This is a genomic window from uncultured Actinomyces sp., assembly GCA_900541895.1.
Lineage (GTDB): Bacteria > Actinomycetota > Actinomycetes > Actinomycetales > Actinomycetaceae > Pauljensenia.
Genome location: UWSI01000006.1, coordinates 1 through 57,671, shown reverse-complemented (window position 1 = coordinate 57,671; position 57,671 = coordinate 1). Strand labels below are relative to the sequence as shown.

Here is a 57,671-nt window from a genome sequence, read left to right as displayed (position 1 = left end):
AGGTGAGCAACAGGTGGGAAGAAATCTCACCTACTCCGCTGCCGCTCTCTTGCGCAGTCCCGCGTAGAATCGTCGAGCTCAAGCGCGAACGAACCAGCGCTTCCACTGTTGATGCAGAAGGTAGTTGAGCGTGAACTAACCCCTGAGCAGAACTCATACCCGCGCGCATCCCCCAGTGCTGTCCTCCGGGATATTCTTCCTGCTCGGCATTCGTCACAACCTGAGCCACAAGCGGACGATCGGCATGAACACGCAGGGTATAGCGTTCATCGGTGATTCCGTTGAGCGGAACATCAACGACCGTTCCTGCGCTCACATCCAGTTCTCCGCCCGGCACATTAAAGGTGCCAGCGTCACTGGTGTAACTCAAAGCAACGTGAGTATCGGCCTCGTCATCTGTTCCCAACGGAGGAACAAGAAGACGGAGGCTACTGGTGCCCTGCTTTGAAAGTCCAAGGAAAAGCTGGTCTTCCCTTGGCTTTGTTCCACTCACACTTGTCACGCCCTTAGGAACTTCCCCCTGCATTGCAGAGCTTTGTACCCACGTTGCCACTCCTTGACCATCGGCGTGGACATGTATGGCCAGAGCGCTCTCTTCTGGGAAGACTCCCCCTGCCAGGACAGATTGAGTCGAACGGGCCGGAATCGTCATTTGGTGCGGTTTGGCATCAATAGGCCCGTTTGCTCCGTATCCCTCAAGGGTCACCACAGAGGGCGAGGAATTGGGATTTGCAAAGGTCAGCACCAAGTCTTCGCCACTGGTACTTGATCCCAGAACACTCCACTGATCATTCGACGGCAATTGGCATGACGTCATACTTAGACCGCGAAGCTCTCCCCCACCTTGGCCCATCACTCCAAGAGTTGTGGGAAGGGTGTGCGCAGAGGTATTCGCACGAAGAATTGTCCATTCTCCACTTGTCTCACGGTCCCCAGCAGAATTCCAGACTGAAGCCGTAGATCCACCTCCATCAAGGTGAAATGGGTCAACAATCCCTGCCGGACAGGCATAGTTAAGGGTTTCTGGACGCGCGTGGACAACCTGGGGCGCAGGAAGTGAGGGTTCAGGAAGGACTCTGTCTATTCCCCACGAAGCGGCACCGAGGAGTAGTAGCGAGGCGGGGATGGCGCCAATAGTGAGCATGCGTTTTCTATTCACCATCGTCGACAACGTCCTTCCGCCCTCGAAGAAGCCCACAAAGCATCACCGCGGCAGCAAGTGCGCACGCAGCTTTCCACGCCAGAACCCAGTTCGAGCGGAAGTTCAGCACGAGCTCACCTTCGGATGGAATCGAAAATGCCGTTCCCCACTGATTCGTTGCTTCAGCTTTCTCCAGCCGCTGCCCATTGAGAGTTGCAACCCAATGCGAGTTCTCTCGTTCAGCAAGGCGAAGAACCCCCGGGCCCGACACGTGTGCCCGTGCACCGACAACACCGCTTGCGAGCTCTTCACACTGGGAATCGGCCGATACTGAAGCAAGACAGAGGCGCGCAGGCTTTCGCCCATCTGGGCGCACTCTCCATGCGCTCCCGGCCTCGGTTTCACCGATCTTCTCGATACCGGGAGCACGGTCCAGTGTTTGCGTAATAGAAGACGCTGCGGGCCCCTGGGAGTGCACAATGATCGTATCTACAGCGTGAAGCGCTAAACGCTGGGAGGCAGAATCATCAGGGAACGATACCAAGGTCGCGATTGTCTCTCCCAATTCGCTCCGCGCGGGGTCGCTGGTGTTGTTCATCCTGTCATGGAGAGCCACCCACGAGGCCACGCTGGAATGTTCACTCCATTGCGGGCCTGCGCCGCGCCAGATTCTCGCATCGAGGTCGCCATCGGCACCGACATTGAGCAGAAGAACCCGAGCCTGCCGCGAAGAATTCTGTGCATACTGGGAAACGAGAGGCACCTGTTCACTGGTCGAGCGCGCGCTCCACTGCACTGAGGGCAGTACCTCAATCCAAGGGGATGCCGCCATTAAAAGGAGCGGGATCAGCCCAACACAGGCAACAAGTTTCCATCCTATGCGGGCACCTTTTCCTTCCTTTTCGATGCCTTTGGCGCAAAGCAATAAAGCACAGACCAGGGCTAAGGCCTGAACGCTAAGCAGCGGTCCACTCCACGCAAACAGCGGACTATTTGCAGAATCGACAGGAATGTAAGACAGGGCTAATGCTCCAATACCGCTGACAAGCGCGATGCCCACGAGCGCCGGAAGAGAAGCCGGGAAGAAAGAAGAGCCTCGGGAATGAAGAAGAAAACGCCCGACGCTCAGCAGCGTAACCAACCAGAGGCTCAGGAGAAGGAGCGCACAGACGCCAAGCCACGCCGCAGAAGAAGCTGCGGGTATCCCCCAAGCACCCAAGCCAAAGGGGGCACGCTCATAGGAAGCTGCGGCCTCGGCGGGAGCAAGAAGTGCGGGCCAGGCACGCCAGACAATTGCATCGACGAAGAAAGGCAGACATAGAAGCAGGCCAGGAAGAGTTGCTGCGGCACGGGTGAGACTGCGCGAGAAAAGCACAAGTGCGCATACCCCAAGCAGCGGGTAAGCGGCGGTGATAATCAGCCCAACGATTGCTGCGCAGGTCCAGCGGCGACGCAAGATGACATGCTGATCACGTGGAAGAGAAAGGAGCAGGGCCACCCACAGGGGTAAAAATACGTGCACGGCAAGTGAGGCCAGTCTTCCGCTGGTCATTGCGAAAAGTGCACTGGGAAGAGCGGCCCACAGACACATCAACGCCACTCGCAGCGAGCACGATGATGTCAGGCGCATGCTGAGGACGTCCATATTCCACGCTGCCCACGCTGGGCTTAGGACGAGGAAGATGTAGAGCAGCACCGTTGGCGCGATGCCTAGGAGTGCAAATGGAGCGCTCAACGCGCTCAGAAGCTGGACAAGAGGGTCCACCGCGTGTGCAGAGCCGTCGCCCGAAGGCAACCAGCCGGACCACGCATAGCTCCACAGATCTAAGAAGCGGTCGGGAAGGTTGAGCCAGGCTCCCCCATTAACCGATCCCAGATCAGAACGGTAGATCCACAAAGAGAGCAAGAAGAGCGCAAGCGTCGTAACAACGCGAGGCGTCAGGTCGCTGCTCCGACGCTCAAGAAGCGAATCTTTCCACGAGGCCTGTCCCTCAATAACGTGAGCGCTCCGGTGCGTTCGGCGAATACGAGAAGCATCAAAGCGTCCAGTGAGCAGCGGGCGTAGTGAGGAACGCGGCTGGCTGGCACAGCGGGCATGACGCGCCCGTGCAGCCACAATATGTGGGATATGAGCAAAGAGGCCGAGCCACGCAAAGAAACGAGCATAGGCTGCGCGTGGGCGAGCGCTGAGCAGCATGGCAAGGCAGCTCAGGGGAATCCAGAGCAGCGAAGCCAGAGCCTGAACAGTGAGTAGCAGCGGGTTTGAAATGAGAGTCGCGAAATAGAACTCACTAGAACGTCGAGCTCGTAGTGCTGAGGCGCGCCGAAGGTTTTGCGGCGAGGAGACCTGCAGGTGGGTGAGGTGGGCATTGGGGGCCGCAACAACGCGGTGGCCTGCTCGGTGAATCCTCCAGCAAAGTTCAAGTCCTTCATTGTACGGACCGAGCGCTCGATCGAAACCACCGACCTGATTAAAGACGGAGGAAGCCACCAGAAGACCTGCACTACCACCGGCAAGAACATCAGTGACACCGTCGTACTGTCCCTGGTCGATTTCTCCATCCAGGACAAGCGGAACGCGCCTTCCCGAGGCTGTTGCATGGATTCCAACTTCTGCAAGAGTCCCATCAGCGTGGAAAGCCTTAGGAGTTACAGCAGCAATGGATGCCCCTGCCTCGGTAGCTGCAAGCTGCTCCTCCAGACAGGTATCTGCCGGAAGACAATCATCATGGAGGATCCACAGCCAATCGCTTGCAGTGATTACCTGCGAGACAGCGTGATCTTTGGAGGCTTTCACGAGGGCATCGCTGATGTTGCGCGCACGCCCAACTGAGATCAGCAGCGCATTGTCAGGGAGGTCTTCAGCGACGACAATCTGTCCCGAGGCCAAAGGAGAAGTTCGGGGGGCACGCACATCGCAGACGATCAAGTGATCGACTGGGCGGCTCTGTGCAGCTAGTGCATCAAGAAGCGAACGCAGCTCGGGGGTCATTCCCCGAGCGACGATGATGGCTGCGACTGTCCCCCGCGAAAAGGGGATGCCCCGAGCCATTAGATGGCCGAGCGGCGCAGTCGACGACGTTCGCGCTCTGACAGGCCACCCCAAATTCCGAAGCGTTCATCATTCGCCAATGCGTATTCAAGGCATTGCTGGCGAACCTCGCAAGATTGGCACACGGCCTTTGCTTCGCGAGTCGAACCTCCCTTTTCAGGGAAGAAGGCTTCAGGGTCAGTCTGAGCACACAGTGCGTGCTGCTGCCAGGCTAGGGGACCGTCAGAGAAGGGAAGAGCTTCAACATCAGCGTCAGACCACTCAATAGGACCGTCACCCAGAATGTTCCACACGGTAGTACCCCCTCTGTGTGATGAGATGTAACAAAAAGGTCAATACGAGAATTACACGCGTGTCGTTTCCACCTGTCAAGCGGATTAAGGATAAAGGGAATACAGGCTGAAGGCGTTCAAAACAGTGCACGAATTGATAGTTTACGCAAGTCCAAAAGCGCAGAAATCCGCGCTTTCCGCGAAATTCCAAGGAAACCTGAAGATAAAGCTGAACACTTGCTGTAAATATTGGGTAAAAACAGCACATTTACAGCCTTTCCGCTACCCTTTTTCTATGCAAGCCATCTCACATTTTCTCTCGACAATCCAACGGACGAATCATCCAATTTTGACCCACTATCACAGTTTTCGAGATGAGATTTCGGGCCCCGTCGCCTCTCGCTGGGTCTCAAAAATGGCAAATTTACTTGCTTCTGACCTCAGTAACGACCTGTTTGGAAATACTGACACCCCCTCTAGCATTCTTATTGAGCTACCATCGGGCTGGCAGGCAACATTTTGGCAGGTCAGCGGGGATTTGATGGGCTGGGAAACCCAAAACACCCTTTTCTCCCAGCATTTATCCAGTAACGCTTTCAGCTTCGATGTGCACGTCAGTAATGAACTCGTGGCCCTCGAAGCAAGCACTGCAGCATGGCGCCTAGCTCATTCCACCGCTCCCCTGGCTATGCGCTGGAGAGGCCCTTTACCCTCCGGGATCCTTGATACACTATCCGAGCTCATGGCTCAAAGCGATCAATTCGAGTACGAGACACTGGACAGCGCTCCTTCCATGAAGGATTACCAAGCGCAGATCAACTCTGACGAAGAGACTCTTCTCAAGGAGGTTTCGGCGCAGGGACAACCCACGCGCCTGGGTCTCTACTGTGAAAGCTTCCCAAGCGCTCCCCTACTCACGCGTCTATGGATGGATGGACACAGCATCGTGATCGTCAACAAGTCTCACTACAGCGTCGAAAAGGCGCAGGAAATTTTCGCCAGCGAAAAGGTGTGCCTTGCTGTGGATTAGGAGCTTAAAGCCCCGCGCTCAAGGGACTGCTCACCTGCCCGTTAGGGGCGCGGGTTTAAACCCTATTACTTCTTCAGGTGGAAGATCTCTGTTCCTGCCCGATTAATCTTTGCACCATCGCCGGTTTCGATATCCCAGCACACCATCGCCTCGCTTGTGCTGGCACACACGTCCTTGCCTGCATAAACGGTTTCTCCATAGGAAAGGGTGCGCAAACGCTCGCCCTGGTTCGTGGGGAGCGGTCCATCTCGGCGCGCGGAAATATAGGGGATTTCTTTGTCTTTAGAGAGCCCTGCGAAAAGAATATTGTCTTTGGCAAGGGGCTGCGTTCCCGGGAAGAACTCCTGCTCACCGTAGGGCTTATCCTCACGGTAGGAATCGACCATGCATAGCTGCAAAAGATCGTTAGCAAACCAGCAGTGGATGTTTCCAGAGGGCGAATTGACCCAGATTCCTTTGGAATCTCCGGTGTCCTCCAAACGGCTTGCGCCCTGAGGAATGGAGCCAAGTGTTGGGCTCACTCCCACATCATGGGCATTCGCCGTGGAACTTTGCGTCGAGCTTGTGGCCGAGGAGCTTGGGGAAGCCTCACTTTGCGCACTCCCCTGTGTTCCGTTCCCGCTTGCCGAGGCCACTGGAGAGCTCTGTGCCTCTGCGTTCCCCAAGCGCGTCTTGCAGGAAGTCAGAGAAAGGCTGACCATGCCGATAAGGGCGACGGCAGAGACCTTGTTGATGAGACCACGCATTATGGGACCTCCAACAGCGTTGTGTGGATGTGTTGGATGGAAGTATATCTACTTCTCGCGGGTAAAAATGAACCTATATCCCAAATAGTTACATACCGCTCCGGTGCCCATAGCAACGATTTTTGCGGCAGGTTTGAGCAAGGACAGCGAGATTCCCAACCCGAGTGCGGGAAGACCGTGAACAATCGCCCAAATGATGGCGGATTGAAGGACCATTCCCGTGAAGAGCGTTAATCCCGCAAAAGAAAAGAACGAGGCCCAAGAAAAACCTTTTGCTTGGAAGACGAAGTGCTGGTTAATCCAGTAGCTCACGCACACAGTGATGACCGTTGAGGTGATATTCGACGGGATCACCGGCAAATCGAAGCCCACCGAGAGCAGTGAGAAGAGCGAAAAGTCCAGAAGCGAGGTTCCAACACCCACCAAGAGGTAACGGTAGAAGGAACCCGCTTCAAGAAGACGCTTCCACGCCTTTTGAAAGACGTTCATAAAGCCCGTAGATTCGCTTGTCAGTTCGGAAGCACCGAGGAGTAGCGCAGGTACGCCAAACGCATGGCTTCGCGGCGAGTCTTCAAGTTACCGGATTGAAGCAGTCCGACAACGAAGGACAAGACGCCAACGATCACCAGAGAAGAGGCCAGTACAGCGCTGGGGAGCTTGGGAACATTGCCAGCCTGGATGAAATGCCAGATGACAGGGGCTCCAAAGCACAGGGCCAGAAGCATGAAGATTGCGGAGAAGATCCCGTAGAAAGCCATGGGGCGTTCGTGTGCAACAAGTCGCCCAATCAGTCCGAGGATACGGAAGCCATCGTGGAAGGTACGCAGCTTGGATTCTGAGCCCGCGGGGCGATCCTTGAAGCCGACGCCGTACTCGGCCTGAGGAACGCGCAGTGCCATGGAGTGGACCGTGAGTTCGGTTTCGATCTCGAACTCACGAGAAAGCGCCGGGAAGGACTTGACGAAACGACGAGAGAAAACACGGTAGCCGGAGAGCATGTCCGTAACGGTGTCGCCGAAGAGGAACCCGACCAGGGAGTTGAACATCTTATTTCCCTGAGCATGACCGGGGCGGTATGCAGAGTTATCCTTATCGTCAACACGGCAGCCCAGTACGTGATCAAGGTTTTCACGTACCAAAAGGCCGATCATTTCGGGTGCGGCCGAAGCATCGTAGGTGTCATCACCGTCGATCATCACGTAAACATCGGCATCGATGTCTGCAAATGCGCGACGCACAACATTACCCTTCCCCTTACGAGTCTCCTTGCGGACGATTGCGCCGGCTGCGGCTGCAACTTCAGCGGTACGATCCGAAGAGTTGTTGTCGTACACGTAGACTTCAATTCCCGGAACTGCATTCTTCAGGTCCGTGACAACTGTGCCAACTGCGGCTTCTTCGTTGTAGCACGGGACGATTGCTGCGATACGCACCTTGAATTCCTTTACTCCGACATCGGGGGTCGCAGGCAAAGCCTGCACTCATGCGTATAGCCTAGCGAAGATCACTGCAATTTAGCGAGATCGCAACCCCGGCAAGTCGATTTTCGTGTTGAATCGCAATATTTTCAGTTGCCGCCGATGACGCTTCACAAAAAATGCGCGTGACATAAGCGTGGTGGGTGAGAAGAAATTCCTCACCCACCACGTTATTTCTCAGGACTACAGCCTGTGCTACGGGTTACTTCAATCCGAAGGTCTTTTCCCATGCCTGAACAGAGACAAGTTCAGGAAGAGCTTCCCGGTACTCACGGCTCAGCGAAGCCCAACGGCGAATGAGTTCCGCATGGAGCGCAATACTCTCAGCCAAGGCACGACGGTAGTGCTTGGCATCGCGCTGGTAGCGCCATGCACCGGAGCCTTCCGCGTTCGACACCAGAGCAGAGTTCAGGTTTGCAAGCCTCCACCAACGAGCATCCGTGCTGGAGAGAACATCCTCAACACGGTCCTCACGGTGTTCGCCTTCGGGCAGGAACTGCTTGGTGATACCAGCGATTGCCTTTGACATGAACTGGGCGCGTGAATCAGGCTTGGTGCCGACCGGAGCAGGCTTCTTACGGTGTACTGCAGGGAAGTCTGCGGCCTCGGTCATCAAGCGGGCATCAGTGTATTCCTTTGCCTTTGCGCGTGCCTCTGCAGCTCGTGTGTGCATCGAAGGGTGCAGGTGGCCTGGGCCAAGCAATACGTCCTTAAGCCCCTGGCGGCGCAGATCGGCGCTGTAGTACTGCAGAGAGAGCAGTGCGCGAACGTCCGAGGCCAGTGAGGTCTTCGGGAATGATGCACCGCGCGGGTAGGGAGAGTGCAGCAGCTTGATGACCCAACGGTTGCGCTGGTGGAAGTAAGCCTGCCAGTCCAGACCGTCGTCCTTCTCAGTCCACGGCACGTGCCACACGGCAGCGCCGGGAAGAGAGACCGTCGGGAATCCGTGTTCTGCTGCGCGCAGGCCGTATTCGGAGTCATCCCACTTGATGAAGAAGGGCAGGGACAGACCGATCTCAGCAACAACAGGCTTGGGGATCAAGCACATCCACCAACCGTTGTAGGCGACATCGATGCGGCGGTTCAAGCGAGGATCATTGCGGATCGTGCGCTGAGCCAAGTCAACTGTTGCAAGTTCAGGGTTGACAGCCCCCCACCAGAATTTGTGAGCATCGATCGTTTCACCCATCGAGTGCAAGATCGTACGCTCATTTGCATTGAACATGTGGCCGCCGACGATCGTCGGCGTCAGCGTATGCTCTGCGAAAGCAAGTGCGCGAAGCAAGCCTTCAGGTTCGATGACGGCATCATCGTCAAGTAGCAGGACGTAGTCCGAATCGGGGTTCTTGAGCATCTCGTACATGCCGCGAGAGAAGCCACCGGAACCGCCCAGGTTTGCCTGTTCGATCACCCGGAGCTTGCTTCCCAGTTCTTCTTGAAGACGCGGGTAACGCTCGCAGTCCTTCACGTTCTTATTACCCTGATCGACAATAAGAATCTCGGCAATGTGATCAAGGACCTCAGGTTCTGCTTGGAAACGCTCGGCCTGAGTCAAGCAGTCTTCGGGAAGGTTGTAGGTGGTGATACCCACGGTCACATTGGCATGACGGTCACCTTCGCGCGTAGGTACCGACCAGGTTCCCCATTCGAGCTCAACGTCTTCCTTGAGAGCAGTGATTTCGGGCCAGATCCAGCCGCCGTCACCAAAACGGTTCAGCGGAATATCGAAGCTCAGTTCACCAGATCCTGCGCGCGTTGCAACAGGGGTAAAGGTACCACGTGCTGAGGAACGCATAACCTCAACAACCGCCCTCTTCGAGAGCTTCAGAGTCAGACGGATATTACGAACATCTGTCCAACGCTGCCAATAAGAAGCAGGGAAAGCGTTGAAGTAAGTCGCAAGTGAAAGACGCTCGCGTGCCGGGATCAGAAGCGAGGTACGAGTCGCATCCACTCCACGGGGCATTTCAAATTGTCGAAGCGTAAGTGCGCTCTGGTCTCCCTGAGAAGCACTTAGTGCAGCACTTGATGGAGCAACGCCCCAGTCGACGTAGAGCGGCCATAACGAAGTGTCACTCTCTCCGGGGAACACAACGCGCTGGACGGGAGTCCATTGCTGTTCGGTTGCAGTTCCTTCAGCAACCGCTTCGGTTTTCGCTTTCACGCGACACTCCTTCATTGTGTGCATTTATGGGCAAAGTCTATGACAGAAAAGCCAATAAAATCTATGTCAAACCGCGGGCGTCTTGTTGACGTTTAGTCAAGTCCGCAAGCGGTGATCTTGTAGAGACTATAGGGGCCTTGTTGGAGCACAGTCTCAAATCCCGGGGTCTGTGGAGTAATATTTCGAACTCCTAGCCACGGGTGCGGTTCATCAAAAATCTGCTTATGACGTTCAAGGACCATCACATAGTGCACATCAAGGTCGCGAAGCATCGGACAAACCTTAGCTGAATCCGTTGCAACCGCATCAAGATGGTCTTTTAGATATTCAGATTCAGGATTTGGTGATCCAATCCAGTTCCCAGGCATTGCAGGGAAAACGACGGGCAATCCTTCAACACCGTAGGCGAACATTGACCCGTCGAATGGATCATTCATGACCTTTGTGTCAGTACCGACAATCGAGCGGGCCTTCTCCATGAATGCGAGTTCTTCGGTGTCGGTGTACTTCGTTGCGACGTCAGCGCTCATCTGTGCGAGCATCTTTTCACGATACGCGATATTCGAAGATGCGAGGGTGAGTACAACTACCGCTGCGATCAAAACAATTGATGTTCCAGCAACGATTCCTCGTTTTACAGATGTCGAAGCGGTGTTCTCGACAAGTTTCGACACTGTGGAAACACCGGATGAGAGAGCATAGGCTGCCAAAGCAACCGCAAGGATACACATCGCGCCAGCAGGCCGGAATGAATCGTGATACCAGAATCCAGTTGCGACATTACGGAAGCGTCCTTCGAAGGCTGCGCACAGTACGTATAGGCTCGCGACTGCAAGGTAAGAGAAGACGATCCAAGCCTTCCTGCGAAGCAAAGCGACAAGAAGCCCAAGAAGAACGAAGACCGCAAGGACGATTTCTCCGCCGTATTCGCCATCGGTTGCATTCATCGACAAAGTTGCCACTGCGCGAAGTGATTCTGCGGGTGTTTGGAAAGAATGCCACACCCATGTAACGGTTCGGCGCATGAAAGGCGCTTTATAGAGCGCAACCCAGATACCGGCCGCTGCGACAAGCAGCGAAGTGCAGACAGTAAGCGCCAGCCATACCGATCGCTTCGCACAAACCTTCCAGGCGCTAAAGAACAGGAAGGGGAAAATCATCACTGCGATGGTGAAAACAGAGTTCGGTTGCGCCAGGGCGATCGCTGCAAAACCTCCAATCAACAGAAGTAGGTAGGCAACGAGTCCACCTGGTGCAAGCGTCTTTAACCGAAGACCACGGACAAGAAGAACAATCGCAGCGAGATAAGCGGGTGTTAACGAGTACGCAAAGAAATTCGAATATAGGACACCAAATGTTAAAAAGCCCCATGGGTACGACCCGAAAAGACCGGCAATCGCAATTGCAAGCTGCGGGGCAAGGTCAAATTTCTTCGAGAAGACCGCAAAAGTAAGGAGGCTGGCAGAAAGAGGCCAAACGAAGAGCAGAACAACAAGCGTCGATGCATTGATTGCCTGCATCATCGATGTGTTGAGCACAGAAAGAGCTAAGGAGACCCAGCCATGCCAGAGCGCGGGATAGAAATGAGAACCGATCGTGCCATCAACCGTCGCACTGTGAAGGGAAGACGCATCGCCAGAGTCGAGAATCCAACGAATGACAGCCATATGGAAAGGCGTGTCATACGAATAAAGAATTGCATCTGCTGAGCGGAACGAGCGAAGGAAGACAAAGAGAACGACCCCCGCGTTAATTCCCAGACACAGAAGTGTGACCAGAAGGCCACGCAGATTCGACAGCGAGAAGAGATGAGCGAAACTAGCTACCCAGTCGTAAGGGCGGCGTCCTCCAAGGAAGGAAAGTCCTGCAACAAGGAGCATGGTCGCTAGCGACACCGCAACAACAAGCCCTAAGCCCCAGACTCCGGGTTTAAAACCAGAAACTAAGGAAGCAGCACCCAATACCGCTGCACCAGTCAGTGGTGCAAAAGCAATAGTGAGCACCCGGGAACGGAACAGCAAGGCGTTCACAAGGATTCCCGGAACATAAAGAATCAACGCTAAGACAAGAGCCGGAACGAGGAGCGAACTCCAACCCATACTTCTATCTCCTGATCTAGGTGCGAGGTATCAAAGGGAACGCAGTCGATCGACTGCTTCTTGCGCGCTTCCATCAACAAGAAGTTCACCATGGTGCAGCAGCACTCCCCTATTGCACAGGCGCGCAATCAGGTCAAGGTCGTGGCTGACAATCACCAGCGATGTCCCCTGCTCCTGCATCTCATGGATACGGTCAAGGCACTTGCGTTGGAAGGGCTCGTCGCCCACAGCCAAAATCTCATCAACCAAGAAGATGTCCGGGCTGGTGTGGACTGCAACGGCGAAAGCCAAACGCAAGAACATACCCGAGGAGTAGAACTTCACCTCGGTGTCAATGAACTTCTCAATTTCCGAAAAAGCAACAATATCGTCAAAGGCAGCTTCAATCTGCTCTTTACTCATGCCTAGGATCGCGCCGTTAAGAAAAACATTCTCGCGGCCTGTTAGGTCTGGGTGGAAGCCGGCGCCGACTTCGATGAGGCCAGCCATACGTCCTCGGTAGCCCACCGAGCCCTCATCCGGAGTGATGACTCCTGAAATAAGCTTAAGCATTGTCGACTTACCGGAACCATTGAAGCCGATCAGACCGATCGAATCCCCCTGCTCAACCGAGAAACTCACATGGTTGAGTGCGCGGAAATGATTCACCAGCTGGTTGCGACGCCCCGTAAGGCTCCAGACCAAACGGTCTTTCAAGGTGTGCGTATTGCGCAGTGCGAATTCTTTGACAACATCATCAACACGAATAACTTCAGTCATCACAGCTCCTGAGCAAACTTGGGATCCATGCGCCTGAAAGAGACTTCGCCAAAGATAACAGCGCCTAGAGAAATCAGCAGAGCAATTCCCGTCCAGAGCCCCAGATTGGGAAGGTAGGGATTCGCGGCAGCATCAACTAGGGTCGGCTGCCAGAAACCGTAGTGGAAAAGCTCAACCGCAATAGTCAGCGGATTGGCCTCGTACACCCACCACAGCCAGTGCAGGCCGTGGGCATCCAGAACGTCGCGCACACTAAACCACGTGTACAAAACGGGAGACACCCACGTAGCCATCATCAAGATCAGGTCAACGAAGTTCTCTGAATCGCGGTAGAACACGTTGAGTGCACCAGAGAAAAGGCCAATTCCCAGTGCAAACATTGACACGATGAGGAAGGCCGCAAGGATTGCCAAAACTCCCCACACCGTCGGATGCCAGCCGAAAAGGAGTGCACCGACGAAAAGAACAGCAACCTGTGGGAGGAAGTGCACAAGGGCGACCCACATGGCCGACATCGGGAAGAGTTCACGGGGAAGATAGATCTTCTTCACCAGCGGAGCGTTGCCGACAACAGAGCGGGTTGCGTTGCCAAAAACTTCCGAGAAATAGTTCATGAGAACCACACCGGAGAACATGTAAATGACATAGTTCTCCACGGCGCGGTTCATCTTCATGAAAACACCAAGCGCAAAGTAGAAGACCAAAAATTGGGTCAACGGCTTCGCGTAGCTCCACAGCATTCCAAAGATCGAGCCGCGATAGCGAGCTCGCAGTTCCTTATGAACGATCAGGCTGGTCAGGTAGGGCTGACGGAAAACCTCGATCAGCCCCGATGACTTGCCCGGGGTTTGGAATTGCTGCGATGCGATGTTACTCAACGAGTGGTCCCATCCTCGAACAAGGGGGCAAGCTCGTTATCGAGCATCGTCAGTGCCGAAGCGATGGCCATGTGCATATCCAGGTACTTGTAGGTACCCAGGCGGCCGCCGAAGAAGACACGGTCTTCATTCTTCATAAGCTTACGGTATTGCTCGAGGCGCTCGCGATCCTGTGCGGTGTTCACCGGGTAGTAGGGCTCATCGCCGTGATCAGCAAAGCGAGAGAACTCGCGGAAAATCACGGTCTTCTTGTCCTGGTAGTCACGCTCGGGGTGGAAGTGGCGGAATTCGATGATTCGCGTGAAAGGAACGTCGATATCGCCGTAGTTCATGACGGAGCAGCCCTGGTAGTCACCGGTATCGACGACTTCCTTTTCGAAGTCGACGGTGCGCCAGGACAGGTCACCTGCCGAGTAGTCGAAGTAGCGATCGACCGGGCCGGTGTAAACAACCGGAACCTTGCCGACAACCGCGGCCTTGTTCAGCGGGTTTTCGGGATCGAAGAAGTCGGTATCCAAGTAAACGTCAATCAGGTCCGAGGCCACCATGCGTTCCATCCACGCGGTGTAGCCATCTACCGGCAGACCTTCGTACTTATCGTTGAAGTAGCGCGAATCGTAGTTGTAACGCACGGGAAGACGCGAAATGATCGAGGCGGGAAGATCCTTGGGATCGGTCTGCCATTGCTTAGCCGTGTAGTTCTTGAAGAAAGCCTCGAAGAGGGGACGACCAACCAGGGAAACGCCCTTGGACTCGAAGTCAGTGATCTCTTGGCCGTCAACTTCTGCCGCCTGCTGGGCAATCAGCGCGCGGGCCTCGTCCGGGCCGTAGGCGGCGGAGAAGAACTGGTTAATGGTTCCCAGGTTCACGGGCATCGGGTAGACAACACCGTCAACGGTGGTCCATACGCGGTGAACGTAAGAAGTGAAGGAGGTGAAACGATTGACATACTCCCACACGCGCTCATTGGAGGTGTGGAAGAGGTGTGCGCCGTACTTATGGACTTCGATACCGGTTTCCGGATCAATCTCAGAGTAGGCATTGCCACCAAGGTGTGAGCGACGCTCAACGATTGCGACGCGGAGGCCCCAGCGGGATGCGGCCTGCTCAGCAATTGTCAGGCCGAAAAGGCCAGATCCGACGACAACGAGGTCATAGTTCACGGTCGAACTCCTTTCAATCCCAGTCAGTATAAGCGAAAGAACTGGACAGATCGCGTCATTGGTCTTTCGACACGAACCAGCGAAGTTTTCCAACCCCTCGATAGAGAGTTTGTCGAAGTTGTGTAGGAATCAACCGATAGGCCCCACGGATGGCAAGGTTTCGCGAGTATTGAGCCTTGGACACGATTCCTTCACTGAGCAAAAGGTTTTGAAGGCGCATCTCTGAGCGCAGCATCTGCGCCCCGCCGCGCCTCTTATATGCGCCGGATCCCACGCGATAGCGAACAAGAACCTCTGGCACATTCGCGCATGGAATTCCCGCTGCAACCATCCGTGCAAAAAGCAAGTAGTCCTCCATCAGCTGAAGGTGCTCATATCCTCCGACTGATTCAACTGCACTCTTGCGGTAAACAACTGAAGGATGTGCGAAGGGAGAGCGGTAGGAAATGACCCGACGGATCTCTTCTTCGCTGGTCGGCATAGTCCGGACCATCCCGCCCTCGGCCTCGTCATCGCTGAATTCTTGAATTGCTGAGCCCAGCAAGCCCAAGCCGGCCTCGACGAGGGGAACCTGGACTGCGAAACGACGGGGAAGCGAAATATCGTCAGCATCAACGCGCGCAACAATTTCATACGAACAATGTGCCAGGCCAATATTCAAGGCATTCGCCAGTCCCATATTGCGCTTGAGCCGGACGACCCTGACATCTGTGTTTCCCAAAATTTCGGTTTCTTCCCCTCGCGCAGCGCGGTGAAGAAATTCCGAAATCTCTTCAGGGATGGGACCATCGCACACAACAACCAACTGGCGTGGGCGCAACTCCTGTTCGCGCGTCGCGCTGGAAACTGCACGGAAGAAGAACTCCGGCTGATCCCCTGCATAGACAGGGAGCAGAACCGAAAATTTTGTGACTGTCATCGAGGCTCCCCCTCTGAGCAGCCACGCGTCTCAGGGCTAGATGATGAGCACCCGCAGCCGCACCCACAAGCGCGCCGTCCCTGTTCAAGAGCAGCCACTTCATCGGCAACCTCGGTGAGATGAAGGATTTCACTGGAGCGCAACGGCGGCCGCCAGGCATCACGAAGCCCCTCACGCAGGTATCCGAGCGCAGCTTCGCGGTCAGCCGAGGCGGCAATCATCTTTGCCCAGCGAAGCGCAGTGGCAGCTCCAAAAGCGCAGCGATCAAAAAGGCCAAAGCCGGAAGAAGTTCCAAGCGCCCAGACTTTGTTACGAACTTCGTTGTAGAAACGCGGGCCGGGATCGGCAGTGGAGTTTCCGAAGGTCTTCGTCCGATGCTCGACACGTGCCCCATCCACGTAAAGTCCCACTCTTCCCTTGAGAAGGCGCGCGGTGTATTCAAAGTCGTCATTCCACAAGAAGTAGGCGGCTTCAGGAAGCCCTTCTTCCTCAATCGCGCGAGCATCGATCATGATCGCCACGAAGGAGGCCGTGCGAATCTGACGCGCTCCAACAGCAGCGGCGTGTTCACGCAGCTGCCGGGAAATCAAGAAGCGTTCGCGAGGCGCATTCATTGGGTGTTCGCGTCCGTCAATCCAATCGGCTCGGCACGCTAAAACGGCGGGGACACCTGGGTATTCCTCGCGAGTTCGTAGCAACACCTCAAGGGCAGTAGGAGTCGGGATCGTGTCATCATCCATGATCCACACGAGGTCGGCACCCAAAGTCATTGCCCTGGCAATTCCTGCGGCAAAGCCGCCAGCACCTCCGTAATTTTGCGGAAGCGTCACAACATTGGTGACGGCAGGATGCGAAGCTATGAGCTGGGGGGTTTCATCACTGGAAGCATTATCAACAACGACGACTCCATCCAATGGCCGGGTCTGCGAGGCAAGGCCGTCCAAGGTTTCACGCAAAAGCTGTGCTCGGTTCCATGCAACGACGACGGCGATGACGGTTGGATTGCTCATGGGATAAGCCTACGGGCAAATGTGAGGTATATGCCAAGTAATGAACATAAATTCTGAATATTATTCGGCTAGAGTGTTTGAAGAGTAAGTTTCTCTTTGCCCCCCAGGAGACTTCTTCATGAAGCATTCATCTATCGCATCGACCTGTGCGGTGTCAGTGCTGTTTGCACTTGCACTTGCCCCTACAACACACGCAGATCCCTCTTCCGCTTCACCATCCCCCTCCCCGTCAGTCAGCACCGCGGCCAGCGAGGCAACGCCTTCGGCCTCCCCCACGGCCTCGGCACACGCAACCCCAAGCGAGGCCACGCCCACCACTGCCGCGATTACCGCACCCCCCCCCGCACCGTTCTCCCCCGCTGATGTCATTCGCCAGCACTGGCAGGAATTAGGCGGAGAAAACGGAGTACTTGGCGTTGCCACCTCTTCACTGGTGCCCCTTCGTGACGGTGCTTTCATCCAGTTTTACCGCGGCGGCCAAATCTACTGGACCCCTCAGTACGGTGCACACGCCTCGCGCGACGGAATCCACGAAGCCTACAGCGCACACAAATGGGAAAACGGCCCCCTCGGTTTCCCAACTTCTGATGAAGAGAACCAGACGATCGCGGGGATTCGCGGCGCAGTTCAAACCTATGAGAACGGCGAAATTCGTTGGAGCAGCCAGGGCGGGTCCCACCCCATATGGGGCAAAATCCTTGAGCGCTACAAGGCCGCAGAAACAGAAGGTCGCTCGCTCGGGTGGCCTCTCAACGATGAGATGAAGGACGCTGCGAACGGCGGCACCTACCAGCACTTCACTGGTGGCTCGATCTATTTCCACCCGTCGACCGGCGCGCATAGGGTGACTGGCGGTATCCGTAACCTATGGGAAGCTCAGGGCTGGGAACGCGGCCAGATGGGTTACCCGACGGGCGAAGAGACCGCTACGGCGGGTGGTGGCGTGTATCAGACCTTCCAAGGTGGCACTGCCTATTGGCACCCCCGCACTGGCAGCTATTACGTGCATGGTGCCGTGTTGGGCGCATACGGGCGCGCCGGATATGAATGGGGGCGTTTTGGTTACCCGACCAGTAACGAAACGCCTTCCGCAAACGGCGGCGTTTTCCAGACGTTCCAGTCAGCCACCGCTTACTGGCACCCCGGTTCGGATTCTTATTTTGTCCACGATGCGATCATGGGAACCTACGCTTATTACAACTGGGAACGTGGGGAACTCGGTTATCCGCTCTCTGACGAAACCGCTACGGCTAATGGGGGCGTGTATCAACGTTTCCAAGGCGGAACCGCATATTGGTCGCCGCGCTCCGGCTCACACGCTGTCACATCTGATTTGCTTGCCGAATACGGTAATCACGGGTATGAGCGCGGCCACTTGGGCTACCCAACCTCTGAGGCTTACTGGGACGGCAACCGCCATAAGCAGAACTTTGAGCACGGTGTCCTAGAAAAAGCCCACGACTTCAACGTCACGTGGGCCGGGCAGCCTAATAACTATTTCTGCGGCCCGACCAGTGGTTGGATGATCCTCAACGCGATTGGGGCACATTATTCCGCTCAGGGTGTCCCTTTGAGTATTAACGCCGTAGCCAGCCGCGACTACATGAACACTGTGGGCTACGGCTACACGAGCTTCCACGATCGTCGTTTTGAATATGGGATGAATCGCTGGTTGGGCCGTGATGCTTACACCACGATTCACACTCCCTCGGTTGATCAGGTGCGAGATTCGGTAAAGAGCTCCTTCCGCAAGGGACTCCCCACCGCTGTTGATGCCCAGGAACGTCGAGGAGGCCCCCACTATAACGGTCACCCCAACTCGACCTTCTCCCACATCTTGGTTGTGACTTCCTACGATCCCAACACCGATTCCATGCGGATGGCCGACCCGGGAGTTCACTACCTCTGGAATGGCGAGGAACAGTTCTGGTACCACCTGCCCTCATTCACCCAGAACTTCCTCCAAACCGAGGTCGAACGCGATGGACGCGAACACATTGGTATCTACACCGCACGCTGAGAGTTTGGGTGTTCTGGGAACGCCGACTATCCCGGAACACCCCGACCTCCATTCTCATTCCCGAGGCCGCGCGTCCCTGCGTCGCTTTGCTTTCCTCAGCGCTTGCGCTCTTGTGGCCCTTGGCAGCTGCGCAAGCGGAGGGAGCGGAGATTCTTCGGCCTCAGCGGGCGCGAGTGTATCGCCTCGTCAGATGAACGGCGTCTTCGAGCCTCTCGTTGCTCCCTCTGCACTGGAGGATCCGCACGAAGGCGCGTGCACAGATCTCTCTCTTCCTTTTGAGATCATCGCAATGCACGCGAGCAATCAGCCATGCGAATTGTCTCCATCGGGGCAAACCCAGGAGGCTTCCGTAGATGAGAAATGGTCGCTGGGCGGGGATTTCCGCCAGATCCCTTCTCTTCCCATCGACGGCTCTCAGGTTTTCGGCTCATCCACACACGACCCGAACGATCTGTACTCCTACAAGCCCGCAATTCTCACCCCTCAAGGGGCACGCGATCTATCTGCCGACCTTCTTCGAGAAGACGGAAACTACGTTGAGCCACTCGATGGAACACAAAACGGTCCTTGGATTACTTTCCTTGGCCGGCAGGTTTCTTCTTCCTCAACTGGAGATCACCAAGAAGACAATGTCTTTGCCCCGTGGACGGTTTTCTCCTGGAATAAGGCCGAGCAACGTTTGCACACCGTAATGACGTGGAGTGATCTTCCCGCTCACAGTCCACGAAGCGCAGGTGAACTTCCTCCTGTGAGCGATGGGACACACGCATTTTACGGCGCAAAAGCCGCAACTGATCATGGAGATTTCTCGCTTGTCGTCACCCAAGGCCTCGACGATTCAAAGCGCTCTGACAAGCCCAAGATTCTTCTCTTTGGTGCCTACCCCTCGGTCTGTGAGCAGGGGCTCAGCGTGGTTGCCACTCCAAAGGACTCACCTCTCCCCTCTCGCGTTGTCACCCTCAGCGGAGATGATTTCTCAGCGGCCACCACGCACTTCGACCTCAAATCACAGGATTACCGGATCAGTGGGCTCTACGCGGCCGGCGATCACCACGCGGTCCTCGTTACCCCATCAAGAACTTCTTCTTCGGCCTCGTCATACCTTGGAATCTGGAATGACAGCACCGCTGACTATCCCACGCAGTGGATCATGCTTGATTCCCGAACTCCTTGGGTTTCCATTGGTGAAGAGGCAATCGTGTGGGGTGCGGGATCGCAGGCGAACAATGCACAGATGTACCTGCGTCCATGGGAAACTGGCAAGATCGCGCGTCTGGGAGAAACCCCCGGATACTCACGCCCCGTTGTCGCTGCACGTGGACACACGGTGATGATCCCGCGTGTGAACAGCCAGGGTGGCATTCAATGGAGTATCGGGGAATTTACTGCGGAATAACACGCGGAGAACTCAAGTAACGATATGATAAACGCGATGAGTACTCCACAACCGCGCGATGCGCGACCGATCCTGCACTCCGCGACGCTCCCTTTCAAGAGCGGTGCGGCACGAGTGGTTTCACTGGTTGCTTTTACCTGTGTTCTATTGCTGGTGTGGACAGTGTTTTTTGTCTATCACAGCTTTGGTAGCCAGCTTTCGGCAAACAGCATCAACACAAATGGTCTTGGAAATGCGAACTCAACCGAATCCGCAGCACCCGCGGACTCTTTTGAAGGTCGCGCGGTCAATATCTTGATTTCGGGTATTGATTCACGACAGAACCAGGGCGATGATGCCAATGGTGATCCTGATGAGCTGTCGTCAATTCACTCCGACACGACCATGTTCATGCATATTTCTGCGGACCGTTCGCGAATCCAAGTCGTCTCTATCCCCCGAGATCTCATTACCGATATTCCCTCGTGTCGCCGCTCCGATGGCACGACTTCTTCCGCCTACACAGGAATGTTTAACTCCGCATTCTCAACGGGCTCGAATAACACCGATATCGCGGGCGGTATTGCCTGTACCGAGGCCACAGTTGAGCAACTGACCGGGACGAAGGTTGATGGCTTTGTCGTCGTCGACTTCCACGGTTTCCGCGGCTTGATTGATGCTCTTGGAGGGGTCTGGTTCGATATCCCCGAAGATATCGATGATTCCAAGTCAGACCTTCACGTGCAGGCAGGATGCCAGAAGCTTGATGGAAAGACCGCACTTGCCTACGCGCGCACACGCTACGCCATTGGCGACGGCTCCGACCTCAGCCGTATCTCCAACCAGCAGAAGCTTGTCGCGGCAATTATGCGCGAGTTGATGGCGAAGAACTTCGTTTCCGATCTTCCCTCACTTCTCTCCTTCACGAAGCAGGGGCTTTCAGCTCTGCAGCCTTCGCAGAACCTGTCAAACATCAACACCGACGTGGGCCTGATGCTCTCACTCACTTCGGTCAAACGTTCGAATATCCAGTTCATCACTTCACCGAACCAGTATTCGCCGGTTGATCCAAACCGAGTCATCAACCTGGAACCTCAGTTCAGTCAGGTGTGGGAAGCAATCCGCAAGGACCAGCCCTTCCCCGCGACAGTTGAGTTCACGAATGGCAGCGGTGAAGACGGACAGACGAATGCTCCCGCTCAGGATCCTTCGGCCTCGCCTTCCTCATCACAAAGTGCATCTGCTTCCGCAACATCCAGTGCAAGCGCGTCGCAGTCTCCAAGCGCCACGCCGACTCAAAAGCCCTGTCCCCCGGAGAAGTGATGACTCAACCGCCTTCATTCCAACCTGATCCTTCACGTCGGCGGCCTCGTCTTTCAGAGGTCACCAACGCTGGTGCCCAGAATGAAGAGGCGGTTGATCACCCCCGCAGGGTCCCCACTGACTCCCCGCAGTACGCTCCTGCACAGCAGAGCACACCGGCTGAGCCTTCCCGCGTTCAAGAAGAGGCGATGCCTCCTTCCTTTGCGCCCCGTGCACGACGAACCCAGCCTCCGGCCTACGCCCCCTCAGCTCCAGCACGAGAATCTGTAGGTGCGACTTCCAGACCTCCTGCGTGGGCATCAACGCAACGCCCGCACTTCCAACCTGTTCAAGCCCAGCCCAGCGCACGCCAAGCCGGGGGCGTAAGCCCAGCGAAGCCTCGTCAGAGGAAAAAGAGGCGCTGGCCTCTTGTCGTCGTCGCGTGCGTTCTGCTGATGTTGGCATGGCCGGTTTTCCTGATGATGGATGCCAACTCTCATTTGAAGAAGATCGATGCGCTGTCAGGAAGTGCTAACACTTCTGGAACTACGTATCTATTAGCAGGCTCAGATTCACGCGCAGACGGCTCGGTACCCGACGACACCGAGGGGCAACGCGCAGACTCGATCATGCTTGTTCACGTTGCCCCCAATGGACAGACCAGCAATATCTCCCTCCCCCGCGATACCTACGTCGAGATCCCCGGCTATGGCTGGGACAAGCTCAATGCCTCATATGCGTATGGAGGCCCCGCGCTCTTGGTCAAGACGGTCGAAAAGCTCACCGGACTTACCGTAGATCACTACGCAGAGATCGGAATGGGCGGAGTGTCAAATATTGTCGATGCGGTCGATGGGGTGAATCTGTGCTTCGACCTCAGCGTTGAGGATAAACGCTCGGAGCTCAATTGGGAAGCCGGATGCCATGACGCCGACGGTAAGACTGCTCTAGCATTTGCGCGCATGCGCTATTCGGATCCACGGGGTGACATCGGACGTGCTGAACGCCAGCGCCAGGTTGTGTCGAAGACCGTTTCGAAGGCGATGAAGCCGGCAACATTGCTCAACCCGATGAGCGCCCTGCGCGTTGAACGAGCTGGCGCTTCCGCATTCACGGTCGATCAGGACTCATCTGTTATTGACGTTGCACGCTTGGTACTGGCATTCCGTGAGGCGCAAAACTCCGGAATGACCGGTGTTCCCCCGATTGAATCGCTGGGCTATGCGACATCGGCTGGAAGCGCGGTGTTGCTTGAAGATACGACCGCACCGGATTTCTTCGCCAAGCTTCGTGCTGGGACGCTGACAAAAGACGACCTAGCATCGCAGTTCTCATAATCGGGATGCCCCTGAGGCAGACCCACAGATCCTCCACTCAAAAGTCGCGCTCAGCGTTAAAGAGCAGTCAGGAATTATTGCGAAGGCTCCAGACAGAAAAAGCCGCAAGAGAAATAGCGTCTTGAAGCTGGCCCCCCACAATCATCTCTTTGAGTGCATCAAGACTGACCCACTGAAGCGCATCAACTTCTCCGTCAATAGCTTGACGTTCCTGAGGTGGGACCGTGCAGGAGACAACTTCGACGTGCCCGGCAAGGATGCCAGAATCAGGGTAAATCTGTCCCAAGGAGTGTCCGTTTTCCCCATAAAATCCGGTCTCTTCAAGGAGTTCACGCAAGCCGGTCGCTACCCCATCCGCATCTGTTTCCTCGCTCATTCCTCGTGGGAATTCCCAGAGTTCACGCTCAATGGCAAGACGTTGTTGACGAACGAGGGCAAAATCACCGTTCTGGTTTCGAGCAATCGCAACCGCCCCGGCGCGATTTCCCCCAATAAAAACGCGGTGCATACGCGGAATCGCATCGTTACCTTCGACCCACAGGGGGAAGTTTTCCGCGTGCCAAACCTGGGTCCATTTCATGGCGTCTCCTTGTGCCTGATGGGGTGAGTTTTGAGTGGTTGTCAAGTCGTCGAATTTAGGCCTGAGCCAATCGGATTTCAGACATCATTCTTGAGGGACGGAGCTTAAAGAGCTCCCGGACATCCGAATACGGGAAGGATGCAAGGAACGCAATCGCCGTCCACAGGACATTCATCCAAAGAGTATCTTCACCAAACCATCCTGAATCATGTGCGGTCAGGAAGAAGGCCAAAATGGTAACGGCGATGCAGCGAAGCACTCCGCTGAAGACACGTTTACGCCACTCCACCGGATCGATTTCGAACTCTCGAATGAAGAGTGCAAGAGAGCGCCACGCGTTACGCGAGGCTCGTTTCACTCTGATTTCCTCAGCCGGGTGTGCATCTGTGAGGGCACTGAGTTCAAGCTGAGCAGCACGAGCGCGGGCGGTCATCGGGTGTGTCAGCACACGCTGGTACTGTTCGGGAGAAAGGGTTCCCATGGCCTCGGTAATTTCCCCGTTGACGTTGAGTCCGCGCGTGCTTCCCCCAATTCCCTCACGGCCAGAGCCAGTTTTTGACACAACTCGCAGCCCTATGCGGGCAAGTATCAGTCCAGTGTTTTCTTGCAGGCGGGCACGCCAATATTGCTTTCTACTCTGCGGTGGGACGCACATCCCCCACTGGCGCTGTGCCCGGACTTCCGCATCATCAGTGCCATCATCGTCAGCAATCATCGTAAAACTCATGCGCGAAGTTGCCGTATCGAGGAGCGCAAGACGCTGGTGCATAGCCGCATCCTCGTAAAGAAGTGAAAACCAGCGTAATGCACAACGCGCCTGAGGCGCTGTGAGCACATCACGATAAAGTTCCCCCTCTGAGGCGTCTAGATCCGCTGGTGGCGCTTCTTGCATCCAGTGGGACAGAAGAGAGACAACATCACCACGACGAGCTGGGCGAGTCACTTCCCCACCGTCATTGGCAATCCACTTCGGCAGCCAGGCCCGCAGGGTGCGAGCGATTGCGATTGCCTCAGTATCCTCAAGATCTTCGAGGCGACCATGGCTCTCCCAGAAATCAGCATCCTCAACGCTCGGAGTACGCGGCCACGTCACGAGGTGAACACGCATGTCTTCCATCGCGCGCACCCATTGATCGCGTCCCGTTTCAATAAGCCGTGCCGGATCTTGCCGAGAACGCGGTACCCAGCAGTACGCTGGGTATGACTGCCCCTCGTCGGTTCCCGTTTCGTTCAGTCCTTTGAGCAGCAGGGCAAGCCGGGCATGTCCCTCAGTCATCGAATGAACTGTAGGCATCTCACTTTCAAAGACAGCGCGTGCAGCAGAAACGAAGCCTTCGCGCTCAACCTGACGGCGTTGAAGATCCGCCCACTCGGTACGTTCTTCGAGGCTCCCAGGGCGCGCAAACCCGGCGGGAGTACCCTCGGGAGGCTGACAGCCCACAAGCAAAGGGAGGTCGTGGTACGAGGGCAAGCCCAAGGCCTCGGCAAGCCCATCGGGACCAAGAGCGAGGAAACAGACCCCATCGAGAAGCTGATTGCGGTCGATATAGACATAATCCGCACTCAGCAAGGCCATTCGCAGCATCACGACGAAACTGTGCAGTGCTGCCTGCGGGCCAAGACGACGCCACGCCATGGCCTGCTCAAGAGAATCTAAATCACTGATGGATACAGTCGACGAATTCCACGGTTGAGCAGGCAAGGCGTTCGGTTCAGCGTCTGTCATAGATCAGGACTGAGAGGGGACCTTAATTGCGCGAGGCCCAGACTGCCAAGCATCCCATGCAGACTGCAGAATCTCGGTGACGCCGTAGTTAGCCTTCCAGCCCAAATCCACAGCAATCGACTGCGGATCGCCAATGAGCATGGGTGGGTCACCTGCGCGACGGTCAAGTTCGTCGACAGGGAAATCCCAGCCGGACACCGCGCGAAGACCATCGATGATCTCACGCACTGAAGTACCCAGACCGGTACCCACATTGAATTGACGATGCGCAGGAACGCCGCGTGTCAGGGCATCCAGAGCAAAGATGTGAGCATCGGCCAGGTCTTTGACGTGAATGTAGTCGCGGATGCAGGTTCCATCATCGGTCGGGTAATCCGTTCCGAAGATCTTCGGGTGCTCACCGCGAGCCAAACGGTCAAGGACCATAGGAACCAAGTTGAGGCATGCGGGGTCGGCGAGATCATTCCATCCAGCGCCGGCAACGTTGAAGTAGCGCAGTCCGATCCAGTTGAGGCCCCATGCACGTTCAGCATCGGCCATCATCCATTCGCCGATCAGCTTGGTCTCGCCGTAAGGATTGATGGGCTTCTTCTCAATATCCTCGGGGATCACGGGGACCGGAGGCATCCCATAAACGGCAGCAGAGGAAGAGAAAATCATGTTCTTTACGCCGGCTTCCTCCATTGCCAGCAGAACATTTGCCAGACCACCGATATTTTGGCGGTAGTACCAAGCAGGACGTTCAACAGATTCGCCGACCTGCTTCTGAGCAGCAAAATGAATAACGCCAGTAACGTCTTCATCGATCATTGCCTGGGTCAAGATGGGCAGAGCCTCATCGCGTGCGACATCCACTTCAATAAGTGTCGCATCGCCAATTCGATTGGCTGCGCCGGTGGTCAGATTGTCAACAACAACAACCTTTTCGCCACGTTCCAGCAGAAGACGAACAACGTGTGCGCCGATGTAGCCGGCGCCTCCAGTAACAAGAATGCTCATGGAATTCAGTGTACGGCAATTAAAAGCGTCGTGAGCGCCGCCCCATCGAGACCAGCGCGCCCTCTGGCATCACGCGCCCCGGGTCATAGCTAGCGGGAATCGCCGCCAAAGAGAGAGTGAAAACTGGCGGAACCGCCTGAGAAAGCTCGATGCGGCCACCCATCGTTTCAATGAGGTCCTTCGCCAATGCCAGGCCAATTCCGCTTGAACCGTGACCCGACACCCCATTTTCGAAGATATAGGGGGCCAATTCATCATCGACGCCTTCACCTTCATCGGAGACCTCGATGATGACGCCTCGACTATTAGCGCTATTGCGCGCGTGCACCCAGGTAGTGCCAGCACCATAGCGCAAGGAATTTTCGATCAAGGTTGCAAGCACCTGTGCAATCTTCGCCTCATCCGCAAGAATCGGCATATCTGCCTCATCTGTGAAGCGTAAGACGCGATCGGCTTTTTCGAAGGCTTCTTCCCATTCTTCACGCTGGGTGTTAAAGACTTCCAGAACATCGATGGCTTCAGTTGCAGATGCCTGTCGTTTATTTGTATCCAGCAGTTCAGTGACTACCGTTGTCAACCGTTCAACCTGTTCTAGGCATGAACGCGCTTCTTCCTGCACTTCTTCTTCGGTCGAAATCATTTCAATTTCTTCCAGACGCATGGAAAGCGCGGTCAAAGGAGTGCGAAGCTGATGCGAGGCATCGGCGGCCAGCTGCCTTTCAGCGGCCAAACGGCGTGCCATCTTCTCGCCCGTACGCTGAAGTTCCTCTTGAACAAGATCGATTTCCTCGATCCCTGAAGGCTTGACACGCGCTCGGACCTGACCGGAACCAATTTGTTCCGCTTGAGCCGAAAGATAGATCAAAGGTGCCGATAGTCGCCTCGAGAAACGCGCCGCAAGGGCCCAACCAACAGCCAGAGAAACAAGGATTCCTAAAAGGAAAAGCCCTGAAACGCGAACGATGCTTCGAATCGCGTTACGCGCTGAAATCATTACCGTCACTTTGACGCCATCCGGTGATGAAGCGCTTCGAGTGATAGTGATCCCGCGAAGCCTCTCCCCCAAAGTAATGGCTTGCGGGTTCTGGGGAATCATAATCTCGACGTAGGCCGGCTCCCCGTTGGTCACAAGGGTTTGCGCCCACATGCGCGCATAACCTTCAGACAGAGTCGAGGTGCGAAGTCGTCGATCAAGATTGGTTTGAACCGTCTGCACGCGGGCGTCCAGCGACGTCGTTTGCGAATTCCAGACGATCAAAGAAGACGCCACAGCCGCGGGGATACCGAAAATCAGTGCAACAACCGCAACCGCGGTCAAAATCATTCGCGCAGCACGTCTACGCATGACAGACCTTCAGAGCTTTAGGCAGAGGGCTTTTCGAAGCGGAAACCCATTCCGCGAACAGTGGTGATATAGCGCGGAGATGCTGCGTCATCACCAAGCTTGCGACGAAGCCACGACACATGCATATCCAGTGTCTTTGTCGAACCGCTCAGGCCATTTCCCCATACTTCACGCATCAGGGTGTCGCGCGGAACGACATTTCCAGCCTCACGAACCAGAACGCGCAGGAGTTCAAACTCCTTTGCTGTCAGAGAAAGCTCTTTGCCTGCAACATAAGCACGGTGTGCGGCCACATCGATACGGACGTCCTGAACGACAAGATCGCCGTCTGCAACCTCGCCGCCGCCGCGTCGCAGCAGTGCACGAACGCGTGCAAGGAGCTCTGCCAAGCGGAAAGGCTTGGTGACGTAATCATCTGCACCAGCGTCAAGGCCAACAACCATGTCAACTTCGTCGGCGCGAGCAGTAAGGATGAGAATCGGCACGGAGGACCCAGAGGAACGAATTTCCCTTGCAACATCCAGACCGTCCATATCGGGAAGACCTAGGTCAAGAACAACCAGGTCAACACCATCAAGATCTTCGAGTGCGCTCCGGCCGTGGTCATGCGCGCGCACATCGTAGGTTTCACGTGCGAGGGCGCGAGTAAGCGGGCCAGCGATAGCCGGATCATCTTCAACGAGAAGCACTGTAGTCACGGAAATAGCATACCGGATTTCAGGGATCTCTTGTACATTTCTTGACCTAAATGGGATGAAATCACAAGATCAGGTAAAAAAGCAGGCACTCTTTTAGCGACGATAGGTCAGAAGATAGGGCGAAATCGTTCCAAAACCGCGCAAAGTTGCGCTTGGGAACTCTTCTACGTCGTACTCCATCCCCGCTTTACCTGCAGCAATCGCGGCAGCCGTGGTGGGATCCATCAAGATTTTGCCCACTGGAGCGATATCCACCAGGCGCGAAGCCAAGTTAACCGTCGGACCAAACACATCGCCTGAACGAGAAAAGACATCACCGCGCACGAAGGAAGCACGAACGGGAAGCATCTGATCATCAGCGCCGAGCTGCTCAATAAGTGAAACCGCTACTCGAAGGCCCGTTTCGAGATCATCGGCAATATACATGACCGCATCGCCAATCATCTTGACCACGCGGCCCCCCGCATCCGTCACGGCGTCACGCGAAAGCTGCTCAAAACGACCAATAAGGTCAACCAGACGCCCACCCAGAATCGTCGACGATGAGGTGTAGGAAACCATGTCAACAAAGCCCAGGGATCGATTCAGCGGGAATCGCGGCTGCAATCCCTCATGCCCACGCGTGGCGATCTCATGATCCATCCGCTTGAGCAGCGCGTCCAATTGACGCCGCCACGAATGCCGCAGCAGTTCATCAAACATGTCAACGCGCTCGCGAATATGGTCAAGGACATACATTCGTGCCGCGGTGTCATCTAATCCGTAGCGTCGCATCGTGTCTTCAACCAGCGCTTCAACCTGCCACAAGCCCAAACGGTCAGCTAAGTGGGAATTCGCACGGAGAAGCGAACGCGCGGTCGCCTGATCAATAGCCCCCGAAGCAATAAATTTCGACCATTCAATGAAAAGCCGAGCGTCGTTTTCCGTAAAGACCTTTTCTTCGGCGCGCGGGGACGGGAAACCCATTGCGACCCAGAATTCGCGAACTTCCTCGCTGCTGGTCTGCGCCATCTGAGCAAGATCATCAACAGTAAGGGTAGCCGGACCGCCAAGGAGGGAAGAGCTATTGGTGTGTGCAGTCGAAAAATCGTGACTCAATCCTGCTTCTTCCTTCACAGCTTCCTCCACGCATGTGGCCTAACACACATTAGTGTAGTGAAGAAAAGCTGAGCCTGCACGGGAAAATTCATAGTATGCACCTTGTATTAGCCTCACAATCTCCTGCCCGCCGGCGCATCCTCCAGGAAGCCGGGATAACTCCTATCGTCAAAGTTTCCCAAGTGGACGAGGATTCAATCTTGGATCGAATCCCCAGCGTCTCCCCCGCTGAGAAAGTGTGCGCACTTGCGGAAGCAAAAGGCAGGGCCGTAGCTTCGGCGATATGCGCGGGAAAGCTATCGCTGGACGAGGCCTCCCTCCCCGAAGGTGAGTGCGTACTAGTTGCCTGTGATTCCATGCTCGAGGCCGGTGGGGAGTTGCTGGGTAAGCCTCACGATCCCCAAGTTGCCCTTGCCCGAGTAAAGGCACTTTCCAAGGCACACACAACCTTGTGGAGTGGCCACTACCTCGCGCACATGCGCTGGAATAAAGATGGATGGAAGATCCTGAACGAAGACACGCGTCCATCCTCAACCGATATTCACTTTGGCTCGATCAACGATGAAGAAGCTCAAGCCTACGTAGCAAGCGGCGAGCCCTTAGAAGTCGCCGGTTCTTTCACCATCGACGGATTGGGCGGAGCGTTCATCGAAGCCATTGAAGGCGACCACCACAACGTCATTGGAATCTCACTTCCCTTAATCCGCACCATGATGGCCGATATGGGATTGCAGTGGGTCAGTCTTTGGGATCGATAAGGCCCTGACGCCCACTAAGTCGCTCAAGCGTCACGCTCGGATCGGCTGGGCGATCAACCGGCTTGCGGCCTCGGCAACGCGCTCATCGGTGGCGGTCAGGGCTACGCGCACAAAGCCCACCCCGGCCTCGCCATAAAAATCACCGGGAGCAACGACAATCCCCCGCAGGGCGAAAGCATCAACGAGCTGCCAGGAATCAAGGTCGCCTTGGGGATCTCTCACCCACAGGTAAAGGCCCGCAGCCGAATCCTTGTCGCGCTCAAGACCAGTGCGTTCAACAGCATCGATCAAGATTTCACGTCGGCGCGCATACACCTGACGCTGTGCCTCAACGTGTTCGGTATCTTCCAGCGCAACGCGCATTGCGGCTTGCACTGGAGCAGGAACCATCATCCCCGAGTGCTTGCGCACTTCAATAACAGGAGCGAGAAGCTCGGGATCCCCGTACATCAACGCTGCACGGTAACCAGCTAGATTCGACTGCTTAGACAGCGAATACAGCACGATCAGGGAACGAGGATCTCCATCACAGACTCCTTCATCAAGCAGCGAAGGCACGCCCTCGTGAAGGAAAGGCTCCTCCCACGCCAAAGCCGAGTAGCACTCATCAGAAATCACGACTGCGTCATGACTGCGAGCCCACTGGACGACCGCACGCAGCTGATCAAGCGTGAGGACATGGCCATCTGGGTTACCCGGCGAGTTCAGCCATACAAGCTGAGCATCGGGCCACGACGAGGGGTCAGTCGGGTCCACCGGGAGTGGAGTTGCACCCGCTAAACGCGCACTGATGTCATAGGTCGGATACGAGGCCTGCGGGAATAAAACCGCATCTCCGGGGCGCACTCCCAAAAGGAAGGGAAGCCATGCCACGGCTTCCTTGGAGCCGATAGACGGCACAACGCCCTGCAATCCAACGTCCACCATGTTCCGCCGCTTTCCCCACGCAAGAATTGCGTGACGAAGCTCAGGAGTGCCAATCACGGTCGGATATCCCGGCGCATCCGCATGCTCTTGAAGCGCATCCTGAATAAGCGCGGGAGTGGGATCAACCGGAGTTCCAATCGATAGATCACACACACCACCGGGATGTTCAGCTGCCCGTTTACGGTAAGGGGTGAGCTGATCCCAAGGGAATGAGGGCAGATCGAGTGGGCGCGGAAGGACGCTCATGTGTTTCCTTACTTATCCCAATCTTCGTTCTGCGGAGGAAGCTCGCTGATCCACGGAACATCGAAGGGCTGAGGACCGGTCTTCTGCGCGCCACCGGGGCTGCCCAGATCAACAAAGAAATCGGCGTTGGCCTGCAGGTAATCGGACCATTCACTGGGGAGGTCATCCTCGTAGAAGATTGCTTCGGTCGGGCAGACCGGTTCGCACGCACCGCAGTCCACGCACTCATCGGGGTGGATGTACAGGGTACGCTCGCCCTCGTAAATGCAGTCGACGGGGCACTCATCAACGCAGGCCCGGTCCTTAACATCAACACAGGGCTGGGCAATGACGTAAGTCATTAATTCCTCCTTGGACTGGGTTGGACAACCACTTCATTCTATTATCGCCAACATGAAGAACCACGCGAACGAGCAGCCTTCTTCCCCCGAAAATAGGGAAAAGATCAGTCCTGCGGAGCATGTCCAAGCCGAAGCTTTTACGCGACACGAAACGCACGCAATTCCCAATCTTCCGTGGATGCAATTGGGAGTGGGCTCCCGCGTGGTCGTCCGCTATCGTCTAGACGATGGTCTTCACGATGCACTGGGAACGCTCATCGAAGCTGCCCCAACCCACGTAGTCATCGAGACTCGACGCGGCCAGGTTCGTGTCGATGCGCGAACCATGGTCACCGGGAAGCGCGTCCCTCCCCCGCCGCAGATCTAACTTGAACTTCAGTTAGCTTTGACAGCCTATCGGGGCCGAGGCCGGACTCAGTCCTTGTTCTGACGACGCTCGCGAGCGGCAATCTTGAAGCGCTCCTGAGCGTCCAAGACGACCTTGCGCACACGCACGGCCTCGGGAGTCACTTCAACGCACTCATCGTTAGCCGCAAACTCCAGGGACTCTTCCAAGGTAAGTTTGCGAGAAGGCGTCAAGGACTCGTAGACATCAGCGGTCGCACTACGCGTGTTGGTCTGCTTCTTCTCGCGGCAGATATTGACATCCATATCCTCGCCGCGAGGATTCTCACCAACAACCTGGCCTTCATAGACCTCCGAACCCGGCTCAACAATGAAGGAGCCGCGCTCTTGAAGGTTCGTCATCGCGTAGGGGGTGGCCTGGCCTGCGCGGTCCGCAACAAGCGAGCCGGTCAAGCGCTGCTCAATTGCGCCCTGCCACGGTGCGTAGCCCTCGGCAATAGACGAGGCGATACCGGTACCGCGGGTCTCGGTGAGGAAACGCGTACGGAAACCAATCAGGCCTCGAGCGGGAACAACAAATTCCAAGCGAATCCAACCCGAACCATGGTTGGCCATGGTCTCCATGCGCCCCTTACGCTGAGCCATCAGCTGGGTGACAGAGCCGAGGTATTCCTCGGGGATATCAATGGTCATACGCTCCATGGGCTCACTGCGCACACCGTCAATGGTCTTGGTGACAACCTGCGGCTTACCAACGGTAAGTTCGAAGCCTTCACGGCGCATCTGCTCAACAAGAATTGCCAGAGCAAGTTCACCACGTCCCTGAACTTCCCATGCGTCGGGACGTTCGGTGGGCAGAACTCGAATGGAAACGTTACCGATGAGTTCGCGATCCAAGCGATCCTTCACCTGACGCGCGGTCACCTTTGCGCCCTTGACTCGCCCAGCCATGGGAGAAGTGTTAATACCGATCGTCATCGAGATCGCGGGATCATCAACGGTGATCAAGGGCAGGGGGCGAGGATCATCGAGGTCAACCAGAGACTCACCGATAGTGATGTCTTCGATACCGGCTACCGCAACGATATCGCCGGGCTCAGCGGTTTCGGCAGGAAGACGCTCCAGGCCTTCGGTGCGAAGAAGCTCGGTGATTCGAACAGGCTTGATCGTTCCGTCGTGGCGAGCCAGACCAACGGTTTCGCCCTTACGCAGAGTACCGTTGTGGATACGCAGCAGAGCGAGGCGACCGAGGAAGGGCGAAGCATCAAGGTTCGTCACGTGTGCCTGCAGGGGTGCGCCTTCCTCATATTCAGGGCCGGGAATACGCTGAAGGATCGTCTCAAAGAGAGGCTCGAGATCCTCTGTGGGGATATTGCCGTCGCCGGGGTTGGTCAGCGAGGATTTCCCTGCCTTTGCCGAGGCGTAGACAACGGGGACATCCAGCAGCGAGTCAACATCGGCATCAACGCCTTCGCTCATGAGGTCCTCAGCCAATGCAAGAAGCAGGTCCTGGGTTTCCGAGACGACCTCATCGATACGCGCATCGGGACGGTCAACCTTATTGACAACGATCACGACGGGAAGCTGGGCTTGCAGGGCCTTACGAAGAACGAAACGGGTCTGCGGGAGAGGGCCTTCAGAGGAATCGACAAGCAGAACGACGCCGTCAACCATGGATAGGCCACGCTCAACTTCACCACCAAAGTCTGCGTGTCCGGGGGTGTCGATGACGTTAATGACCACGCCACCTTCGAGCCCGAGCTTTTGAGCGGCGGGACCGCGATAGTGGACCGCAGTGTTCTTGGCGAGAATCGTGATGCCCTTTTCGCGTTCAAGATCGCCTGAATCCATCACGCGTTCACCGGTCTTCTCAACCGTGTCGCGCTCATTGAAAGCACCCGACTGCCACAACATCGCATCAACCAAGGTGGTCTTGCCGTGGTCAACGTGTGCAACAATCGCGACATTTCGTAGATCTTCGCGGATGGTCATAAAGCTCCCTATACATTCTCGACGCGTATCACAGCTAGCTTATCGCCGTTTTTGAGGAAGTCCCTTGTTCGGAGGGCTATGTGTGAGGCGTTACTCGCGCTATCCTTGTCCAATGACAAACCGACGCGTCTATCGCGCCAGCAATGACTGCTGTGACGCGAGCTTTTCAGATTCGGGTGCCCAGGTCCTTACATGGCAACCTTCTGGCACCGAGCCCATCCTCTGGCTCTCCGAACGTTCCCTGCCCTGGGCATCGACGCCCGCGCGGGGAGGAATTCCGATTTGTGCACCGTGGTTTGGTGTTGCAACAGCTTCCTTGGCTGCCCCCGGATCCGAAGCACAAAACCATGGATTCTTAAGAAATGCAACGTGGGAACTGATTGAGCGTAGCGATTCCCATGCAGTTCTTGAATTCGTTTATAAACCATCCACAAACACTGAGATGGCAAAATTCCCCCATCGTTTCACGTCGAAACTTGAGGTCACTTTCGGGGCGGAACTTCACCTAGTGCTTTCGATGAAAAACACCGATGACGAAGCTTTCTACGTCGATGAGGCCTTGCACTCCTATTTCAATGTTTCCGATGTACGTGAGATTTGCGTTCACGGCCTCGAAGGAGCAAAGGAACTGGATACCGTCCGCGATACACAAGGTATTCACGAAGGTCCGCTGAGCTTCACTAACGGTCGTGTTGATTCGATCTTCGACACAAGCAATGGATCAATCATTGAAGATCCCGGTTTCAAACGACGGATCGTCGTTGAAAAAGAACACTCTGCATCGACAATCGTCTGGAATCCTGCCGAATCTAAAGCAGCGGACATGCACCGCGAAGACTGGAAACACTTCGTCTGCGTCGAAGTAGGTAACGTCCGTCGCAACGCACTACTCCTTCGCCCGGGACAATCTCACTGGATGTCCTTGACGATCAAGGTGGAAGAACTAGCATAGGCGAGATCTTCACTGATGCACCCCGTTGCCCCCGAGCTAGGCGAAGAATCTCTTTTTGATTGCCGTGGTTCCTACAGCCCGAAACGCTGTGCGAGCCACGGCAATCCGTCTTCGAAGGCAGCGCTCCACACCTTCCAGGAGTGCCCACCCGGATAGGTTCGCGTCTCAATGCTCATCCCCGATTTCTCCGCGGCGTGATCAACCTCGATGAGCCCTTCTTTAAAGGCGGTATCAGACTCTCCCCACGAGATGATGCCCGCGCTTTCCTCATAGCGATTACGACTCATCAGATGCACGGGATCATTCGCTTCATAGAGCTCTCGAGAGCCGTCAAATCCATCCGAAATCGTTCGCTCTTCATTACCAAGTTGCGGATGCGCTTCACCTGACATGTCAAGGAAGCTGCGATACAAATCAGGAGAACGGGTCACCACTTGAAGCGCGCAGGTCCCTCCCGATGAAAGACCAGCAATGGCCCATTGTCTCGGATCAGAAGAGACGGGGAGATTAGTGCGCAGCCAGCTCGGGACATCCTTTTGCACATAGGTCGCAACTTTCCCATGCGAGGTGTCGGAGCACAGAGGATTTGCTGTTTGGCTACCGTAGACATCAACAACAGCAATGATTGGGGCCCGACCATCATGCTGCGCTGTAAATTGATCCATCGTCTGGGGAAGTTTCCCTAAAACAAGCCAATCTTGAGGTGTACCGGGCTGGCCAGACATCAGCACAATGACTGGGAGCTGTGCACTGGGATCTTTGAAATATGACGGTGGAAGATAAACAATGGCTTGTCGAGGGGTAAAGGAGGCATCCGAGGCGGGAATGTCGACACGGGCAAACACCCCCTCTGCACTGCGCGCCAGAGTGGCAGCATCATCAGGTTTCTTTAGTTCATCCCAAGAAACTGTTTGTACTCCCCCACCAACGACTTCCGCCATCGTGGGATAGGCCTCGAAATGATAGTTGATCCCCAGTGCAGCTCCAATCGCCATCAGCATCCACGCGCACGCCCCGGCCAGAAAACGACGAATCCAGTGACGGCGACGAAAGAGAGCGACAAGAATCATCACCGTAGCAATAAGGGCTGGAGCTGCCCACAGCCATGTCACGCGCCCCAATCCCTCGGCAACCGGATGCCAGACCCTTTCGACAAGGTGATGGACAATGAAAAGGACGATGACACCGCCACAAGCGCTCACAAACCGCACCTTGAGGGAAAGCGGCTTCATGACAAAAAACCACACCCAAGCACCGGCTGCAAGGATCGAGGCTGCAGCGATCGGCAGAATCCATACGCGCAGCAGTGGAAATAGCTTGAGGAGACTAATCACGTGACACCAACTTTGCTGCGACCCCGACAGCACTGATTGCACTCATATTTGGCAAATAAGCATGCGCAATTGCCAGACCAACTGCAGGTGCGTTCGCAATGTCGGGAATTGCAAGATACAGGGGGACGAAACGAACCTGGAATTTCTTCTTGTAGGCCAGCAAGGAGCGGAAACCATAGACGGGTTCCATCACGCTCCCCATCACATCAAGAACGGGGGCAAAAGCGAAGCGTGAATCTGCCAATTCGGAGCTTTCCTCACACTGGCCCGATTCGGCTAGAGGTGCGCCCGACAAGGAAATGAACTGGAACCCCTCATCTTGCGCTAGAAGAGCAGCTTGACCAATGAGAAAATCAATGGCCAAACGGAAACCGGAGTCATCTCGACGCATCACATCTAGGGTCAGGCCGACCACTTCGCCACCTGAGTGAACAGGCATCCATGAGGTCACCGCGTGGATGCGATCTTCTTCATCAAGAGCCAGCAGAAGGCGCGTATCCGAGTCATTAATTTCACGCAGGCCGCCCAGTGTAAAGCCCATCTCAGGAAGAGTCTTCTCATCGGCCCATGCCTGGCAGATCGCATCAACCTGTTGCTTCAGTTGATCGGGCAGACTCGGATAGGACGCCCATTCGGCTCGGATCCCCTCACGCTTAGCATGATTGAAAGCGGTGCGTACATCCTGGAACTTCTTACCCTTGAAGGCAAGATCACCCAGATCAATAATGGCTTCCTCAGCAACCTTGACGGTGGACCAGCCTAAACGATTCGCTTCTCGTGCCCACTCTTCATGGACCGAATAGAGCGCCGGGGTCAGTGCTGCATCGCTTGCAAAGCGAGCAAACTGCGAAATCACTGCTGGAATATCGTCATCAGTTGCGGCACATTGTGTCAGTGTCAGCATCACGCCAGATTCTTGACGGTAGGACACTGCCGCGCGTTGATCAGGACTAATCCACGTCGAGTTTCCCGGCCACGCGAGCATCCACCCCAAAGAGCCTGCGCCGTGCTGGCGCAGAAGAGCGATTAAGTCATCATGAGCATCATGTTGAAGCTCAACCGGCGCAAGGAAAACTTTAAGAAGGCAAACAGCGACGACAATCCACACCAGCGCGGGAATCCAGACTGTCGAAATCGAGGAAAGCAAGGTTGTTGCATAGACCGGAGTATCAATCAGCCACTGTGCACCAGCAGGAGCGTATGAGACAACGTAGGCCTCAAAAAGGCTGAGTAAATCCGCTTCGGGAACAAACTGGTCGGGAATTAAAACCCCAATAACAAGCGCAATGAGCGTGCCAAACGTAGCGCAGACAGTAATGACACATGCGCTGCGCACCCAGTAGCGTCGGGCAATGCGTACCCGGAACGCAGAGGAATTCCACGCGGTCAGCAGAAGCGTTACTAGGGGGAAAGCAACACTGATCAGAAGCTTACTCATGGGAATGGGAGCGATAAAGAAGTCATCGTCGTTGAGGCCCTGCGCCTCATCCACCGAAAGCGCGAAAACCATGATCTGTGCGAGGCCAATAATCGCAAGCACGCTCTGAAGAACCAGCGTGCCCACCCAAGCGCCACGACGGCCTCGGAAAAGACCAAAAGCCAAAACCAACTGAACCACAAAAGGAATCGAAGCCAAGATCAAGGGAGCATAGAGCATCAAAGAATTGCCGTACATCTCTTCGACACAGCTCATGGGAGCGCTGCTTTGCTGGCACAGCGCCCACATATATTGCTGGATGGCAAGCTCGGGAGAAAAAGCAGCGCGATCAAAAGCCAGGAAACCATGAGCGCTGAAATTCCAGATTGAGCTTACGGCGCCCAAGGTAGTAGCAGTAATGACCAAGGGAATTACTCGACGTACGGGATCTCCAATTCCCAGCATTGAACGCCCTCGGTTCGACCAACCAATCGCGAAACCGCCAATGATCCACCCGCATAGGAAAGCGATGAAACGTGCCAGCGCCCCCGCAGTAGAAGAAAAAGCCAAGAGAGCGCTCAAGACGACAAGGGCGCCGATTCGAGTGCGCCACGCCCATAGGCGATCCATCTTCGCGCTCGCGGTTCCAAGCAGCGCAGTGAGGATCAGGCTTGCTCCTGTCAGCGGACCACTAAAGAGTGGATAGAGACCACTGCGAGAGATTCCCTTTACTAGAGCGACGAAAGCCCACATCCCCGCTAAAGACATGGGAAGGGAGATGGCCGCAGAAAGAAGCCAAATTCGCGATCCGAGGAAACGTTCAAGAAGGCCACCGATGATCGCCATCATGAGGGCAGCATTGATCATCATGCCGATCGAAGGACTCCACACAACCGTCGTCACAATGGTGAGCGGACGAATTGCACCGCCCTGCGCGGCAAGAGATTGATTCCAGTGGCCGTGGCTCAAGTGGGCGGCAATCCCGACAAGCATGATGATCAGCGTCAGGATGATCGAACATGGAGCAGTCCGAAACCAGTTGAGGAGAACCGGGAAGCTTCGACTCCAAACACGCGAAAAGGCAGATGCCGGACGCGTCTGAAGAGTCTCGTCAGCCTTGGGTTCGCTTTCAGCGCTCATGAAACTCCTTCTGGCAGACAAACTTCGATTCTCTGTTTTTGATCTTAGATCTTGCTGCCCTCAGCTCAACTCGAAGAAGGCGATTATCAGGGTTCAATCAGGGAGAATTTCAGGGGGATCACTCACATAGAGAGGTCCAACTCCGTCAATCCAACGTACACTAACTGCGGCAGAACAAGGAAAGGACGCACATGGGATTGCGTAAAGCACTGGCTCACACTGTCATGCATCTATCAAGATGGACTTTCGCGCCTGAGTCCCCTCTTCCCGATCGCTGTTTGGTTATCGGTGCGCCTCACACGTCAAATTGGGACGGCTTCTACATGGTGATGGCAATGTGGGCCGTCGAGCGTCCAGTGTCTTTCCTGGTCAAGAAGAATCTCACCGACGTCCCTGTTATTGGAAGTTTCGTGAAGGCGATCGGCGGGATTCCCGTTGACCGCGAACATCCGGGGCACCTTGTTGAGCACATCATTTCCCTTGCTGAATCCAAAGATCATTTCGTTCTGGTTATTACCCCGAAAGGAACTCGTTCCGTTCGCCCCTATTGGAAGTCTGGTTTCTACCGAATTGCGATGGAAGCTGATCTTCCGATTGTTCCCGGTTTCATCGATGGCGCGAAGCGTCGCTACGGGTGGGGTGAGCCGATGCGACTGAGCGGCAACCGCCGCAATGACATGGACAAGATCCGCGATTTCTATAGTGGGCTAGTAGGGATTCGCCCAGAAAACACCTGCGTTCCTCGGCTACGCAACGAAGACCCTAAAGACTAAAATCCCCCGAACTTTTGCACTTCAATCAGTGCGTTAGCCGCGGTGAAGCCGACACAGGGTCATGACCAGTTTTTCAACTGCTCCCTGTGGGTCCTTCGATGCGCCTTTTGTGTCTTCGTCGGCTTGCGCAATTGCAGTGATTGCCGAGGCCAAAGCGGGGTCGGGCCATGCGCGAAGTTCGCGTCGAGCTCGTTCTGCTTGCCAAGGCGACATCCCCAGGTTCTTTCTTCCCGAAGAAGCGGAAACCTTAGCCATTGCACGAAACTTCATTGCAATTGCGGCAACGAGCTGCGCCGGTGCGCTTCCGGTCGCATAGGCATGGCGAACCAAAGTCAGAGCCCGTGCGGCGCGTCCATCGACAATCGCATCCGCGACTTCAAAACTTGTTGCTTCAACACGTCCGGAGTAGTACTTCCGCACAGCATCAAGCGTAATTTTCCCTTCAACATCGCTGAGGAGCTGTGCTACCGCAGCCGCGAGCGCACTCAGATCATTACCCAGAGCATCCACTAAAGCTTGAGCTGCCTCAGTTTCTATGCTGCGATGGGCTTGTCGTACGTCGGAGCGAACAAAGTCGAGTTTGTCTCGATCATTCTTTAAAGGCTCTGCCGGAATTACGGGAAAGCCCGCTTTGGCAATCGCATCAAGCAGTTTTTTCCCGCGGGCGTTGCCACCCGGATGGCGCATGAAAATCCAGACATCAGCTGCAGGTGCGGATACATATGCCTGAAGGTCAGCAGCTAAAGCATCCGTCATATTCTCCAAGTCAGGAATGATGATCATTCGGCTTTCGCCAAAAAGCGAAGGTGAAGTCAAAACATCGAGTTGTCCTGCTTGATAGGTACCAGCAGATAGATCTGTTCGTTCGAGGGCAGGATCAACCTCATGTGCCTGACGACGTAACTCGCTTAATGCCCGATCTGCCAGCAAGCTTTCGCTTCCTTTGATGAGGACGAGGGGGGCAAGTGTAGGAGATACCGGTGCCGATTGTGTTTTGGCTGCCATAGCTCTCCTTTGCTGATCGTCACCGTCATTTCTTAAGCAATGCCCTCTAAGTGTGGCATGTTCTGTTTGCCTCTACGAGGAGAAGCGCCGAATTTTGACCCTCACTACCCAGATCAGTAGGAGAAGGAGCACCACAGTAATAAGACCAGACCACTCTCCCACCGCGATTCGCGCACCTGGGAGTGCAGACAATCTGGAGGCAACCAGTGATATCCACGCGGTTCCCCAAGATGTCAGCCATGCACATATATAGCCAAGAGCGGGCCATATTTGAGCTGCAAGTGCTGAGACAAAACAGCCTACAGTCACAGGAGTCACCAATGGTGCGATAAGTAGCTGAGCGGGTATTGCCCATGGACTGACCCACGAGTTCATCGACAGCATGATTGGAAGCGTAGCTAGTTGGGCGCCCAATGGGACACTGATGAGTTTGGCACTCCACTCAATTCCGGACTGCACAGATTGTGGAATCGGCCCCACTTGAGTGACACCGGTTTCAATCCAAAGCGCAGGAACACATACTCCCCAAGTCGCAAGCACTGAGAGTGTAAAACCCAACGAACATGCGTCGGAGGGTGATATCAGGCAGGCAAGGATAATGACAGTGCTCAATGATGAGTAAATTCCCCCTTCCCTATTACTCCACATTCCAATAAAGCCAATAACGCTGACCGCAAGGGAACGCAGCACCGACGAAGCCGGGCCAACAAGTCCAGCGAACAGCAAGAGAACTGAAACTTGGGTAATGATCGCTATGCGACGTTTCTTTGTTGCAAGAAGACCAACTGTCATCATCAAAATCGACATATGAGTACCTGACACTGCTGTGAGGTGCGCAAATGACACTGTCTTCATATCATCACGCATTTGAGCACTGGCTTGATGGTCATCTCCCAGTGACATTCCTGGTATCAGCGCACGTGCGTGCTCTGGTAATGTCACAACGATCTTTTCTAGGTTCCTCCTGACAGCTTGAGAAATACGCGTCCACTGATCATTTGGAGGAAGGCGTTCCAACGATTTGATTCGAAGCGCGCCCACATTCGGAATGCTGTGAGCCCAATTGAGATCGCAGGTCCCACTAGCAAGAACTCGATCTCCGCGTCGAAGTGTTGTCATAGATTCGCGCGTGGATACAAGGAGAAAGCTCAGGTGCTCTTTACTTCCAAGATAACGGGCACGGACGTAGTAGCTCGGTTTATTTCTCGTGTTTGTTGCTTTCTTTCCTTCACGTACTTCACTCAGTAAAACAAAGGAAGCATTGCGCAGTTCCTTTCCTTGCATGCATAACTGCTTCGCTTCGTTTTCCCAGCTCGTTGCGCGACTTAAAGAGATCACAATGCACGTACAGCACAGGCATATCGTGACAATGAGAAGAGGCACGCATTCACTGACGCGTTCTTTTCCTAACCCCTGAAATCCTCGTGGGGATAGGAGCAAAGGGAAGAGAAAAGCTGTACATATTCCAGCGCATAGAAGAAGTGGAGTTCTGTTTAGTGCACCCCAGGTACATAACCAGGATGAAATCGCTAAGGGCACTAAGCGGATGTCAATCGATGAGGCTCTCACGAGCAGGCACCAATTCGAATTTTCTCGAGTATCGAAGCTCCAATTCCTGGAACTGCTACCAGGTCGTCCACACGTGTGATCGGATGAGACTTCCTATAGGTGACAATACGCGCAGCCAGTGCCGGTCCGACTCCATCGAGTCTTTGTAGTGTTTGGGCATCCGCTTGAGTGACGTCAACGCAGGCGGAAGTTTGACCGGATGGAGCATCGTCGTGTGCTTGTGAGGAGTTCAGAGAAGGAACCCTAATCTGTTCACCATCAACAACCAACCGAGCAAGGTTAACGCTGTCACGGTCCGCGTCTTCAGTAAAGCCGCCAGCTTGATCGATAGCCTCCGAAACGCGAGAACCATGTTTGACACGGACAACGCCAGGAGCGCGTACTTCTCCTGTCATATGAACCATCACCTGGCCGCTCACTCCCCTTCCCTCCTCACCGGGCTGCTGAATTCCTGGGCTCGAGGAAGAGATAGATCCTGTGCTATCGGCACGTGCACTTGGGGATTCGGCATCAGAAGCCGAGAGATTATCTTCTTCCAAGCGACTATTCCAGCCATGGACAACACCTGCTATTAGGGCTAGAAACAAGCAGATCGCAATAAATACTCGAGCGGTACGCCATCGCCAGCTCCAGCGTAGGCCTCGACCCTGATTCTCCTCATCGCCGTGAGGGTCTTCTCGCTCGATGCTCCTCTCTGCATCCTGATCGACCTTGGCAGACTGAGAGGTAAAAACCAATCGTTCCAACTGCCTTCTACGGTTCAGATGAGACTGAAAGTGTGAATCCATGTCCCTAGTGTGTCCGTCTCCCAGCTCCACTTCAGGGCCCATAAGCGCTTCTGTGGATGAATCCTTGATTCACATCTTTTGTGGATAGCTTTGCGATACAACGAGTGAGACCTTGTTGCCATCAACACGTAAAGTGTGTTTAAAATAACGCCAAGATCTACACCTTCTCACTCAAGGACTGTCATGCGTATCGGCTTCATCGGAACAGGTGCAATGGCCTCAGCTATTGCACGCGGTGCCGTGGCCGCTGGCTTCAGCGGCTCGGATCTGATGTTCGCCGATCGACACCACCAAGCCGCGGAAGACTTGGCTGATGGGCTGGGAGGCATTGCACTCGCATCAAACCGTCAGGTCGCCGAACAGAGCAACCTCTTGGTCCTAGCAGTGAAACCAAATGTCCAGTCCGAAGTCATTCGCGAGATTCGCGAGAGTGTTCTTTTTGCCAAGCAACTCTGCGTCGTATCTATCGCTGCGGGCCGTACGACAGATCAGATCATTTCGGATTTTGGGGCAGCCATTCCCTTGGTCCGCGTCATGCCCAATGTCAATGCACAGGTCGGCAAGTCAATGAGTGCCCTTTGCCCGATGGGGACAACGGACGAACAGCTCGCCACCGCTCGCAAGCTTCTGGATTCGGTCGGCGAAACGATCGTGTTGGATGAGAAGTACTTCCCTGTTTTTACAGCGATCGCTTCCTCCTCCCCGGCATGGATCTTCCGCATGATCGATGCGATGGCCGAGGCCGGCGTGAACCACGGCCTCACCAAGGCCGATTCGACGCACATCGTTGCCCAAGCGTTCTTGGGAAGCGCGCAACTCATGCTCAACGGCCTCGAAAATGGGCAAGTACCCGCAAACCTTATTGATCGGGTTTCTTCTCCGGGCGGCACCACTATCGCTGGTCTCCTCGCCGCCCAAGAGGCAGGTCTTTCCTCCGCGATCGTCGCGGCGGTCGACGCTGCTGTTGAGCGCGACCATCATCTTGGCTGACGTCGTCACGAGACGCCGTCAGGATAATCCCTCGCACCCGCGAAGATTAGTCGTAGCCTTTCATTCACGCTCACGCATCCCATTTTTAACTTCGTACCCGACTGAAGCTTTTGCTCCTTATCCACATCAATTTTTCACACACAACCTCATGGAATAGTCATGCTTTTGTTGAATGCAGTCGTCCTCTCGGTCATCGTCATGCTGGCTCTCAGCCTCGCCCGAGTGCACGTCGTTATCTCTCTCTTTGTGGCCTCTATTGTCGCCGGCCTTGTCGCTGGAATGGGAATCTCTGGCACGATGGTCGCTTTCCAAACCGGCCTTGCCGGAGGTGCGAAAATCGCCCTCTCCTATGCACTCCTCGGTGCTTTTGCTATGGCGGTCGCTCACTCAGGTCTGCCAGCCCTGCTTGCGCGCACAATTGTCAGCCGCATGCGCAACGCGGATGCAGCGAGCTCCGTACGCGTTGCTCGCGGCGCCAAATGGGGAATCGTCGGCGGCGTGCTCGTCATGGGCGTGATGAGCCAAAACCTGATCCCCATTCACATCGCTTTCATTCCGCTCCTTATCCCGCCGCTCATTGGCGTGATGAATGAACTCAAGATGGACCGCCGCATGATTGCATGTGCGATTACTTTCGGTATCGTCACCGCCTACATGTTCTTCCCCATCGGCTTCGGGCGCATCTTCTTGCACGATATTCTTTACAAGAACATCAACGCAGCAGGCATGGATGTGTCTTCTGTCAACCCCATGGCAGCAATGGCAATTCCCGCGGCTTCAATGGCAATCGGTTGTGTGGTCGCGCTTCTCTTCTCCTACCGCAAGCCCCGCACTTATGAACAGCGTGACTCCTCCTTCGCATCGTCTGAGGAGAAGCCGATTGATATAAAAAAGGTCTGGGCTGCAGTAGCCGCCCTCGTCGTCTGCTTCGTCATTCAGACCGTGCTCACGCGAATGGATTCTGAGGCCGATCCGCTGCTCGTTGGCTCTTTGGTGGGGCTGTGCATGATGCTCTTCATGCGAGTCGTCCCTTGGCAGCAGGCCGACTATGTCTTCAGTGGCGGCATGAAGATGATGAGCCTCATCGGCTTGATCATGATCACCGCACAGGGGTACGCCTCAGTCCTCAACGAATCGGGCCAGATTAAGCCTTTGGTTGATGGAACCGCAGCGCTCTTCAACGGTTCAAAGGTCCTCGCAGCAATCATCATGCTGCTCGTCGGCCTCGTTATCACCATGGGTATCGGCTCGTCCTTCTCGACCCTGCCGATCATCTCCGCGATCTACGTCCCGCTGTGTCTCACGCTGGGCTTCTCCCCCATGGCGACGGTGGCGATCATCGGCACTGCTGGCGCTTTGGGCGATGCCGGCTCACCGGCCTCGGATTCGACGCTCGGCCCGACAGCGGGACTCAACGTCGATGGCCAGCACGACCACATGCGAGACACGGTGATCCCAACCTTTATCCACTACAACATCCCTCTGCTCATTGGCGGATGGGTAGCTGCGATGGTCCTCTAAATAAGGTGACGATCCCCATTCTCGAGGCCGGGGCTGGGTGCGCGTCGCGTGCCGGCTCCGGCCTCGGGCCTTTACTAGTCAGGTACGTTTCATATCCGCCGCGTATATCGAGGATCGATCTTCCATCGTATGGTCACCCGTTCATTGTTAATGAACGTTTGCACATTTTGCTGAAAACTTGCATGTACACACGATCCACGTTGCACAATAGACCCCATGACTTCTACTTCGCCCGCTTCACGGCCAAACCAAAAGGATTTGGAGAAACTCATCGATGAGACTCCAGCATCTGGCCCCAAGCGTTCGATCGCTTTTCTTGCGGGAGTCGCAACTTTTGGTTCTCTTCTTTTCGGCTATGACACGGGCGTTATCGCTGGCGCACTGCCCTATATGTATATGCCTCGCAGCGCCGGAGGCCTTGCCATCAATGAATTCGAAGAAGGCCTGGTCGGGGCTTTCCTAGCCCTCGGCGCCGCGCTGGGAGCGATCGTCGGAGGCCGCCTATCAGATCGCTACGGGCGCCGCCACAATATCCTCCTTTTGGCAGGAATCTTCATTCTCGGAACGCTGGGGTGCACCTTTGCCCCAAATGTCGCAATTCTGTATATTTTCCGCTTCATCTTGGGGCTTGCCGTCGGTGGTGCCTCGGCAACCGTTCCCGTGTACCTCGCAGAGTCCGCCCCAACGCGCGTTCGAGGTTCGTTGGTTGCGCTTGACCAGTTCATGATCGTCTTTGGCCAACTCCTCGCCTACTCAATGAACGCGATCCTCTCTAGCGCTCACGGTGGACCTCAGGTCTTTGTTTCCGAGGACCCTTCAGGCACTTTGACCGGCGGCCGATGGTATCCCTGGGATCAAGTCCAGCACGTGACAACCGCAGTCATAACCAGCGGCGATGGCTTGGCCTGGCGTTGGATGCTCGTTCTTGCAACGATCCCAGCGGTCTTCCTCTGGCTAGGTATGCGTCTCATGCCAGAGTCCGGGCGCTGGTACGCCTCGAAAGAGCGCTATTACGAGGCCATTGGCGCGCTTAAGCGCATTCGTGATCCCAAGCTCGACAACCTCAGCGAGGAGATCGCACAGATCGCCCAACTCCAGCAAAGAGAAGACGCACAGGGACACTGGTCACTTCGACGCACAGCATCGGTTGCCTGGACCAGACGCCTACTGTTGATCGGTGTTGGCCTAGCCTGCTTCGATCAGCTCACCGGTATTAACACCGCGATGTACTATCTCCCCAAGATCCTAGCTGCGGCAGGTTTCTCAGCCGCTGATTCGATTACCCTAAATGTCATAACGGGTGCGGTCGCGTGTGCGGGTGCAGGTTTCGGGCTCTACTTGGTTTCAAAGCTCGCGCGTCGTCACGTCGGTATTTACCAAGAAACAGGCGTGACTCTTTCGCTCTTTAGCCTAGCGATCATCTTCGGTGTGGGGATCTCCCCCTATGTACAGGCTGATGGCAGTATTTCCACTTCGATTCCCACGTACCTTCCGTGGCTGGTTGTCGTCCTCGTTTCGCTTTTCGTCTTCGCCAAGCAGTCAGGAACAGTCAACTGGGTTCTGGTATCAGAGATTTTCCCATCGCGGATTCGAGGCGTTGCTCAAGGTTTTGCGGTCGGCTGCGGATGGCTGATGAACGCAGTGGTGACCTGGGTCTTCCCCGTAATGATTACTCACTTGGGTGCAAGTTGGACCTACGTGATTTTCGGACTGATCAACGTGGTTTCCCTGTGTTTCTACCTCTTCGTCGTCCCGGAGACCCGTGGAATCTCTTTGGAGACCTTCGAGAAAAACTTCAGCGAGAAGTACGGACTGTAAGGAGCGCGCGCTCGTGCGTTCCATCAGCCCACTGTGCGGCTTCCCATAGGTCGCGTGTATGGAGGGGCTGGACATAGGTTTCCACCCATGTCTCCCCAAACTCCTCGTCGTACCAGGGGTCATGAATCAGGAAAAAGTCCCCAATACGACCCCAAATCAGCAACCAGTGCGGGGTGTCTTCACCGTTAAGCGGGGCAAGGTCAACGAGGGCAATAACAGGCTTGCCCGCATCCAAGGCTGAGGTAATGTCTTCTACCAACAGTTCCCTCACCTGGGAGGTGACTCCCAATTCGCGTGCGCGCATCATATGTTCGCAGTGAAGAGCGACCCGCGCCCGCTTACCCAGCATCGTGGTTTTTGAAATCCCCACGATTGGTTCCGAAGTCGACGTAAGAACTTCAACCTGTGCGCCGTGGTCCGCCAATGCCGAGGCCAGGCCAAAGTGGCCCACTCCCCCCGAGTAGGTTGCTTGGCGCCATAGATCCAGTTCATTGACAAAATCAGTGTGCGGATCTCCTTCAATTTCACCAAGTGCCATAAGAGCACTTGCGGGACCGCAGGTAAATTCCGTCTTCTGGTGTTCGTAGGCAGGGACCACCAAATTCGCACTTTCTCGCACAAAATCGGGGTTCCACAGAAGCCAGCCGCTATGGGAGTAATCGCGGTCGTTTTCAATGGGATGGGGGTTCCCATTGATCGTGACCTGTTCAAAACCAATCGAGCGGAGGGCATCAACAAAAATGCCCTCATCTGCCCATGAGTCAGCTTTCATCAGTGGGAAGCGACGCAAGCGCATCTCATCACAGAGTTCCGATATGATCTCACGCACGCGACGGGCTTCTTCGGCTTCACATACCACCTGATCGGTATCGAGAAGAGTCCATCCTGCAATGCGCAGGTGTGCAGAGAGTTCGCGGTGGACTTCCCATACTCCCACAGGCCCATTGCTCCACAAGGTCGCACGCATCTTGGGGCCAAGGCGCGCCCAATCTTTCGCGCGCTCTTCAGGCACCCCTAAAGCGAGTAGGCGCTCGTAGCTACTCTCACCAGATTCAATTGAGATGCGTGAAATCTTCTCAGTCATTGTCACTCTCTTGGCCAGGTACTGCGGCAAGCAAGACCCGCGTGTATTCCTGGGTCGGCGAATGAAGGATATCTTCGGTTGCTCCCTCTTCGACGATGTGTCCGTCCTTCATCACAACAAGGCGATCACACATCTGGCGCGCCACGGCAAGGTCGTGGGTAATAAAAAGCAATGCGAAGCCCTGCTGGCGTTGAAGCTGGAGCAAAAGCTCCAAAACAGAAGCCTGCACAGACACATCCAAAGCAGAGACGGCCTCGTCACAAATCAAAAGCTGTGGTCGCGTCGCCAGAGCCCTGGCGATAGCGACACGCTGGCGTTCCCCACCAGAGAGGCGCGCGGGAAAACGGCTTGTATACGAGGCTGGAAGGCCGACAGACTCCAAGAGGCCCGAGACCTCGCTAGCTGAACGACCGCCTACGCGTAAAGCCTCGACAAGGGTGGCGCCAATAGTACGCGCTGGATTGAGGGCAGAATACGGATTTTGGAAAACGATCCCCATTGGGGGTCGCCCACCTTCAGAGGCACCTCGTAATTTCTCCCGCGGTGTGCCATTCACCTCGACACTTCCCGAATCTGGCTTTTCCAAACCGATAATCAGACGTGCAAGGGTGGTCTTCCCCGATCCGGATTCGCCAACAATTCCGACGGATTCTTGGGGCGCGATAGAAAGCGAAACTCCATCGAGCGCCACGTGGTGATCCCTGCGGCTGCCTCCGCGGAAAATCTTGACCAAGTCCCGTGCCTCAACCAAAGCAGGTGCAACGTGCTTCTTCTCCGAGGCCGTGTCTAAAGAGTGGTCTGCTTGGGATTCTTCCGTGAAAGAACGGGGATTGGGACCATCCAGTCGAGGCTCGGCGGCTGCAAGCTGACGAGTGTAGTCGTTTTCGGGGTGAGTAAAGACTTTCTCAACACTTCCCGATTCGACGACCTTCCCGTGGCGCATGACAACCACTTCATCGCCGTATTCGCGTGCCAAAGCAAGATCGTGGGTAATCAAGATGAGGGCCATCGAGCGGCTTTCGCTCAGCTCACTGAGAAGATCAAGAATTTCCTTCTGAGTCGTCACATCCAAAGCCGTTGTCGGCTCGTCCGCAATGAAGACTCCGGGCGAAGAGTCTAGGGCTGCAGCGATAGCTACACGTTGGCGCATGCCTCCCGACAGTTCTTGAGGGTAAGCCTGAGCAACGCGTCCAGGAAGTCCAACTTCGCGAAGACGCTCACGAACGCGTTCATCCCGCGTGCGCTTGGGCAACCGCGTGTCGGCGATAATCTGCGTGCTGCAACGCTGGGTAGGAGACAGCGAGGTAAAAGGATCTTGAGGAAGCCAGACAATCCCTTTGCCCCGAAGTGCTTTAAAGGCACGCGCCTGGCGGACAATATCGAACTCACGTCCGCCCAAGGTCACTTGCCCCTGGGCGCTCAAAGTATGAGGAGTGAGCGCACAGATGGTGCGTGCAAGCATGGATTTTCCGGCACCTGACTCACCCACAATAACTAGGGTGCGTCCGGCTTCCGCATGAATCGAAACATCATCGACGAGGACGTGCCCGTCATCTCGCGTGACGCTAATATGCGAGGCAATAAGGCCCTGATTCTCACTCACGAGCGCGCCTCCTGCCTTTCACTCCACCAATCACCTGCGATATTGATTGCGGTTGCCGTGATGATGATGGCAAGACCAGCGACAACACATGCTGCTGGATTCTGGTTGAGAATAAAACGTCCGTCAGCAAGCTGACGTCCCCAGTCCGCGTCTTGCGCGCCGACGCCAAATCCTAAGTAGGACAGTCCAGAGAGTGACACAAGCGCAAACGCAACGTTGACAAAGAGGTTTGCCCACACGATAGGAGTGATATTCGGAAGAATATGAACTCCAAGGATACGAGGCGAAGACAAGCCCAGAACCTGCGCCGATTCAATATAGGGCTGTGGTTTTTGTTGAAGAGTGGCGGCGCGAATCATCCGGATATCGGAAGGCGCGAACAAAATGATCAGCACGCCAACCGTCACCCAATAGGAACCACCAATCACACCCGCAACGACGATTGCCAGCAAAGTAACCGGCATTGAAAGCAGGATTTCACACGAACGAGAGACAAGGGCATCCCACCAGCCTCCCCACCAGCCGGCAGTCATTCCAAAAATCAGTCCCAGGATCATCGAACCACCAGCGATCACCAGCGGACCGATGACAGCAGAACGCGCACCCGCAATCGTCAATGCGAGAATGTCACGCCCAACTTTATCGGTTCCAAAAATATGACCGGGAGTACCCGCCGGGCTCACGCCTAAAGAAACGTCTTGTCCAAGAGCATTGGGAACGATCAACGGGGAGAAAAAGACGCACACTGCGACTGCGATCAAAATGATGAAGGAAAGAACAACGGAGCCCGGGACTGATCGCATTGCGCGGGCGAGGCCTCGTGCCGAGGAACGGAAACGGCCAACGGAAACTTCGGCGTTGGCCTCGGCGTCCTGAGACGGTACGCGATCGCTCATGCGACACCTCCCTCTTCGAGCTTTTGACGCGGGTCAACAATGAAAGCTGCAAGGTCGACAATAAATGTGACCGCGATGATGATCACTGCTACCAAGAGCGCAATCGCTTGGACAACAGGCACGTCCTTATACGTAATCGAATCGGCCAAAAGCTGACCCAAGCCCGGAAGAGAGAAAGCCTCTTCAACCAAGACCGTTGAACCAAAAAGAGTCCCCAAGATCAGACCAGCTGAGGTGATGATCGGCAAGGAAGCCGCACGCAGATACATGCGAGTGATACGCCACGAAGCAAGTCCCCTCGAACGCGCGAAAGTCACATAATCCTGGCTGAGTTCTGCCACAACTGCAGCGCGAGTAATTCGAATGATCATCGCACCGATGCCGGTTGCAAGTGCTATTGCTGGAAGCGCAAGATGCCACAGGGAATCCACGAAATCCTCACCTGCGCCGGAAATTGGGAACCATCCCAGCATGAGTCCGAAGACATAGAGCAGCACAAGACCCAGGGCAAATCCCGGTGCAGAAATACCAACAACACTCCAGCCGATGATGGAGCGATCCACCCAGCTCCCGGCACGTCGAGCAGCCCAAATTCCCAGTGGAACCCCGACGCAGATGGCCAAAACAAATGCCATCAGAGTCAGTATCGTGGTTAATCCGACGCGTGCAGCGAGGACCTCAGTAACGGGAGTCGCAGAGCGCACGGAGTTGCCAAAATCTCCGCTGAGCGCTCGAAGCAACCAATGCCAATAGCGCACAAGTAGCGGCTCATCCAACCCGTATTGGGCGGTAATAGCAGCACGCACCTCGGGGGTGAGGCGGCGAGTGCCAACCAGAATCTTCACCGGGTCTCCGGGAACTAAGTCCAGCAAAGAGAAGATGATGAAGGATAAGGCCAGCAACACCGCCGCGAACCCCGCGAGGCGTCGTGCGAAGAAACGTGTCATCACTTCGTGACGTTCAGGGACGCGGCCCAGGGGGTCATGAAGAAGTACGACGTGTAGTTATTCGGTGTAACGGTCTTCGAGAATGCGGTCGAGGTCTTGCCCCACCAGATCGGCGAGTAGATCGTATTTTCCTGAGCGATCTTTTCTGCTGCAACGATTTGCTCAACACGCTTGTTCGGATCAGTCTCTGCCGTGGAGGAGGCAATGAGGCCCTGAACCTGTTCATTTTCGTAACGTGCGGGGTTATCGGGTCCAAGCAGCCAGCCTGCAACCTCTCCGGGGTCACCGGTCGTTGAGGTGTAGCTCATGTAGTAGAGACCGAACTCGCCAGTTCCGACCTTAGAGATCCATTCTTCAATGGGCTTGGAAGTGACCGTGACGTTAATGCCGATCTGCTTGAGGTTATCAGCAATTGCCAGCGCCGCGGAGCCCATCTCGGGGATCGATGCGGGGTAGGTCAGTTCCGTATCAAAACCATTGGGAACCTTAGACTGTGCAAGCTCCGCACGTGCCTGGTCCAAGCTGAAGGAATCAATGGGAAGGTGTGCTTGAAGTTCGCGCGCCTTATCGACGCCAATCTCGCTGCCCAGCTGGTCATTGGGTTCGATTGCGGTCGCAACCTCTCCGCGTCCCTTAAGGATGGAATCAACGATCGCCTTACGGTCAACAGCATGGGCAACTGCCTTACGAACATGAATGTCGTCGAAAGGTGCCACACCTTGATCAAAGGTCAGGCCCACATAGGAACGGTCAGATTCGGTGAGAACCTTGACCCCATCGATAGATTCAAACTGAGAAACCTGATCGGTGGGAAGCTGCGTTGCGATATCGATCTGGCCGCTACGCTGAGCCAGCAGTCGAGCATTCTCATCTGAGAAGAAATCGAACTCGATCTTCTGTGCGGGAGTATCGCCGCCCCACCATGTGCCGCTCTTTTCAAAAACAGCCTTCGAATCGGGCTGGAAAGAGGTCGCCTTGTAGGGGCCGGTACCCATGATGAGGTCCTTGGAGGACCCATAGGACTGCGCGGCTTCGTAGAACGACTTTTCGGTGATCCACAGGCCGCCGTTTGCCGTCACGGTCCATCCAAAGTTTTCGGCGGGATTAGGAAGCGTAATAGTGATCTCCCACTCGCCAGTCTGAGTTGCTTCAACACCCTTAGCCCAGTAAACCGCCGATGAGGGGGACTTATCGGGATCCTTCGCAATATTAATCGAGAAGAGGATGTCCTGAATGGTCACGGGGTTACCATCTTGGAACTTTGCATCCTTACGGATCTGGAAAACCCAGGTCTTCGCATCATCGGTGCGGTAGTCCGTCGCGATTGCGGGAACCAACTTACCGTCCTTATCGACGGCAAGGAGGCCTTCAGAGGTCACCTGGGCAACGTAGTAGTTGATAATGCCAGTCTCGTGAGCGGTGTCCAAGGTTGACAGAGAACCGGGAAGACCAACTGTCACCGTATCGCTCTTTGCTCCCGATTGTGCCGATCCGGCATTTTTCGGCGCACAGGCTGCCAGCGAAGCGCACATGAGGACAGCTGCTGTAGCTAGTGCGGCTGCTTTTGTGGTGATGCGTGAAGCTGGCATCCTGATCTCCTTCAATTAGTCCATAGTGACGTCGAATGTTCTTTGAATTAAGCACGGAAACTCGCGCCATAAATAAAGATATGGCCCAAAGCCCTAGGTTCGCGACTTGTGCCACTTCGTGGGCGTTTGTAACGCTCGCTTTAAGGAACACACAGCAGACGAAGGCTTAGTCAACCCTTGAATTCAGGCCTTTTCGGGGTACATGAAGACTCGAGTAAGGTGATCAAGAGCGCACACCGTTGAAACAACATCTTCCACCGCGATGTGTTCATCATGAGCGTGAAGCTGGGAGTAGACCTGCCCCAAAGTTGCTCCAGAAGAACAGGAGCCAAAACCGTAACCCACTCCCCCTTTGTGGCGTCCAACTCGAAGATCGGAACCACCCGGGAAGAGAATTGGAACGACCTTCGCCCCGGGGTTCGTCTGCGTCAAAGTCTCCTCGATTGCCCGGTACAGTTTTGTGTCGACTGACGAGGCCGTGGCCCGCTCGCTCAACAAACGCTCGATGGTCACGTGGTCTGCAAGCTCTCCCAAGGCCTCGGTAATCGCACGATCAACATCATCATCGCTTTGCCCCGGAAGGGTACGGATATCCAGCTCCAGTTCTCCGGATGAAGGGAGAACGTTAATAGGACCACCGGCGCGAACAACCGTTTGTGCAACGGTCATATGCGAGACTGCGTGGGCATACGCCGCAAGATCACCGAATTCGCTATAGTCCCCGCGATATGTACCCTTAATCAAAGACTCTTCAAGTTCTGAATCAAATTCAAAAGCGTGGACGAATCCAGCCCAAATCTCGTCACTGGCCTGTGGCCACTGCGCTTGAGACAGAGCTCGCGAAACTCGAGCGAGTATTTCAACCGCGCTGACACGTCCCAAAGGAATCGAGCCATGTCCAGCATCTCCACGCACATGAAGGCGACGCTGAGCAGCCCCTTTCTCACCGACAATGACAACAACACTGTCTGCGCCGCGAGCGCCGCGAATATGGGCACCTCCCATCTCAGAGAGCTGAGCATCCCAAGGGAAAGCATCCGAGCGGTGTTCACCGATCCACGGAACGCCAAGTCCGCCTCGTGCTTCTTCGTCCGCTGCGGCGACGAAGGTCAGGGTTCCCGCTGGGCGAGCTCCACCTCGGGAAACTTCTTCGGCAAGGCGCCGGGTGACAACTGCCATCGCCGCGGTTAAGTGAAGCATATCGACGCTTCCTCGCCCCCAAATACTTCCCTCACTGATCTCACCCGCAAAGGGCGGATGGGTCCAGTGCTTCTCATCAACAGGGACGACATCGGTGTGCCCAAGGAAAGTCAGGGGCTGCGCTGAAGGATCACTGCCGCGCAAAGTGACAACCAAAGTAGTACGCCCCGGGTGAGGCTCAATGCGTTCAACTTCGACGGGGAGCCCAGCAAAGAAGGTTTCAAATAGGTGTGCAGCAGCCTCTTCATTGCCAGAATCAGGGGTGAGGTCATTGACGGAAGCGAGTGCGATGAGGCGCTGGAGGAGATCGATAGTTTCCTCACCGATGTCTTGGTGCGCGAGCGTATTCATCGATTCTCCTTGTCATGTGATCATCTGTACTCCTTCAAGACTACTCAGCATGGCTAGTGGCGCATATGCAGATCACGAAGAGAGCAGATGTTACGGACGCGAGGAGCCAGGCGCCATCTGTGCGTTCTCGCTGGACCGTGGGGCTGATGAAACGTAGGCTTGGACAGTAATAAGTCCACGACTCGGATGGAGAATACGTATGAGCGCTCAGCGCCAGGCCGAACCAACCTCACTGCCCGCACCCCAGGTGCCGGACAAGGTCGCCACTGAAGGCCTCGAAGCCCAGTGGAACCAGCGTTGGGAAGATCAGGGAACCTATCGTTTTGATCGAAGCCGCCCCCGCCAAGAGGTCTACTCGATCGACACTCCCCCGCCCACGGTTTCGGGTTCACTTCACGTCGGCCACGTGTTCTCGTACACACACACCGATGTCGTCGCACGTTTCCAGCGAATGCTGGGCAAGTCAGTCTTCTACCCCATGGGCTGGGACGACAATGGCCTGCCCACAGAGCGCCGCGTGCAAAACTACTTTGGGGTTCGCGTCGACGCGACCCTCCCCTATGATCCGAATTTTGAGCCCCCTCATGTCGGCGGCGAAGGCAAGTCCATCAAGGCTCGCGATCAGGTGCCGATCTCGCGTCGTAATTTCGTGGAGCTGTGCGAGCGCTTGACCGTCGAAGACGAGAAGCACTTCGAGGACCTGTGGCGTCACTTGGGTCTGTCGGTTGACTGGACTCAGAACTACCAGACCATCGGTACCCGTGCCCGCAAGGTTGCCCAGGCTGCGTTCCTGCGCAATCTCGAGCGCGGCGAGGCCTACCAGGCTGAGGCTCCCGGCCTGTGGGACGTGACCTTCCAGACCGCGGTTGCTCAGGCTGAGCTTGAGAGCCGCGAATACCCGGGCTTCTACCACCGCCTCGCCTTCCACATCACCGACCCCACGCGCGCTGCCGAGGCCGCTGCAGCCGGTGCGCCGGTTGAGAACGGTGTTGACGTCTGCATTGAAACGACTCGTCCCGAACTTCTTCCCGCGTGTGTGGCTTTGATCGCTCACCCCGACGACGAGCGCTACAAGCCTTTGTTCGGAACTACGGTTGCCTCCCCTGTTTTCGGTGTTGAGGTCCCCGTTCTTCCCCACCCCGAGGCGGAGATGGACAAGGGCGCCGGTATCGCCATGTGCTGTACTTTCGGTGACACGACCGATATCGATTGGTGGCGAGACCTGAACCTTCCGCTGCGTACCGTTTTGCGCAAGGATGGCCGCCTACAGACCGAAACCCCCGAGTGGATCACCACCGATGAGGGTCGCGAGGCCTTTGCTGAGCTCGCGGGGAAGACGACCTTCTCTGCCCGCGAGGCCTTGGTGGCGCGCCTCGAGGCAAGCGGTGAGATGCGTGGTGAACCCCAGAAGACGATGCGCCAGACGAACTTCTTCGAAAAGGGTGACAAGCCCCTGGAGATCGTCACTTCGCGTCAGTGGTACATCCGTAACGGTGGCAAGCCGTGGGCCAACCCTGCAACTGGCAAGGACCTGAACGAGGAACTCATTGAGCGCGGTAAGGAGCTGGAGTTCCACCCGGACTTCATGCGCGTGCGCTACGAGAACTGGGTACGCGGCCTCAACAACGACTGGCTGGTCTCTCGTCAGCGTTTCTTCGGCGTTCCCTTCCCCCTGTGGTACCGCGTTGATGACAATGGCGAAGTCGATTACACGCAGATCATCACCCCCAGCGAAGACCAGCTTCCCGTCGATCCCTCATCGGATACCGCTCCCGGTTACACCGAGGATCAGCGCGGCGTCGCCGGTGGTTTCGTCGGCGAACTCGACATCATGGATACTTGGGCGACTTCTTCCCTCTCCCCGCAGATTGCCTGTGGTTGGCTTGAGGACGAGGACCTGTTCTCCCGTACCTACCCGATGGACTTGCGTCCACAGGGTCAGGACATCATTCGAACCTGGCTTTTCTCAACGGTTGTCCGTGCAGATCTGGAATTCGGTGCACTCCCCTGGGCACACGCCGGCCTTTCCGGATGGATCTTGGACTCGGATCACAAGAAGATGTCGAAGTCTAAGGGCAATGTTGTGACCCCCATGGGTCTGCTCGAGAAGTTCGGCTCGGACGCGGTGCGTTATTGGGCGGCTTCAGCTCGACTGGGCCTGGATGCCGCTTTCGATGAATCGCAGATGAAGATTGGCCGCCGCCTGGCCATTAAGGTGCTCAACGCTTCGAAGTTCGCTCTCACGATGGGTGGAGACGCAGATCTGGATCTGGATATCACGCACGTTGTCCAGCCGCTTGATCGTTCGATGCTTGCTGCTTTGCGTGAGGTTGTCTCTTCCGCGACCACTGCTTTGGAAAACTACGAGCATGCTCGTGCACTGGAAATCACCGAGTCTTTCTTCTGGACGTTCTGTGATGACTACTTGGAGCTTGTGAAGGAACGCGCCTACAACCGCGAAGGTAAGTGGAGCGATCAGGCTTCTGCGTCTGCCCGAGCAGCGCTGGCGATTGCCATCGACACCTTCGTTCGTTTGCTTGCCCCCTACCTCCCCTTCGTCACCGAAGAGGTATGGAGCTGGTATCGCGAAGGTAGCGTTCACCAGGCTGCATGGCCGACTGCTTCCGATCTTGAGGTCACTCCGGATGGGACTGTTGAAGGCGCTATTGAAGATGCTTCCAGCGTGTTGTTGGGCGTTGCCTCTGAGGCACTGGTGGTCCTGCGCCGCGTCAAGTCCGAAGCAAAGGTGTCCCCCAGAACCCCCTTCCTTGAAGTGACGGTGTCTGCTCCTGAACAGACCATCCCACTGCTTAAGGATGTTTTGGAAGACCTTGCGGCAGCAACGAAGATTCAGGGACCTGCTCATTTCGAAGCCTCGGCAGACTCTGCCGACG

Annotated in this window: 46 protein-coding genes (1 of these 46 running past the window's edge); 13 read left to right on the top strand and 33 right to left on the bottom strand. The window is 55.6% G+C overall.

The features are described from left to right. The 3 genes in view from QZR18_RS03065 to QZR18_RS03055 are tightly spaced (at most 7 nt apart) and all read right to left on the bottom strand, a layout consistent with a single transcriptional unit that may run on beyond the window. Nucleotides 1-1,144 carry the 5' portion of a DUF5719 family protein gene (locus QZR18_RS03065; RefSeq protein ID WP_178706670.1) on the bottom strand. It extends 236 nt beyond the left edge of the window, so only the first 1,144 of its 1,380 coding nucleotides appear in the window; its start codon is at nucleotides 1,142-1,144; its stop codon lies off the left edge, out of view. Nucleotides 1,145-1,151: 7 nt separating this feature from the next. Next, a complete protein-coding gene (locus QZR18_RS03060) occupies nucleotides 1,152-4,193 on the bottom strand; it encodes a glycosyltransferase (RefSeq protein WP_178706668.1) in 3,042 nt (1,013 codons plus the stop codon). Then, nucleotides 4,193-4,486 (bottom strand): WhiB family transcriptional regulator, encoded by a 294-nt coding sequence (locus QZR18_RS03055; protein ID WP_009409184.1) that lies wholly within the window; start codon nucleotides 4,484-4,486, stop codon nucleotides 4,193-4,195. Before QZR18_RS03055 ends, QZR18_RS03060 begins: the two co-directional genes overlap by 1 nt. Nucleotides 4,487-4,880: 394 nt before the next feature. Between QZR18_RS03055 and QZR18_RS03050 the strand changes: the two genes are divergently transcribed. Further along, a complete protein-coding gene (locus tag QZR18_RS03050; RefSeq protein ID WP_295910308.1) occupies nucleotides 4,881-5,495 on the top strand; it encodes a hypothetical protein in 615 nt (204 codons plus the stop codon). Between the two features lie 65 nt (nucleotides 5,496-5,560). Here QZR18_RS03050 and QZR18_RS03045 read toward each other — a convergent pair whose 3' ends face one another. The 10 genes from QZR18_RS03045 to QZR18_RS03000 all read right to left on the bottom strand — a co-directional run bounded on the left by QZR18_RS03045 (nucleotide 5,561) and on the right by QZR18_RS03000 (nucleotide 16,711). Further along, nucleotides 5,561-6,241: a hypothetical protein gene (locus QZR18_RS03045; protein WP_178706664.1), complete on the bottom strand. Its 681-nt coding sequence runs from the start codon at nucleotides 6,239-6,241 to the stop codon at nucleotides 5,561-5,563. Between the two features lie 48 nt (nucleotides 6,242-6,289). Beyond that, entirely contained in the window at nucleotides 6,290-6,730 is a 441-nt protein-coding gene (locus QZR18_RS03040) for a GtrA family protein (RefSeq protein WP_178706661.1), read from the bottom strand. 20 nt (nucleotides 6,731-6,750) lie between these two features. Beyond that, nucleotides 6,751-7,674 carry a glycosyltransferase gene (locus QZR18_RS03035; protein WP_295910305.1) on the bottom strand — a complete coding sequence of 308 codons (924 nt, stop codon included), beginning with the start codon at nucleotides 7,672-7,674 and terminating at the stop codon, nucleotides 6,751-6,753. A 247-nt stretch (nucleotides 7,675-7,921) separates the two neighbouring features. Continuing rightward, the gene (locus QZR18_RS03030) at nucleotides 7,922-9,883 is read right to left on the bottom strand and encodes a glycosyltransferase (RefSeq protein WP_295910302.1); all 1,962 of its coding nucleotides are present in this window, start codon (nucleotides 9,881-9,883) and stop codon (nucleotides 7,922-7,924) included. A 92-nt stretch (nucleotides 9,884-9,975) separates the two neighbouring features. Further along, nucleotides 9,976-11,982, bottom strand: coding sequence for a DUF6541 family protein (locus QZR18_RS03025; RefSeq protein ID WP_178706652.1), 2,007 nt, complete (start codon nucleotides 11,980-11,982; stop codon nucleotides 9,976-9,978). A 30-nt stretch (nucleotides 11,983-12,012) separates the two neighbouring features. Further along, nucleotides 12,013-12,741, bottom strand: a complete 729-nt coding sequence (locus QZR18_RS03020) for an ABC transporter ATP-binding protein (RefSeq protein WP_178706649.1) — start codon at nucleotides 12,739-12,741, stop codon at nucleotides 12,013-12,015. Then, nucleotides 12,741-13,619, bottom strand: a complete 879-nt coding sequence (locus QZR18_RS03015; protein ID WP_178706646.1) for an ABC transporter permease — start codon at nucleotides 13,617-13,619, stop codon at nucleotides 12,741-12,743. Before QZR18_RS03015 ends, QZR18_RS03020 begins: the two co-directional genes overlap by 1 nt. After that, the gene (gene glf / locus QZR18_RS03010; protein ID WP_178706643.1) at nucleotides 13,616-14,782 is read right to left on the bottom strand and encodes a UDP-galactopyranose mutase; all 1,167 of its coding nucleotides are present in this window, start codon (nucleotides 14,780-14,782) and stop codon (nucleotides 13,616-13,618) included. Before glf ends, QZR18_RS03015 begins: the two co-directional genes overlap by 4 nt. 55 nt (nucleotides 14,783-14,837) lie before the next feature. After that, nucleotides 14,838-15,701, bottom strand: coding sequence for a glycosyltransferase (locus tag QZR18_RS03005; RefSeq protein WP_178706640.1), 864 nt, complete (start codon nucleotides 15,699-15,701; stop codon nucleotides 14,838-14,840). Beyond that, on the bottom strand, nucleotides 15,698-16,711 hold the full coding sequence (locus QZR18_RS03000) for a glycosyltransferase (RefSeq protein ID WP_178706638.1): 1,014 nt from the start codon (nucleotides 16,709-16,711) through the stop codon (nucleotides 15,698-15,700). The genes QZR18_RS03005 and QZR18_RS03000 overlap by 4 nt, the downstream gene beginning before the upstream one ends. 118 nt (nucleotides 16,712-16,829) lie before the next feature. On the opposite strand from QZR18_RS03000, the gene QZR18_RS02995 reads away from it, so the two are divergent. From QZR18_RS02995 to QZR18_RS02980, 4 genes are read left to right on the top strand one after another with little or no spacing between them, the layout of a single operon-like run. Continuing rightward, nucleotides 16,830-18,731 (top strand): C39 family peptidase, encoded by a 1,902-nt coding sequence (locus QZR18_RS02995; protein WP_178706635.1) that lies wholly within the window; start codon nucleotides 16,830-16,832, stop codon nucleotides 18,729-18,731. Next, entirely contained in the window at nucleotides 18,694-20,127 is a 1,434-nt protein-coding gene (locus QZR18_RS02990; RefSeq protein WP_295910298.1) for a hypothetical protein, read from the top strand. The genes QZR18_RS02995 and QZR18_RS02990 overlap by 38 nt, the downstream gene beginning before the upstream one ends. A gap of 36 nt (nucleotides 20,128-20,163) precedes the next feature. Beyond that, on the top strand, nucleotides 20,164-21,429 hold the full coding sequence (locus QZR18_RS02985) for an LCP family protein (RefSeq protein WP_295910296.1): 1,266 nt from the start codon (nucleotides 20,164-20,166) through the stop codon (nucleotides 21,427-21,429). Continuing rightward, entirely contained in the window at nucleotides 21,429-22,745 is a 1,317-nt protein-coding gene (locus tag QZR18_RS02980; protein WP_178706629.1) for an LCP family protein, read from the top strand. The genes QZR18_RS02985 and QZR18_RS02980 overlap by 1 nt, the downstream gene beginning before the upstream one ends. Nucleotides 22,746-22,812: 67 nt before the next feature. On the opposite strand, the gene QZR18_RS02975 is transcribed toward QZR18_RS02980, so the two are convergent. The 6 genes from QZR18_RS02975 to QZR18_RS02950 form a co-directional block, all read right to left on the bottom strand. Continuing rightward, on the bottom strand, nucleotides 22,813-23,325 hold the full coding sequence (locus QZR18_RS02975; RefSeq protein WP_178706626.1) for an NUDIX hydrolase: 513 nt from the start codon (nucleotides 23,323-23,325) through the stop codon (nucleotides 22,813-22,815). Nucleotides 23,326-23,380: 55 nt separating this feature from the next. Continuing rightward, nucleotides 23,381-25,051 (bottom strand): hypothetical protein, encoded by a 1,671-nt coding sequence (locus tag QZR18_RS02970; RefSeq protein ID WP_178706623.1) that lies wholly within the window; start codon nucleotides 25,049-25,051, stop codon nucleotides 23,381-23,383. A gap of 3 nt (nucleotides 25,052-25,054) precedes the next feature. Continuing rightward, a complete protein-coding gene (gene galE, locus QZR18_RS02965) occupies nucleotides 25,055-26,050 on the bottom strand; it encodes a UDP-glucose 4-epimerase GalE (RefSeq protein ID WP_178706620.1) in 996 nt (331 codons plus the stop codon). Nucleotides 26,051-26,069: 19 nt separating this feature from the next. Further along, nucleotides 26,070-27,395 carry a HAMP domain-containing sensor histidine kinase gene (locus QZR18_RS02960; RefSeq protein WP_034251792.1) on the bottom strand — a complete coding sequence of 442 codons (1,326 nt, stop codon included), beginning with the start codon at nucleotides 27,393-27,395 and terminating at the stop codon, nucleotides 26,070-26,072. Nucleotides 27,396-27,412: 17 nt separating this feature from the next. Beyond that, entirely contained in the window at nucleotides 27,413-28,093 is a 681-nt protein-coding gene (locus QZR18_RS02955) for a response regulator transcription factor (RefSeq protein ID WP_034251789.1), read from the bottom strand. A gap of 93 nt (nucleotides 28,094-28,186) precedes the next feature. Then, nucleotides 28,187-29,209 (bottom strand): adenylate/guanylate cyclase domain-containing protein, encoded by a 1,023-nt coding sequence (locus QZR18_RS02950; RefSeq protein WP_019126227.1) that lies wholly within the window; start codon nucleotides 29,207-29,209, stop codon nucleotides 28,187-28,189. Nucleotides 29,210-29,286: 77 nt separating this feature from the next. On the opposite strand from QZR18_RS02950, the gene QZR18_RS02945 reads away from it, so the two are divergent. Continuing rightward, on the top strand, nucleotides 29,287-29,949 hold the full coding sequence (locus QZR18_RS02945) for a nucleoside triphosphate pyrophosphatase (RefSeq protein WP_178706618.1): 663 nt from the start codon (nucleotides 29,287-29,289) through the stop codon (nucleotides 29,947-29,949). Nucleotides 29,950-29,979: 30 nt separating this feature from the next. Here QZR18_RS02945 and dapC read toward each other — a convergent pair whose 3' ends face one another. Further along, on the bottom strand, nucleotides 29,980-31,122 hold the full coding sequence (gene dapC / locus QZR18_RS02940) for a succinyldiaminopimelate transaminase (protein ID WP_178706617.1): 1,143 nt from the start codon (nucleotides 31,120-31,122) through the stop codon (nucleotides 29,980-29,982). 8 nt (nucleotides 31,123-31,130) lie between these two features. Next, the gene (gene fdxA / locus QZR18_RS02935) at nucleotides 31,131-31,463 is read right to left on the bottom strand and encodes a ferredoxin (protein ID WP_009409155.1); all 333 of its coding nucleotides are present in this window, start codon (nucleotides 31,461-31,463) and stop codon (nucleotides 31,131-31,133) included. 52 nt (nucleotides 31,464-31,515) lie between these two features. Here fdxA and QZR18_RS02930 point away from each other — a divergent pair, with 52 nt between their 5' ends. Continuing rightward, nucleotides 31,516-31,830: a 2-hydroxymuconic semialdehyde dehydrogenase gene (locus tag QZR18_RS02930; RefSeq protein WP_295910288.1), complete on the top strand. Its 315-nt coding sequence runs from the start codon at nucleotides 31,516-31,518 to the stop codon at nucleotides 31,828-31,830. Nucleotides 31,831-31,877: 47 nt separating this feature from the next. On the opposite strand, the gene typA is transcribed toward QZR18_RS02930, so the two are convergent. Then, on the bottom strand, nucleotides 31,878-33,800 hold the full coding sequence (typA, locus tag QZR18_RS02925) for a translational GTPase TypA (protein WP_009409153.1): 1,923 nt from the start codon (nucleotides 33,798-33,800) through the stop codon (nucleotides 31,878-31,880). 112 nt (nucleotides 33,801-33,912) lie between these two features. Here typA and QZR18_RS02920 point away from each other — a divergent pair, with 112 nt between their 5' ends. Beyond that, entirely contained in the window at nucleotides 33,913-34,752 is an 840-nt protein-coding gene (locus QZR18_RS02920; protein ID WP_178706615.1) for a D-hexose-6-phosphate mutarotase, read from the top strand. Nucleotides 34,753-34,823: 71 nt separating this feature from the next. On the opposite strand, the gene QZR18_RS02915 is transcribed toward QZR18_RS02920, so the two are convergent. Next, complete coding sequence (locus QZR18_RS02915) at nucleotides 34,824-36,086, bottom strand: alpha/beta hydrolase family protein (RefSeq protein WP_178706613.1); 1,263 nt, start codon at nucleotides 36,084-36,086, stop codon at nucleotides 34,824-34,826. Then, the gene (locus QZR18_RS02910) at nucleotides 36,079-38,643 is read right to left on the bottom strand and encodes a bifunctional lysylphosphatidylglycerol flippase/synthetase MprF (protein WP_178706611.1); all 2,565 of its coding nucleotides are present in this window, start codon (nucleotides 38,641-38,643) and stop codon (nucleotides 36,079-36,081) included. The genes QZR18_RS02915 and QZR18_RS02910 overlap by 8 nt, the downstream gene beginning before the upstream one ends. A gap of 191 nt (nucleotides 38,644-38,834) precedes the next feature. Here QZR18_RS02910 and QZR18_RS02905 point away from each other — a divergent pair, with 191 nt between their 5' ends. Next, nucleotides 38,835-39,416, top strand: a complete 582-nt coding sequence (locus QZR18_RS02905; protein WP_178706609.1) for a 1-acyl-sn-glycerol-3-phosphate acyltransferase — start codon at nucleotides 38,835-38,837, stop codon at nucleotides 39,414-39,416. A gap of 33 nt (nucleotides 39,417-39,449) precedes the next feature. Here the strand turns inward: QZR18_RS02905 and holA are convergent, their stop codons facing one another. From holA to QZR18_RS02890, 3 genes are all read right to left on the bottom strand, one after another. Then, entirely contained in the window at nucleotides 39,450-40,421 is a 972-nt protein-coding gene (gene holA, locus QZR18_RS02900; protein ID WP_178706607.1) for a DNA polymerase III subunit delta, read from the bottom strand. A gap of 72 nt (nucleotides 40,422-40,493) precedes the next feature. After that, nucleotides 40,494-41,705 (bottom strand): ComEC/Rec2 family competence protein, encoded by a 1,212-nt coding sequence (locus tag QZR18_RS02895; protein ID WP_178706604.1) that lies wholly within the window; start codon nucleotides 41,703-41,705, stop codon nucleotides 40,494-40,496. A gap of 281 nt (nucleotides 41,706-41,986) precedes the next feature. Next, nucleotides 41,987-42,778 carry a ComEA family DNA-binding protein gene (locus QZR18_RS02890; protein ID WP_178706601.1) on the bottom strand — a complete coding sequence of 264 codons (792 nt, stop codon included), beginning with the start codon at nucleotides 42,776-42,778 and terminating at the stop codon, nucleotides 41,987-41,989. A 183-nt stretch (nucleotides 42,779-42,961) separates the two neighbouring features. Here QZR18_RS02890 and proC point away from each other — a divergent pair, with 183 nt between their 5' ends. From proC to QZR18_RS02875, 3 genes are all read left to right on the top strand, one after another. Continuing rightward, the gene (proC, locus tag QZR18_RS02885) at nucleotides 42,962-43,768 is read left to right on the top strand and encodes a pyrroline-5-carboxylate reductase (RefSeq protein WP_178706598.1); all 807 of its coding nucleotides are present in this window, start codon (nucleotides 42,962-42,964) and stop codon (nucleotides 43,766-43,768) included. Between the two features lie 159 nt (nucleotides 43,769-43,927). Next, on the top strand, nucleotides 43,928-45,289 hold the full coding sequence (locus QZR18_RS02880) for a Na+/H+ antiporter family protein (RefSeq protein ID WP_178706595.1): 1,362 nt from the start codon (nucleotides 43,928-43,930) through the stop codon (nucleotides 45,287-45,289). 216 nt (nucleotides 45,290-45,505) lie between these two features. Then, on the top strand, nucleotides 45,506-47,107 hold the full coding sequence (locus tag QZR18_RS02875; protein ID WP_178706592.1) for an MFS transporter: 1,602 nt from the start codon (nucleotides 45,506-45,508) through the stop codon (nucleotides 47,105-47,107). On the opposite strand, the gene QZR18_RS02870 is transcribed toward QZR18_RS02875, so the two are convergent. The 6 genes from QZR18_RS02870 to QZR18_RS02845 all read right to left on the bottom strand — a co-directional run bounded on the left by QZR18_RS02870 (nucleotide 47,085) and on the right by QZR18_RS02845 (nucleotide 54,777). Next, nucleotides 47,085-48,191 carry a peptidase C39 family protein gene (locus QZR18_RS02870; protein WP_178706589.1) on the bottom strand — a complete coding sequence of 369 codons (1,107 nt, stop codon included), beginning with the start codon at nucleotides 48,189-48,191 and terminating at the stop codon, nucleotides 47,085-47,087. The two genes, QZR18_RS02875 and QZR18_RS02870, sit on opposite strands and share 23 nt — an antisense overlap. Next, a complete protein-coding gene (locus tag QZR18_RS02865; protein WP_178706586.1) occupies nucleotides 48,184-49,794 on the bottom strand; it encodes an ABC transporter ATP-binding protein in 1,611 nt (536 codons plus the stop codon). Before QZR18_RS02865 ends, QZR18_RS02870 begins: the two co-directional genes overlap by 8 nt. Further along, nucleotides 49,791-50,690 carry an ABC transporter permease gene (locus QZR18_RS02860; RefSeq protein WP_178706581.1) on the bottom strand — a complete coding sequence of 300 codons (900 nt, stop codon included), beginning with the start codon at nucleotides 50,688-50,690 and terminating at the stop codon, nucleotides 49,791-49,793. The genes QZR18_RS02865 and QZR18_RS02860 overlap by 4 nt, the downstream gene beginning before the upstream one ends. Next, nucleotides 50,687-51,637 (bottom strand): ABC transporter permease, encoded by a 951-nt coding sequence (locus QZR18_RS02855; protein ID WP_178706694.1) that lies wholly within the window; start codon nucleotides 51,635-51,637, stop codon nucleotides 50,687-50,689. The genes QZR18_RS02860 and QZR18_RS02855 overlap by 4 nt, the downstream gene beginning before the upstream one ends. After that, the gene (locus QZR18_RS02850) at nucleotides 51,637-53,226 is read right to left on the bottom strand and encodes an ABC transporter substrate-binding protein (protein ID WP_178706578.1); all 1,590 of its coding nucleotides are present in this window, start codon (nucleotides 53,224-53,226) and stop codon (nucleotides 51,637-51,639) included. The genes QZR18_RS02855 and QZR18_RS02850 overlap by 1 nt, the downstream gene beginning before the upstream one ends. A 183-nt stretch (nucleotides 53,227-53,409) precedes the next feature. Continuing rightward, nucleotides 53,410-54,777: a M20/M25/M40 family metallo-hydrolase gene (locus QZR18_RS02845; protein WP_178706575.1), complete on the bottom strand. Its 1,368-nt coding sequence runs from the start codon at nucleotides 54,775-54,777 to the stop codon at nucleotides 53,410-53,412. Between the two features lie 199 nt (nucleotides 54,778-54,976). Between QZR18_RS02845 and valS the strand changes: the two genes are divergently transcribed. Then, on the top strand, nucleotides 54,977-57,671 hold a 2,695-nt coding region (gene valS / locus QZR18_RS02840), incomplete at its 3' end, for a valine--tRNA ligase (protein ID WP_295910275.1).

Coding starts and splice junctions, on each gene's coding strand:
- QZR18_RS03060 (WP_178706668.1), bottom strand. CDS start 4,193: ATGGCTCGGGGCATCCCCTTTTCGCGGGGGACAGTCGCAGCCATCATC.
- QZR18_RS03050 (WP_295910308.1), top strand. CDS start 4,881: ATGGCAAATTTACTTGCTTCTGACCTCAGTAACGACCTGTTTGGAAAT.
- QZR18_RS03045 (WP_178706664.1), bottom strand. CDS start 6,241: ATGCGTGGTCTCATCAACAAGGTCTCTGCCGTCGCCCTTATCGGCATG.
- QZR18_RS03040 (WP_178706661.1), bottom strand. CDS start 6,730: ATGAACGTCTTTCAAAAGGCGTGGAAGCGTCTTCTTGAAGCGGGTTCC.
- QZR18_RS03025 (WP_178706652.1), bottom strand. CDS start 11,982: ATGGGTTGGAGTTCGCTCCTCGTTCCGGCTCTTGTCTTAGCGTTGATT.
- QZR18_RS03020 (WP_178706649.1), bottom strand. CDS start 12,741: ATGACTGAAGTTATTCGTGTTGATGATGTTGTCAAAGAATTCGCACTG.
- QZR18_RS03005 (WP_178706640.1), bottom strand. CDS start 15,701: ATGACAGTCACAAAATTTTCGGTTCTGCTCCCTGTCTATGCAGGGGAT.
- QZR18_RS03000 (WP_178706638.1), bottom strand. CDS start 16,711: ATGAGCAATCCAACCGTCATCGCCGTCGTCGTTGCATGGAACCGAGCA.
- QZR18_RS02995 (WP_178706635.1), top strand. CDS start 16,830: ATGAAGCATTCATCTATCGCATCGACCTGTGCGGTGTCAGTGCTGTTT.
- QZR18_RS02990 (WP_295910298.1), top strand. CDS start 18,694: ATGGACGCGAACACATTGGTATCTACACCGCACGCTGAGAGTTTGGGT.
- QZR18_RS02985 (WP_295910296.1), top strand. CDS start 20,164: ATGAGTACTCCACAACCGCGCGATGCGCGACCGATCCTGCACTCCGCG.
- QZR18_RS02980 (WP_178706629.1), top strand. CDS start 21,429: ATGACTCAACCGCCTTCATTCCAACCTGATCCTTCACGTCGGCGGCCT.
- QZR18_RS02975 (WP_178706626.1), bottom strand. CDS start 23,325: ATGAAATGGACCCAGGTTTGGCACGCGGAAAACTTCCCCCTGTGGGTC.
- QZR18_RS02970 (WP_178706623.1), bottom strand. CDS start 25,051: ATGACAGACGCTGAACCGAACGCCTTGCCTGCTCAACCGTGGAATTCG.
- galE (WP_178706620.1), bottom strand. CDS start 26,050: ATGAGCATTCTTGTTACTGGAGGCGCCGGCTACATCGGCGCACACGTT.
- QZR18_RS02960 (WP_034251792.1), bottom strand. CDS start 27,395: ATGCGTAGACGTGCTGCGCGAATGATTTTGACCGCGGTTGCGGTTGTT.
- QZR18_RS02945 (WP_178706618.1), top strand. CDS start 29,287: ATGCACCTTGTATTAGCCTCACAATCTCCTGCCCGCCGGCGCATCCTC.
- dapC (WP_178706617.1), bottom strand. CDS start 31,122: ATGAGCGTCCTTCCGCGCCCACTCGATCTGCCCTCATTCCCTTGGGAT.
- fdxA (WP_009409155.1), bottom strand. CDS start 31,463: ATGACTTACGTCATTGCCCAGCCCTGTGTTGATGTTAAGGACCGGGCC.
- QZR18_RS02930 (WP_295910288.1), top strand. CDS start 31,516: ATGAAGAACCACGCGAACGAGCAGCCTTCTTCCCCCGAAAATAGGGAA.
- typA (WP_009409153.1), bottom strand. CDS start 33,800: ATGACCATCCGCGAAGATCTACGAAATGTCGCGATTGTTGCACACGTT.
- QZR18_RS02920 (WP_178706615.1), top strand. CDS start 33,913: ATGACAAACCGACGCGTCTATCGCGCCAGCAATGACTGCTGTGACGCG.
- QZR18_RS02910 (WP_178706611.1), bottom strand. CDS start 38,643: ATGAGCGCTGAAAGCGAACCCAAGGCTGACGAGACTCTTCAGACGCGT.
- QZR18_RS02905 (WP_178706609.1), top strand. CDS start 38,835: ATGGGATTGCGTAAAGCACTGGCTCACACTGTCATGCATCTATCAAGA.
- holA (WP_178706607.1), bottom strand. CDS start 40,421: ATGGCAGCCAAAACACAATCGGCACCGGTATCTCCTACACTTGCCCCC.
- QZR18_RS02895 (WP_178706604.1), bottom strand. CDS start 41,705: ATGCAAGGAAAGGAACTGCGCAATGCTTCCTTTGTTTTACTGAGTGAA.
- QZR18_RS02890 (WP_178706601.1), bottom strand. CDS start 42,778: ATGGATTCACACTTTCAGTCTCATCTGAACCGTAGAAGGCAGTTGGAA.
- proC (WP_178706598.1), top strand. CDS start 42,962: ATGCGTATCGGCTTCATCGGAACAGGTGCAATGGCCTCAGCTATTGCA.
- QZR18_RS02880 (WP_178706595.1), top strand. CDS start 43,928: ATGCTTTTGTTGAATGCAGTCGTCCTCTCGGTCATCGTCATGCTGGCT.
- QZR18_RS02875 (WP_178706592.1), top strand. CDS start 45,506: ATGACTTCTACTTCGCCCGCTTCACGGCCAAACCAAAAGGATTTGGAG.
- QZR18_RS02870 (WP_178706589.1), bottom strand. CDS start 48,191: ATGACTGAGAAGATTTCACGCATCTCAATTGAATCTGGTGAGAGTAGC.
- QZR18_RS02860 (WP_178706581.1), bottom strand. CDS start 50,690: ATGAGCGATCGCGTACCGTCTCAGGACGCCGAGGCCAACGCCGAAGTT.
- QZR18_RS02855 (WP_178706694.1), bottom strand. CDS start 51,637: ATGACACGTTTCTTCGCACGACGCCTCGCGGGGTTCGCGGCGGTGTTG.
- QZR18_RS02850 (WP_178706578.1), bottom strand. CDS start 53,226: ATGCCAGCTTCACGCATCACCACAAAAGCAGCCGCACTAGCTACAGCA.
- QZR18_RS02845 (WP_178706575.1), bottom strand. CDS start 54,777: ATGAATACGCTCGCGCACCAAGACATCGGTGAGGAAACTATCGATCTC.